A 57,104-nucleotide genomic window follows, 5' to 3' on the forward strand; every position below is an offset into this window, starting at 1 on the left:
TCGGGAGGACGGTTACCACGGTGTGATTCATGACTGGGGTGAAGTCGTAACAAGGTAGCCGTAGGGGAACCTGCGGCTGGATCACCTCCTTAATCGACGACATCAGCCTGCTGATGAGCTCCCACACGAATTGCTTGATTCAGATGTAAAGGCGACTTAGGCCCTGCGTGGGTCTAATGATGTTCCTGGTCAGAACTCAGAAATGAACATTCAGTTTGAATGTTGATTTCTGACTTTTGTCAGATCGTTCTTTAAAAATTCGGATATGTGATAGATATAGACTGAACACCAGTTTCACTGCTGGTGGATCAGGCTAAGGTAAAATTTGTGAGTTCTGCTCAGTAATGAGCGAAATGCGAATTTTCGGCGAATGTCGTCTTCACAGTATAACCAGATTGCTTGGGGTTATATGGTCAAGTGAAGAAGCGCATACGGTGGATGCCTTGGCAGTCAGAGGCGATGAAAGACGTGGTAGCCTGCGAAAAGCTTTGGGGAGTCGGCAAACAGACTGTGATCCAGAGATCTCTGAATGGGGGAACCCAGCCAGCATAAGCTGGTTATCTTGTACTGAATACATAGGTGCAAGAGGCGAACCAGGGGAACTGAAACATCTAAGTACCCTGAGGAAAAGAAATCAACCGAGATTCCCTTAGTAGTGGCGAGCGAACGGGGACCAGCCCTTAAGCTGGTTTGAGATTAGTGGAACGCTCTGGAAAGTGCGGCCATAGTGGGTGATAGCCCCGTACACGAAAATCTCTTGCCAGTGAAATCGAGTAGGACGGAGCACGAGAAACTTTGTCTGAACATGGGGGGACCATCCTCCAAGGCTAAATACTACTGACTGACCGATAGTGAACCAGTACCGTGAGGGAAAGGCGAAAAGAACCCCGGAGAGGGGAGTGAAATAGAACCTGAAACCGTATGCGTACAAGCAGTGGGAGCCTACTTTGTTAGGTGACTGCGTACCTTTTGTATAATGGGTCAGCGACTTATATTCAGTGGCGAGCTTAACCGAATAGGGGAGGCGTAGCGAAAGCGAGTCTTAATAGGGCGTTTAGTCGCTGGGTATAGACCCGAAACCGGGCGATCTATCCATGGGCAGGTTGAAGGTTAGGTAACACTGACTGGAGGACCGAACCGACTACCGTTGAAAAGTTAGCGGATGACCTGTGGATCGGAGTGAAAGGCTAATCAAGCTCGGAGATAGCTGGTTCTCCTCGAAAGCTATTTAGGTAGCGCCTCATGTATCACTGTAGGGGGTAGAGCACTGTTTCGGCTAGGGGGTCATCCCGACTTACCAAACCGATGCAAACTCCGAATACCTACAAGTGCCGAGCATGGGAGACACACGGCGGGTGCTAACGTCCGTCGTGAAAAGGGAAACAACCCAGACCGTCAGCTAAGGTCCCAAAGTCATGGTTAAGTGGGAAACGATGTGGGAAGGCTTAGACAGCTAGGAGGTTGGCTTAGAAGCAGCCACCCTTTAAAGAAAGCGTAATAGCTCACTAGTCGAGTCGGCCTGCGCGGAAGATGTAACGGGGCTCAAACCATGCACCGAAGCTACGGGTATCACCTCTGGTGATGCGGTAGAGGAGCGTTCTGTAAGCCTGTGAAGGTGAGTTGAGAAGCTTGCTGGAGGTATCAGAAGTGCGAATGCTGACATGAGTAACGACAATGCGAGTGAAAAACTCGCACGCCGAAAGACCAAGGTTTCCTGCGCAACGTTAATCGACGCAGGGTTAGTCGGTCCCTAAGGCGAGGCTGAAAAGCGTAGTCGATGGAAAACAGGTTAATATTCCTGTACTTCCAGTTATTGCGATGGAGGGACGGAGAAGGCTAGGCCAGCTTGGCGTTGGTTGTCCAAGTTTAAGGTGGTAGGCTGAGATCTTAGGCAAATCCGGGATCTCAAGGCCGAGAGCTGATGACGAGTTGCCTTTAGGCGACGAAGTGGTTGATGCCATGCTTCCAAGAAAAGCTCCTAAGCTTCAGATAACTGGGAACCGTACCCCAAACCGACACAGGTGGTTAGGTAGAGAATACCAAGGCGCTTGAGAGAACTCGGGTGAAGGAACTAGGCAAAATGGCACCGTAACTTCGGGAGAAGGTGCGCCGGTGAGGGTGAAGCACTTGCTGCGTAAGCCCACGCCGGTCGAAGATACCAGGCCGCTGCGACTGTTTATTAAAAACACAGCACTCTGCAAACACGAAAGTGGACGTATAGGGTGTGACGCCTGCCCGGTGCCGGAAGGTTAATTGATGGGGTTAGCGCAAGCGAAGCTCTTGATCGAAGCCCCGGTAAACGGCGGCCGTAACTATAACGGTCCTAAGGTAGCGAAATTCCTTGTCGGGTAAGTTCCGACCTGCACGAATGGCGTAACGATGGCGGCGCTGTCTCCACCCGAGACTCAGTGAAATTGAAATCGCTGTGAAGATGCAGTGTATCCGCGGCTAGACGGAAAGACCCCGTGAACCTTTACTATAGCTTTGCACTGGACTTTGAATTTGCTTGTGTAGGATAGGTGGGAGGCTTTGAAGTGGGGACGCCAGTTCTCATGGAGCCATCCTTGAAATACCACCCTGGCAACTTTGAGGTTCTAACTCAGGTCCGTTATCCGGATCGAGGACAGTGTATGGTGGGTAGTTTGACTGGGGCGGTCTCCTCCCAAAGAGTAACGGAGGAGTACGAAGGTGCGCTCAGACCGGTCGGAAATCGGTCGTAGAGTATAAAGGCAAAAGCGCGCTTGACTGCGAGACAAACACGTCGAGCAGGTACGAAAGTAGGTCTTAGTGATCCGGTGGTTCTGTATGGAAGGGCCATCGCTCAACGGATAAAAGGTACTCCGGGGATAACAGGCTGATACCGCCCAAGAGTTCATATCGACGGCGGTGTTTGGCACCTCGATGTCGGCTCATCACATCCTGGGGCTGAAGCCGGTCCCAAGGGTATGGCTGTTCGCCATTTAAAGTGGTACGCGAGCTGGGTTTAGAACGTCGTGAGACAGTTCGGTCCCTATCTGCCGTGGACGTTTGAGATTTGAGAGGGGCTGCTCCTAGTACGAGAGGACCGGAGTGGACGAACCTCTGGTGTTCCGGTTGTCACGCCAGTGGCATTGCCGGGTAGCTATGTTCGGAAGAGATAACCGCTGAAAGCATCTAAGCGGGAAACTTGCCTCAAGATGAGATCTCACTGGGATCTTGAATCCCCTAAAGGGCCGTCGAAGACTACGACGTTGATAGGTTGGGTGTGTAAGCGCTGTGAGGCGTTGAGCTAACCAATACTAATTGCCCGTGAGGCTTGACCATATAACACCCAAGCAATTTGCGCAGGCCTCTGAAAAGAAGCGCCAAATTGTGGTGGTGAAGACGAAAGACCCGAAGATTCGCAACATCACAAATCGCATATCCGAATTCGCTAGGCTGTCCAGCTGGACATTCTGGCAACAGAATTTCTTGACGACCATAGAGCATTGGAACCACCTGATCCCATCCCGAACTCAGTAGTGAAACGATGCATCGCCGATGGTAGTGTGGGGTTTCCCCATGTGAGAGTAGGTCATCGTCAAGATTCATTTCGCAAAACCCCTATCTGCGCGAGCAGGTAGGGGTTTTGTCTTTTCTGGATAAAAATTCTTCTCGCATCGATTAATTAAAAATATTACGGGGTGCGACAATATTCCCGTCATAATGACGTGACTTTCTCACGCCTTCTCTACGTCAAGGCTTGAGTTCGGGGCACTCCTGGCCCCCGGACAGAGCGATGCCAGCGTACCGTGCTGCGCATTACTGGACTTTTACCGCCCTATCATTTGAGGATAGAAGCAAGATGGCCAAGGCCGCCGATGTCGTTGTGCAATGCCTGGAAAACGAAGGTGTCGAGTATGTGTTCGGCATTCCTGGTGAGGAAAACCTCGACCTGCTGGAATCCCTGCGCAAGTCGAAGATCAAGCTGGTCCTGACCCGTCACGAGCAGTCTGCGGGCTTCATGGCCGCTACCTATGGCCGCCTGACCGGCAAGACCGGCGTCAGCCTGTCGACCCTGGGCCCAGGTGCTACCAACCTGGTTACCGCCAGTGCATACGCCTACCTGGGCGGCATGCCGATGATGATGATTACCGGCCAGAAGCCGATCAAGAAGTCCAAGCAGGGCCGCTTCCAGATCATCGACGTGTGCGGCATGATGGACCCCATCACCAAGTACACTCACCAGTTCGCCTCCGCCGACAACATCCCGTCGCGCATGCGTGAAGCCTTCCGCCTGGCCGAAGAAGAGAAGCCGGGCGCGGTGCATCTGGAACTGCCGGAAGACATCGCTGCCGAGCAGACCGATGCCATGCCGATCCCGCCAAGCCTGCACCGCCGCCCGCTGGCCGAGCACGTGGCCATCGAAGCCGCCATCGAGAAACTGCGCACCGCCCGCAGCCCGATCCTGGTGATCGGCGCCGGCGCCAACCGCAAGATGACCGCCAAGGTTCTCAAGCAGCTGATTGACCAGACCGGCATTCCATTCGTGACCACCCAGCTGGGCAAGGGTGTGGTCGACGAGCGTCACCCGCGCTTCCTGGGTAACGCTGCGCTGTCGTCCGGTGACTTCGTGCACCGTGCGATCGAAGCGGCTGACCTGATCATCAACATCGGCCACGATGTGATCGAGAAGCCACCGTTCTTCATGGTTCGTGGTGGCACCGAAGTCATTCACATCAGCTTCCGCTCCGCCGAAGTCGATGCCGTGTACTTCCCGCAGGTTGAAGTGATTGGCGACATCGCCAACGCCGTTTGGCAGATCGCCGAAGGCCTGGGCGACACATCGCACTGGGACTTCACCCGCCTGCTGACCATCCGCGAAGCTAACGAAACCCAAATCGCTGAAGGTGCCGACGACAATCGCTTCCCGGTCTACCCGCAGCGCCTGGTTGCCGACATCCGTCGCGTACTGCCGTCCGAAGGCATCGTTGCCCTGGACAACGGCATCTACAAGATCTGGTTCGCCCGTAACTACAAGGCGCACAAGCCGAACACCGTGCTGCTGGACAACGCCCTGGCGACCATGGGCGCTGGCCTGCCATCGGCCATGGCCGCGCACCTGGTGTACCCGGACCGCCCGGTGATCTCGGTATGCGGTGACGGCGGCTTCATGATGAACAGCCAGGAACTGGAAACCGCAGTACGCCTTGGCATGCACATCACTGTGGTGATCCTGCGTGACGACGGCTACGGCATGATCCGCTGGAAGCAGGCCAACATGGGCTTCACCGATTTCGGCCTGGACTACGGCAACCCGGACTTCGTCAAATACGCCGAAGCCTACGGTGCCAATGGCCACCGCGTGGAAAGCGCCGAAGGTTTGCTGCCGCTGCTTGAGCACTGCATCAAGACCCCAGGCGTGCACGTGATCGACTGCCCGGTCGATTACAGCGAGAACGACCGCATCCTCAACAGCGAGCTGCGTGAGCGCGCGCTGGCGGTATAAGGCTTGACGGCCTGTTCGCGGGGCAAGTCGGGGCGGCGCAACGCCACCCCGACTTGCCCCGCGAATGCTTTGTAGCTGTAAACAATGTGCTAGGGTGCACGCAAATCTCCATCCCAGGACACCCGCACATGCTCCCCGCGCTCAGCGAAAAAGAACTCGACCGCCTCGAAGACCTGCTGATCACCTATGGCAACGATTACTCGGTGCTCAACCTGGCCGAACTCAACGGCTTTTTCACCGCTCTCGCCAGCTCCCCGATCACAGTAACCCCTGAGCAGTGGCTACCTGCCGTTGCAGGCGGCAAAGTGCCCAAGTTCAAGAGCCAGGCCCAGGAAGAAGCCTACACTGCGCTGATGCTGCGCTACGCCCACCAAGTGGCTGAAGAGCTGGGCGAAGACCTCGACGCATTTGAACCGCTGTTCGAAGAAAGCGAGGAAGGCCCGGCGATCATCCTGGAAGAATGGTGCTTCGGTTACATGCGCGGCACTCAGGTGGCTGAGTGGGGTGAATTGCCGCCCGAGCAGGATCAGTTGCTCAAGGCTATTTCGCTGCATGGTCTTGAAGACAATTTTGAACTGCTGGACTCGATGAGTTTTGATGAGCACCAAGCATGCGTGCCGCTGGTGGTTGAAGCGGCACGTGGTTTGTACCGCTATCAAAACCAGCGCCACTGAGCCCGATTATGTAGGAATGTCGCTGGCCTCATCGCGGATAAATCCGCTCCTACAGGGTTGCGCTGATAATGTAGGAGCGGATTTATCCGCGATGAGGCCAGCACAGGCTACTCAAAACCCAAGACTGACCGTCGCCACCAGCGAAGCCGGCTCCCCGGCATAATTCCCCGAGCTGGCAATCGTCTCGATGTAGTCCTTGTCCAACACATTGCGCGCATTCAGCGACACCCGCAGGTTCTCGTCGAAGTCGTAGAACACGCTCATGTCCAGCCGACCGTAACCGCTGGCGCTGTAGCTGTTGGCCAGATCTCCATAACGTTTGCCCGCAAAGAACACGCCGGCGCCGAAGCCAAGGCCTTGCAGGGCGCCATCCTGCAGCTGATAAGTCGACCAGAGCGACCCACTGACCACCGGTACCCCCTCAAGCCGGTTACCTTCTTCATAGCGGGTGTCCTCCACCAGCTTGGCATCCAGCACCGCAATGTTGCCGATCACGTTCCAGCCGTCGCGGATCTCACCGCTCACGTCCAGTTCAACACCCCGCACCCGTTGTTCCCCTGTCTGAATCGAATAGCTGCTGTCCAACGGATCATTGGCAGCCAGGTTCTCGCGGCGAATTTCAAAGGCCGACAAAGTGGCAGACAGGCGCTCGGGAATAACGTCGTACTTGGCGCCAATCTCGTACTGCTTGCCGGTTTCCGGGTCGAGCACGCTGCCGTCGCGGGTCAGGCGGTTTTGCGGGGCAAAGGAGGTGCTGTAGCTGACGTACAACGCCAGGCGTTCGGTCGGTTGGTAAACCAGCCCGGCGCGTGGCGAAGTGTCGGACGGGTCAATATCGATGTCGTTGTAAGCACCCGTTGCCGTGTAGTTGCGGTTGCGCTGCTTGACCTGGTCATAACGCACACCTAGCAACAGTTTCCATTGTTCGCTCAGGTCGATCTGGTCCTGCAGGTAAACGCCGTAGCTTTCCTGATCAAAGCGCGAGTCTTCACCAAAACTGAATGCGCCCGGTTGGGCACCATGCACAGGGTTCCAGAAGTTCAGGGGGGCAACGTTTGCCCGCAACATGGTCACGCTGCGCTTGCCGTTGACCGACTCCACCCCGGCCAGCAACTGGTGGCCCAGGCCGCCCGTGGTGAAGCGAGCAATCGCCTCGAACTGGGCGCTGAGCGAACGCTGGGTTTCATCGAAGTCGGTGGCGCGGCGGGTGAGGGTGAAACCGTCCTTTTCCAGTGTGCGCTGGGAGATGTTGAGCATGCTCTTGTTGGAATGATCCCAGCGCGTGACCTGCCGTAAGGTCAACCAGTCGTTGAGGTCGTGTTCCAGTTTGAACCAGGCTGCAGTCTTGTCACTGTCGCTGTGGGACCACGGCTCTTCGAGAAACACCTTGTGCCGCGAATCGACCCGGTCCCCGATTACTTGCAGGCCGCGGTCATACTGGGCGTCGGTTTCGGTATATTCCAGGCCCGCATCCAGGCGGGTGCGGTCGTTGGGGGTCCAGGCCAGCGACGGGGCGAAATGGCGGCGGTGGCTGTCGCGATACAGGTCGCGAAAGCTGCCCTCGGTCTGGTAGGCCATGGCCAGGCTGCCAGCCAAGCCGTGCTCGGCTGATAACGGACCGCTCAGCCAGGCCTGACCGCGTTGGTAGTCGTAGGAGCCGGCTTGCACCTTGAACTGCGCCTCTGGTACCAGGCTGGGCCGGCGTGTCACGACGTTGATCAAGCCGCCCGGGTTGCCACGGCCATACAGTACCGAGGCCGGGCCCTTGAGCACTTCAATGCGCTCCACACCGGCCAGGTCGGTCAGGATTTCCGGGCGAACCGTCAGCGAGTTGGTCAGTACGCCATCGATGGCGTAGGTAGTGCCCTGGAAACCACGCACGATGAAGCTCTCCACGCTGCCGCCATGGGTGTTGCCGCGCTGGATGCTGCTGACGTTGCTCAGGGCGTCGGCCATGCTGGTGGCTTGCTGGTCTTCGAGTACTTGACGCGGCACCACCTGGATGGATTGCGGTATATCCCGCAGGGCGGCGTCGGTCTTGGTGCCGACGCTACTGTGCGAGGCTTTGTAGCCTTGCAGTGGGCCGATGGCGGAGGGGAGGGCGTCGTGCAAACCGTTGATGTTGGTCGAATCCAGATGCAAGGATGAAGAAGTGGGCTTGTGACGCAGGGTGTAGGTATTGCCGGTTTGCGGGACAGCTTCCAGCGGCGTGCCGCGCAGCAGTTGTTCAAAGCCTTGTGCGGTGCCGACGTCGCCTTGCAGGCCGGGGCTTTGCAGGTCGTTGACCATGGCCGGGTCGAGCGGCAGGGTCACGCCCGCCTGGGCAGCGAACTCGGCCAGGGCCTGGCCCAATGGGCCGGCGGGGATCGCGTAATGGCGATCTTCGGCCCAGGCGAGGGGTGAGGCGATAAGGCTGGCGAGCAAGGTAAGTCGGATACGCATTGGGGCTTCCTGACGGCGTTAAAGTGGGTTGTCAGGAAGAGGACACGGGCGTCTGGCAAAACACGACATCGTGACATTCAGTTTTTTTACTGAAGCCTCACCCTCCACCAGCAACCACCGTCACCCAATACCGCGTGACATACCTGAGCTGTACCGGAAATGCCATGGCCAACGCTGCCAGGGCAGCATCAGTGTCATTCAGCTGGAAGGTGCCCGATACCCGAATGCCAGCCACCTCCGGCGCACAACGGGTCCACCCCTGCCGGTAGCGCGCCAGTTCGCCGACAAATTGCGCCAGCGGCATGCGATCAACCCGCAATACCCCGTCTACCCAATCCGCCCTGACGGCCGCTGCCTCGAACAGGCCAACTTCACGCTCGCTTACCCAAGCCCATTGGCCAGCCTCGATGCGTAGTGTCGCCGCTTGGTTCGGCGTAACCGCCACCGCGCCTTCAAGCACGCTGAGCACATCATGGCCCTCGTATTGACGCACCACGAACCGCGTGCCAAGCGGCATGAACACGGCCCGCCCGGAACGCAGCAGCAACGGGCGAGGGTCCTTGCCGGTGCTGACGTACACTTCGCCCTTACGCAGCACCAGCAGGCGTTCAGTGGTGCTGTAGCGGATGTCGACGGCCGTGTCGGTGTTCAGGTGCAGCTCGGTACCGTCGTCCAGCGTCAGCCGCCGCTGCTCGCCTACGGCGGTGCTGGCATCGGCCATCAGGTTGTTCAGCGCGCCCGTGCGCGACAGGCTCACGCCGAGCGAGCCCAGTACTACAAGGGACGTCAGGGCTTTCAGCGCGGTGCGCCGGCTTCGCTGCAAGGTGACGCGGGCGAGGTCGGAGGGGATCATCTGTACCTGAGCGCTGAACCGCGTTGCCAGTTGCCAGGCACGTTCGTGCTCGGCATCCGCCGCTCGCCAGGCTGCACACGCCAGCCGTTGCTGCTCGCTGGCATCCTGTTGCAACTGCAGGACCCAGCGCGCCGCTTGCTGCGCCACTGTGCGTGATACGGGCTGCGCGCTCATGGCCACTGCTCCGAGGCCAGCACGATGCATTCCTCAAAAGCTCGCAGCAACCAGCGCTGCACGGTGCGCACGTTCACGGCCATCTCAAGGGCAATCTGCTCCTGGCTGTACCCTTCAAGCTGTGACAGCAGAAATGCCCGGCGTGCCTTTTCAGGTAGCCGTGCCAGCACCTGATCGACCGCATGCAGTGCTTCCAGCATCGCCGCGTGGTGCTCGGCACCGGGCGCATCGTCTTCAGGCAATGTGGCCAGGGCCTCAAGGTAGGCCCGCTCAAGGGAGCGACGGCGGTAGAGGTTGAGCAGCAGGCGGCGGGCAATGGTGGCGAGGTAAGCGCGGGGTTCGCGCAGTTCGGCAGGTGGCGTATGAGTGAGCAGCTTTACGAAAGTGTCCTGGCTCAGGTCCGCCGCATCGCAACGGTCATGCACCCGGCGATACAGCCAGCCTTGCAGCCAGCCGTGATGGCTGCGGTAGAGCTGCTGGACAGGGGCATGATCCGGAGGCATGGCGGCTGCGAGGGCTGTTATTGAGAATGGGTTGCATTCTAGGCGTAATGGCAAGCTGTCAGCAATTGGTGTTTTCCATCAGCATTCAAACGATTATTTCGACTGGCGAAATTATGGTTTGCTCCGCGCACGGATTCTGTTGTTAACCGAATCAGCGCAGTCTTTACTCCATCGGCACCACCCCGGTGCCTTCAGGAGCCACGACCATGATCAAACTCTATCACTTCCCCAAATCCGGCCACGCTCACCGCATTCAACTGATGCTTTCGCTGCTGGATATCCCCACTGAACTCGTGTTTGTCGACCTGGCAAAAGGTGCGCACAAAAAGCCGGAATTTCTCGCGATCAACCCCGTTGGCCAAGTGCCGGTGATCGATGACAACGGCACCGTGATCGCCGACTCCAATGCGATTTTGGTGTACCTGGCCTTGAAACATGACGGTGAGCGCTGGTTGCCCACTGACCCAACAGGCGCTGCCCGCGTGCAGCGTTGGCTCTCGGTAGCTGCCGGCCCGCTGGCCTTCGGCCCGGCTGCTGCGCGCCTGGTCACGGTATTCGGCGCCTCCTTCAACAGCGATGAAGTCATTGCCCGTGCCCACACACTGCTCAAGGTCATCGAAGACGAACTGGCCAAGTCGCCCTTCCTGGTGGGGGATCACGCCACCATCGCCGATGTAGCCAACTACTCTTACATCGCCCACGCCCCCGAGGGCAACGTATCACTGGAACCTTACCCCAACGTGCGCGCCTGGCTGGCGCGGATCGAAGCATTGCCCGGCTTTGTGCCGATGCCGCGCACGGTCATCGGCCTGCAGACCACTCTCTGACCCTTTGAGGAATGCCGCCATGCACGAACACACCGATTCACCCTGGCACGCAGGTGAAAAACGGCTGCAGGAGCAAGTTGGGGTTGCTGAGCGCATGGAGGCATTCGGGCGCAAGGTCATCCGTGACTACATGCCAGACCAGCACCGTACCTTCTACCAGCAGTTGCCGTTCATGGTGGCGGGCGCGGTGGATGTTGATGGCAAACCGTGGGCGACGCTGCTGGAAGGGCCAGAGGGTTTCGTCAGTTCACCTGATGCACAACGGCTGCTGATCGATGCCCGCATCGCGAGTGAAGACCCGGCGGCGCCGGGGCTTACGGCGGGTGAAGCCATTGGCTTGCTTGGCATCGAACTGCACACACGGCGCCGCAACCGCCTGAACGGGCTGATCCGCAAGGTGGCAGGTGGCCAACTGGAGGTTGGCGTGCAGCAATCGTTCGGCAATTGCCCACAGTACATCCAGCTGCGGCATTACCGTCGGGTCGACGAGCCGCAGCAAGCGCGTGTCGATGCCGTGGCGCTGGATGAGACCACGGCCGCCATGATCGAACAGGCCGACACGTTCTTCGTTGCCAGCTACGTCACCCACGCAGATGGCCAGCGTGCGGTGGACGTCTCGCACCGCGGTGGGCGGCCAGGTTTCGTCAAGGTACAGGGCAACCGCCTGACCATTCCCGACTACGCTGGCAACCTGCATTTCAATACCTTGGGCAACCTGCTGGAAAACCCGGTGGCCGGCTTGCTGTTCGTTGATTTCAGCAGCGGCGACGTGCTGCAAGTGACCGGTGGCGCCGAGGTAGTTCTGGAAGACCCTTCGATCAAGGCCTTCGAAGGCGCTGAGCGGCTCTGGACGCTGGACATCGAGCACGTGGTGCTGCGCCGCGCCGGGGTATCACTGCGCTGGGCCTTCGAGGAATATGCCCCCACCAGCCTGGCGACTGGCACCTGGGCCGAGGCCGATCAACGTTTGCAACAGCGGGAACAGCAGCGCCAGTGGCAGGGCTGGCGAGTGGCACGGGTGGAGCAGGAGAGCCGGGATATCCGCTCGTTCTACCTGGAAGCGCACGTGCCGGTCAGTTTCGTGCCGGGGCAACACATACCCGTGCGTATTCCTCAGGATGGCAAAACCGCATTGGTTCGCACTTATAGCTTGTCCAGCGCGCCATCGGATGGCTTCCTGCGCATCAGTGTCAAAGCCCAAGGCCCGGCGTCACACTATCTGCACGGGCAGATTGGTGTTGGCGACCTGATTGACGTACGCATGCCCACCGGCAGCTTTACCCTCAAAGGCGAAAGCCTGCGCCCCATCGTGCTGGTGGGGGCCGGGGTGGGTATCACACCGCTGATTGCCATGCTCCGCGAGCACCTGGCCAGCGGGCAACAGCGGCGTATCCACCTGTTCCATGGCGCCCGCAGTCTGGCCGACTTGCCATTCCGCCAAGAGTTGGCAGCGTTGCAACAAAAGGCCGGCACACAGTTGCGAGTGCACCGCTCGCTCAGCCAGCCGGAACCCGATGCCGTGCAAGGCCGAGACTTCGAATACATTGGCCGGTTGGATATCGCGCAAATCAAGGCCGCGCTCGCCCTGGACGACTACGACTTCTACGTGTGCGGCCCGGCCAGCTTCACCCAGGACCTGTATGAAGGCTTGCGTTCGGTGAACGTGCCGGATGCACGTATCCATGCCGAAGCGTTCGGCCCCTCCACGCTGCGGCGGCACACCGATGATGATCGCCCGGTGCTGCAACAGCCCCCGGCGGCCACCGAGGCGGTGCCGGTGTACTTCGCAGGTTCCGCCAAGGAGGCGCGCTGGGCGCCGGGTGGCGGCACGTTGCTGGAGTTGGCGGAGGCGCGCGGGCTGACGCCGGAGTTCAGTTGCCGCGGTGGGTCTTGCGGCACGTGCAAAACCAAGGTGGTGAGCGGGCAGGTGCACTACCCGAACCCGCCGGCCGAGTTGCCCGAAAGCGGTACTGCGCTGATTTGCTGCGCAGTGCCGGCGCTGGTGGAAGAAGGAGGGCAGGCGCTGGTGCTGGAGTTATGATGCGGGCTGGGCACAGCCCGCACATCCTTCCAACCCAACCCCAGGACCCGGCATGGACCAGATCCACCTGATGAAGGTTTTCGTCGCGGTCGGCGAGCTGGAAAGCTTCGCCGCCGCTGCGCGTCATTTGAACATCTCGCCTGCCGCCGTTACCCGCGCCATCTGCGCCCTGGAGGACCAGCTCGGCATCAAACTGCTACTGCGCACCACCCGCAGCGTGCGCCTTACCGAAGCCGGCAACCGCTACCTGGAAGACACCCGCCATATCCTTGCCAGCATCGTTGAAGCCAACGAAGCGGCTGCCGGCATCAACGCCAACCCCAAGGGCGAGCTGGCGGTGACTGCGCCGATCCTGTTCGGCAAGAAGTTCGTCATGCCCTGCATCGTGCGGTATCTGCAGCAGTACCCGGACGTGGATGTGTCGGCCTACTTCCTGGACCGCATCGTCAACATGGTCGAGGAGGGCATGGACGTGGCGGTGCGCATCGGCCCACTGCCCGATTCGGGTTTGAAGGCGTTGCGGGTTGGCAAGGTGCGGCGCATGTTGTGCGCATCACCCGATTACCTGGCCCGCAACGGCATACCCCGGCACCCGTCGGACCTCACCGAGCACGCCGTGATCGCCACCACCAACCTGTCACCACGCGCTGGCTGGCGCTTTGGTATTGCCGATGAACCTACGACCGTACGCATGAAACCCCGGCTGACGGTGACCAGTAACGACGGTGCGATTGCCGCAGCCGTGGGTGGCCTGGGCATCGCCCGGCTGTTGTCGTATCAGGTGGTGGATGAGGTCGCCAACGGCCAGCTGCAGGTCATCCTGGCCGAGTACGAAGAGGCGCCCTGGCCAATCCACGTGCTGCACCGCGAGAGCAAGTATGGTTCGGCCAAGGTGCGGGCGTTTGTCGACATGCTGGCGCAGCAGTTGCGGGCTCAGCAGTTGGACTGATAGCGCATGCTGAAGCGCAGGTGCAGTGTTTCCTCCCTGTGCATCAACCGCAAGCCCGGCCGCCCTGGCAGATGGTGGGCGTTGATCGGGTGGCTGACCGGCTCGAAACAGAAAAACGGCTGCCCTTGCGGGCAAAACAGCAGGTAATGCTCGGCACCACTGGCATGGCAATGCAACGCGTAACCCGGCTGTTGGATGATGCAGCCGCCCGCCCAGCCGCTGAAGGCGTGGTCGACGGTTTGGGGCGGCAAGCCCTTTTGCTCATCGAAACGCCAAGGGGCTGGAATGTCTGCCAGCCGTGACGGCAACTGCCCTTCATCACCCACCCACACGCGGTGCGCCGCCACCTGTAGCTGCGTGTCGGTATAGCGCGGGAAGTAAGGGTGAAAGCCCACGCCATGCCACATGGGCCGGGCATCCAGATGCGTCACGTGCAGGTCCAGGCTCAGGCAGCCCTCGTGCAACTGCACATCGAGGGTCGCCCGATAGGCGAATGGCACCTGGCTGTGCAAGCTCAGCCGTGCGCGCCGTTGGCTGTGGTGCTCCACCTGCCAGGGTTGTTGCCAGGCACTGCCGTGTATCGGGTAGGGGTCGTGGTCGGTGTTGGGCGGTAACGCCAGCCAACCCTCCGGGCCGGCAATGCCACCTTCGGCAATGCGGTTGGACCACGGCACCAAGGGGTAGCAACCCAGGCGGCGCGGGCTGCCGGTGGCCAGGGCCGCCTGGTCGGCAGGGCGCAGCAAGGGCTGGCCCGTTGCACGCACTTGCCAGTTGGCCAGGCTGGCGCCCAGTGTGGGGGCAATTTCCAGCTGGGTCAGGTGGTCTTGCAATTGCAGCAACGGCACAGCCATCAACGCCTCTCCTTACAACACGACACTCGGCAGCCACAGGGAAATGGCCGGGATATAGGTTACGGCCATCAGCACCATGAACAGCGCCAGGTAGAACGGCAGCAGCGCCTTCACCGTGGCCTCGATGCTGACCTTGCCAATGGCCGAGCCGACGAACAGTACCGCGCCCACTGGCGGGGTGATCAGGCCGATGCCGAGGTTGACCAGCATGATCATGCCAAAGTGCACCGGGTCCACACCGATACCGGTAATCACCGGCATCAGGATCGGCGTCAGGATCAGGATCAGCGGCGCCATGTCCATCACCGTGCCCAGCAGCAGGAGCATGAAGTTGATGCACATGAGGATCACGTAGCGGTTATCCGACAGCGTCAGGAACGCGGTGGTGATCTTCGACGGGATCTGCATCAGCGTCATCACGTAGCCGAAGCTGGCGGCAAAGCCGATCAGAATCATCACGATGGAAATGGTACGCACCGTGCGGTGCATCAGCTTGGGCAGGTCGCGCCATTTGTAGTCGCGGTAGATGAACATGGTCACGAAGAACGACCACACCACGGCCACCGCCGCGGACTCGGTGGCCGTGAACACGCCCGAGAGAATACCGCCCAGAATGATCACCATGGCCATGAGGCCCCACAGTGCCTCACCGGCGATCTTCAGTGCCTGGCGCAGCGGGATGACCTCGCCCTTGGGGTAGTTGCGCTTTTTCGCAAAGATCAGGCACAGGCCCATCATCACGGCGCTCAGCAGCAGCCCGGGCATCACCCCGGCCATGAACAGCGAGGCGATCGACACCGTGCCGCCCGCGGCCAGCGAGTACAGCACCGAGTTGTGGCTTGGCGGAGTCAGCAGCGCCTGCACCGAGCCGCTGACGGTTACCGCCGTGGAGAAGTCGCGCGGGTAGCCTTTGCGCTCCATCTCGGGGATCAGCACCGAACCCACCGAGGCAGTATCGGCAACCGATGAGCCGGAAATGGCGCCAAAGAAGGTCGAAGCGGTGATGTTGACCAGCGACAGGCCGCCGCGCACGAAGCCCACCAGCACCCCGGCGAACGCCACCAGCCGGCGCGACATGCCGCCTTCGGCCATGATCGCACCGGCCAGCACGAAGAACGGGATCGCCAGCAGCGAAAACTTGTTCACCCCGCTGGCCACCTGGATCATCATCGCCTGCAGCGGGATGTCGATCCACCAGGCGCCGATCAGTGCAGCCAGGCCCAACGCATAGGCCACCGGCATGCCGATGAGGATCAGCAGGATGAAACTGCCGAGCAGAATCAGGGCATCCATTTATGCGGCTCCTTCGTTTTCTTCAACCAGGTCGAAGCGCACCACCGGGCGGTTGCTTTGGTCGCCCAGCATGAGTTTTTCCAGCACGAAGATCAGGGTCAGTACGCCGCCGACAGGGATCGGCGCGTAGGTCATGCCCACCCGCACCCCCGGCAGCGATGCCAGAAACTGGTTCCAGGTAGTCATGCACAGCTTGGTGCCGTACCAGGTCATGAACACGCACACGCACACCATCAGCAGTTGCACCAGCGTCGCCGCTGCGCTGCGCAGGGCGGGTGGCAAGCGGTCAGTGACCATCGCCACGGCCATGTGCGCACCGGCGCGGTAGCTGGCGGCGGCGCCGACGAAGGTGAACACCACCATCAGCAGGATGGCCACAGGCTCTGGCCAACTGGAGCCGGTGCCGAGCACGTAGCGGGCAAAGATGCCCCAGGGGATGATCAGCGACATGGTCAGCACCGACAGGCCGGCCACCCAGATGCAGGCGCGGTACAGCGCGTCGTTGAAGTGCAGAAAGGTATTTTTCATAGGCATCACCGAAGCTGCAGGGCGGCGGGGGCCGCGCTGCAGGCGTCATCAGGGAACGGGGCCGGGGTTACTGGACGTCGGCGATACGTTTCATCAGGTCGGCATACTGCGCGCCGTACTTCTCACGTACCGGGGCGGTGGCGTCGAAGAAGGGCTTCTTGTCGACGGCAATGAATTCCACGCCGGCTGCCTTGAGCTTTTCTTCGCTGGCGCTGGACTTGGCGTCCCACAGGGCGCGCTCTTCCATCTGTGCCTCGCGGGCTGCGGTTTTCACCAGCTCCTGCTGCTCGGGGGTAAGCTTGTTCCAGGTGGTCTTGGACATCACCACCGGCTCCGGCAAGATCAGGTGGCCGGTGAGGGTGTAATACTTGGCGTTCTGGAAGTGGTTGTGCTCAAGCAGGGTCGGCGGGTTGTTTTCGGCACCGTCGATCACGCCGGTTTGCAGGGCGCTGAAAATTTCGCCGGTGTCCATGGCGATGCCGTTGCCGCCCATGGCGTTCATCATGTCGATGAACACCGGGTTGCCCTGTACGCGAATCTTCATGCCTTTGAGGTCGTCGATGCTGCGCACCGGGTGCTTGGTGTACAGGTTGCGGGTGCCGCCATCCATCCAGGCCAGGGCCACCAGGTTGAATTCGGAGTTGGTGATTTTGTCGAGGATTTCCTGGCCGATCGGGCCATCGATGACCTTGCGCATGTGGTCATGGTCACGGAATACGAACGGCATGTTGAACACGTTCACATCCGGCACCACCGGGCCGACGATCCCAAGGCTCACTCGGGTCATTTGCACGGCGCCGATCTGCGCCTGTTCGATCACTTCCTTTTCCGAGCCGAGCACACCACCGGGGAACATCTTGAAGGTGATTTCGCCCTTGCTGGCAGCTTCGAGCTTTTTGCCCATGTTCTGCTCGGCGACCACGGTCGGGTAGCCGGCCGGGTGGATTTCGGCGAACTTGATATCCAGGGCCGAGGCGCTCAGTGGGAGGCTGCAGGCGAACGGGAGTACGGCAAGGAGCAGCTTGCGTTTGAAGGTCATGGTGAAACTCCGTGGTTTTTATTATCCGGTTTCGTGTGTGTGTCGGGGGTTGAGCGGTCAGCCGCGCCAGGCAGGTTCCTCCAGTCCTTTTACGCCGGGGCGCAGGGCAAACACCCCGCCGGCCAGCGGCTGGTCGGCAAGGTCGCCGGCAGGGCGGATGGAGGTGACGAACAGGGTGTCCAGGTTGGCGCCGCCGAAGGCGCACATGGCGGGCTTTTTGACTGGCACGCTCAAGGAGCGGTCCAGGCGCCCGTCGGGGGTGAAACGGTGAATTTGCCCAGCGTCGTTGCCGCAGATCCAGTAGCAGCCGTCCGCGTCGACAGCGGCGCCGTCCGGCCGGCCGGGGTACGCGCGCATGTCCACGAACAACCGCTGGTTGTAGGGGGTGCCGCTGTCGGTGTCGTAGTCGAAGGCCCAGATCTTTTGCACGTTGGGGTGTGAATCGGACAGGTACATGCGCGTGCCGTCCGGGCTGAAGGCCAGGCCATTGGGCACGATCATGTCCTTGAGCTGCTGATGCAGCACGCCTTCGCCATCCACACGGTACAGCGCACCCACATGGGCGCCTTGCTGCATGTCCATCAGCATGGTGCCGGCCCAGAAGCGGCCCTGGCGGTCGCAACGGCCATCGTTGAAACGCATCTCGGCCTGGGCATGTTCGACCGGGCACAGGCGGCTGCTGGCCAGGCGCCCGTCAGGCCGTGTTTGCAACTGGAAGATGCCGCTTTCCATGCCAGCTAGCCAGCCGTGCTCGGTACGGGCAATGCAGGCGAGTGCTTCGTTGCCTTGCCACACCTGGTGCTGGCCGTCCTGCCAGCGGTGCAGTTGGCCTGCCGGGATATCGACCCAGTACAGGGCCTGCTCGGCCACATGCCACACCGGGCTCTCGCCGGTGGCGTTGCGGGCATCGACGATCAATTCACATTGCATGGCGGACCTCCTTGGCCCTTGGCGTCAGTTGAACGGCCCGGCGGCGACGAACGCCCCGCCCTGGTAGACCATGCTGGGGTCGTCGGCAGCGGGGGCAGGCTGCGCCTCGACGGCAGGGCGGAAGCGCTCGGAGCTGTCCTTGGGAGCGAAGCCCAGGTGGGCGGCGTAGCGGTTGTCCCACCACTGGGTGAGATTGGCGGAGGCACCGTAGACCACGGTGTGGCCGACGTCGGCGGTGTACAGGCTGCGCTCGATCAGCTGGGTCAGGTCGTCGTAGCTCAGCCAGCTGGCGAGCATGCGGCGGTTTTGCGGTTCGGGGAACGAGGAGCCGATGCGGATGCTGACGGTCTCGATGCCGTAGCGGTCGAAGTAGAAGCTGGCCATGTCCTCGCCGTAGCTTTTCGACAGGCCGTAATAGCTGTCGGGGCGGCGCAGGGCGTGGGCGTCGATCTGCTCATCCTGGCGGTAGAAGCCGATCACATGGTTGGAGCTGGCAAAGATGATGCGCTTTACCCCGTGCTGGCGGGCCGCTTCATAAATGTGGAATACGCCGCAGATGTTGGGGCCGAGGATGTCCTCGAACGAATGCTCGGTCGACACGCCACCAAAGTGCAGGATGGCGTCGACACCTTCGACCAGCGCATGCACTGCGGCCTTGTCGGCCAGGTCGCAGGTGACGACTTCCTCATGGGGGCCTGCAGCAGGGGCCATGGGTGCGATGTCGGAAAGGCGCAGGACTTCGGCGTACCCCTTCAGGCGTTCGCGAAGCACCTTGCCCAGGCCGCCTGCGGCTCCGGTGAGCAGCAGGCGATTGAACGGTGTGGTAGTCATGGCAAGCTCGTTTTTTGTTGATTGTTGTAAGTTGTCGTATGACCGTGCTGAATAGTGGTAGCCGGGTCGGGTACTGTCAATGTCGGGTTGCTGGCTTTTTTGTCACGGGCTCGTGACAGATGCTGCGTTTACAGCAGTGAAATCGGGTAGTTGAAAATCAGCCGGTTTTCGTCGAATTCGTTGTTGCTGAAGTCCCGGCGGATCGAGGAGTTGCGCCACTTCACGCTCAGGTCCTTGAAGGGCCCACTCTGGATCACGTACGCCAGCTCCGACTCGCGCACCCATTCCTTGCCATCGGTGACTGCACCGGTGTGCACGTCCCGGCCGCTGATGTAGCGGTTCATCAAGGTCAGCCCCGGGATGCCCAGGGTGACGAAGTTGAAGTCGTGCCGAACTTGCCAGGAGCGCTCATTGGCGTTGTCGAAGCTTGCGTTGTAGCTGTCGTTGGCCAGCGTGCCGCCGCTGGTACCGTTGACCCGCATCCAGGTATCGCCGTCGACTTTCTGCAGGCCCACCCAGAAGGTGTTGCCGCCGTATTTGGCCGAGAGCATGGCCGAGTAGGTGTCGTTGTCCAGCTTGCCAGCCCGCTCGGAGCCGTCTTCACCGCCATGGAAGTAGCCCAGGTTGGCGCCCAGGGTCCAGCTGCCGACTGGCTGGCTGTGGCTCACTTGCAGGTATTGCTGCTCGTAAACGTCCTTGAGCACGGCATTCCACAGCCCGACCAGCGTGCGCTTTTCGTTGAATGTGTACTCGCCGCCGACGAAGTTGAAGCGGTCCGACAGGGCGCCGCCATAGCTCATGTCGTCCATGCTCGCGTCGTTACGTGGGCTGTTGCCGCGGAACTGGCCGCCATACAGGGTCAAACCGGCGATTTCGTTGGAAGTGATCTGGCCGCCACGGAAGGTTTGGGGCAGTGAGCGGCCATCGTCGGAGCGCAAAATGGGCAACACCGGCATCCACTCGCCGATCTTCAGCTCGGTCTTGGAGATGCGTGCCTTGCCTGCCACCGCCAAGCGCCCATAGTCATCGGCTGGCCGGCCGTCGTCATGGCGTGGCAGCAGTGCCGTGCCATAGGTGCCGCCGCCGCCGTCGAGTTTGACCGACCACAGGCCGAGCACATCTACACCAAAGCCGACCGGGCCTTGGGTAAAACCCGAGCGGGCGTCGAGGATGAAACTTTGTGTCCATTCTTCGGCCTTGCTCTGCGGGTTGGCCGGGTTGGTGAAGTTGCGGTTGATGTAGAAATTGCGCAGGCCCAGGGTGGCCTTGCTGTCTTCGATGAAGCCTTCGGCCACGCTGATGCCTGGCATGGTGCTCAGCAGGCTGGCACCGAACAGGGCGGGTATCATGGAAATGCGGGCGGAGCGAGGGTAGGGCGCGTTTGAAGTCGACATGGGATCGTCCACTGATTGTTGTTTTTGTTATGTGTTGTCGTACAACGATGGCGATTAAAGACGAACCTTTTGCGGTCCGTCAAGCCAGGAAACTCGCCGGGTTGGCGAATATTTCTCGGGTTTTCGAGTGTGGATGCATGTCGAACGCTCTACGGCGCGGATTGCGGATTTTGCTGTGGATGTACTACGACTATTGGCTAATGGTGGCGCTTTTGGGGAGGACGCGCTGTTGCCGGCCTGGTTGGCCGTTGTTGGTGGTGCGAGCCCATCGATTACATCAATTTCGGTGAAAACCTCCATCGACGTTGTTCATCCTCGAACTATTGCCTGAAAATATTATGGCCGTAATATTGCGCCATACCAACCGCTATCCACCCCGAGGAAAGTCCCATGAGTACCCAGCCAACCGTTCTGATTACCGGCGCATCCAGCGGCATCGGCGCCACTTATGCCGAGCGTTTTGCCCAGCGCGGCCATGACCTGGTGTTGGTAGCGCGCGATGAGCAACGCTTGCAAAGCCTGGCTGCAAGGCTGCGCGAGCAGTTTGCTGTTACTGTCGATGTGTTGGTCGCTGATCTCAATAAGGCCGAGGCTTTAGGCACTGTCGAAGCACGCCTGCGTGACGATGCCAGTATCGGCGTGCTGATCAACAACGCCGGGCTCGGCCAGAGCGGCGGGTTCCTGGCCCAAAATGCCGAAAGCCTGGAGCGCCTGATCGGCGTGAACATTACCGCCGTCACACGTTTGGCCGCTGCCATTGCGCCGCGTCTGGCCGAAGCGGGGAATGGGGCCATCGTCAATATCGGCTCGGTGGTCGGGCTGGCGCCGGAGCTGGGCATGACCGTGTATGGCGCCACCAAGGCCTTCGTGCAATTCCTCTCCCAAGGCCTGGCCCTGGAGCTGGGGCCTAAAGGCGTATATGTGCAGGCCGTGCTGCCTGCCGCTACCCGCACGGAAATCTGGGCCCGCTCCGGGCTGGACATCAATACCCTGCCCGAGGTGATGGAAGTCGAAGACCTGGTCGATGCCGCATTGGTCGGTTACGACCGACGTGAGCCGATCACCATTCCGCCACTGGCCCACGGCGAACGCTGGGCTGCGCTGGACGGTGCGCGGCAGATGCTGATGGGTGACTTGCGCCAGGCCGAGGTGGCGTCGCGTTACCGAGCTTGAGCCTGAATGGCATGCATCCCATAATATGGGATGCATGCTTACATATTGGTATTTTCCAAAACGAGGTTTATAGTCCCCCGCACTCACTGCCAAAAACACAACAGGTGAAGCGATGCAGGCGCAATTGATCGCGCTCGATTGGGGAACAACCTCACTACGTGCCTACAAACTGGCTGCAGGCGGGCAGGTGCTCGACCAGCGTTCGCTGTGCTCGGGGATCATGCAATTGCCCAAGGCATCACGGCTGATTGGTGGCGAACCCTGCACTGACGGGTTTGAACTGGCCTTCGACGAGGCCTGTGGCGACTGGCTTGATCAGCAGCCCGGCCTGCCAGTAATCGCCTGCGGCATGGTCGGCAGCGCCCAGGGCTGGCGTGAAGCGGCTTACCGAGATACCCCGGCCAATGTCGCCACACTGGGCGCCTCCCTGCAGACCGTACGCAGCCGCCGCGGCACTGATGTGCACATCGTGCCCGGCGTCATTGAGCGTTCGCAGTTGCCGAACGTGATGCGCGGCGAAGAAACCCAAGTACTGGGTGTACTTCAATCCCTGGCGCAGGACGCGAGTGCAGATGTACTGATCGGCCTGCCGGGCAGCCATTCGAAATGGGTCGAAGTGGCCGAAGGCTGCATCACGCGTTTCGATACCTTCATGACCGGCGAGGTCTTCGCCATCCTCTGCGAGCACAGCATTCTGGGGCGTACCCAGCAACAGTGTGCAGCGTTTGACGCGCAGGCATTCGACCGGGGCGTACGGGTTGCAACCTCTGCCGAGGGTGACATCGGCCCGCTCTCCACATTGTTCAGCGCACGAACACTGGGGCTGACAGGCGAACTGCCAGCCACTGCCCAGCCGGATTACCTGTCCGGCCTGTTGATCGGCCATGAACTGTCGGCGCTTGCCGCCACCCAGCGGCGCCGACGCAACAGCCTTCACCTGCCTGCCGTCGTGCTCATCGGAAACGCCAGCCTCTGTTCGCGCTACAGCCGCGTTCTCGACGCCCTGGGCTTTGCGCAGGTGACCCTGGCAGAGCAGGCGACCGAGCGCGGGCTTTGGCAACTTGCGCTGAGCGCGGGCCTGGTAGAGCCCTCCCTGACCCATTGACCCTGACTGGAGCGCTGACATGCTCGAACAAGCACTGGCACAAAACGGCCTGATCGCGATCCTGCGCGGGCTGCGGCCACAAGAGGCGGCAGCCGTGGGCGAAGTCCTCTACGCCGCCGGCTTTCGCGTTATCGAAGTACCGCTGAACTCCCCGGAGCCATATGAAAGCATCCGCATCCTGCGCAACAGCTTGCCTGCCGATTGCCTGATTGGCGCGGGCACCGTGCTCACGCCTGAGCAGGTTGCGCAGGTGAAAGAGGCCGGTGGCCAGTTGATCGTGATGCCCCACAGCGATGTCCGGGTGTTGCGCGCTGCCAAAGCCGCAGGCCTGTTGCTGGCGCCAGGTGTTGCCACGCCCACCGAAGCGTTCGCGGCATTGGCCGAGGGGGCTGACGTACTCAAGCTGTTCCCTGCCGAACAAATGGGGCCTGCCGTGGTGAAAGCCTGGCTGGCGGTGTTGCCGGCCGGCACGCTGCTGGTGCCGGTAGGCGGCATTACCCCCGAAAACATGCAGTCGTTCTTTGACGCCGGTGCCCGCGGTTTCGGCCTGGGTTCCGGCCTGTTCAAACCCGGCCTGTCGGCTGAGCAGGTAGCGGCCAATGCCAAGGCTTATGTAGCTGCCTGGCAAGCCCTTCGATAAGCCGAACAAGGCGCTGCGAGCGCCGCCCCCAACAAGAGAGATAAAAATGAAGATCACCAAACTCACCACCTTCATCGTTCCGCCGCGCTGGTGCTTCCTGAAAGTCGAAACCGATGAAGGCGTGACCGGCTGGGGCGAGCCTGTGGTAGAAGGCCGTGCCCACACCGTTGCTGCTGCCGTTGAAGAATTGTCCGACTACCTGATCGGCAAAGACCCACGCAACATCGAAGACATCTGGACCGTGCTCTACCGTGGTGGCTTCTACCGTGGCGGTGCCGTGCACATGAGCGCGCTGGCCGGTATCGACCAGGCGTTGTGGGACATCAAGGGCAAGGCGCTGGGCGTGTCGGTCAGTGACCTGCTGGGCGGCCAGGTGCGTGACAAGATCCGTGTGTACTCGTGGATTGGCGGCGACCGTCCGGCAGACACCGCCCGCGCCGCCAAAGAGGCCGTATCCCGTGGCTTTACCGCGGTGAAAATGAACGGCACCGAAGAGCTGCAGTTCATCGACACCTTCGACAAGGTCGAGCAGGCGCTGGCCAACGTGGCTGCCGTGCGCGATGCCGTCGGCCCCAACGTCGGTATTGGCGTCGACTTCCATGGCCGGGTGCACAAGCCCATGGCCAAAGTCCTGATGAAGGAACTCGACCCCTACAAACTGATGTTCATCGAAGAGCCGGTGCTCAGCGAAAACTACGAAGCCCTCAAAGAACTGGCTCCCCTGACCAGCACCCCGATTGCCTTGGGTGAACGGCTGTTCTCGCGGTGGGACTTCAAGCGCGTGCTCAGTGAAGGCTACGTCGACATCATCCAGCCGGACGCTTCCCACGCAGGCGGCATTACCGAAACCCGCAAGATCGCCAACATGGCCGAAGCCTACGACGTGGCCTTGGCGCTGCATTGCCCGCTGGGCCCGATCGCCCTGGCTGCCTGCCTGCAGCTGGACGCGGCCTGTTACAACGCTTTCATCCAGGAGCAAAGCCTGGGCATCCATTACAACGAGAGCAACGACCTGCTCGATTACGTGCGTGACCCAGGCGTATTCGACTACGACCAGGGCTTCGTGAAAATCCCCAACGGCCCGGGCCTGGGTATCGAGATCAACGAAGAGTACGTGATCGAGCGTGCCGCCATTGGCCACCGCTGGCGCAACCCGATCTGGCGCCATGCCGACGGCAGCTTTGCCGAATGGTGAGTGGGCACTGAACCCGCGTTTTTGCAAAGGCCTCAACAACCATAACAAGAGGTACTCCCCATGCAACCGAACACCTTGGCCGGGCAGGCGGCGCTGGCAGCGCCCAGCCGCAAGCGGTTCTTCATCATGGTGTTGCTGTTCATCACCGTGGTGATCAACTACCTGGACCGCAGCAACCTGTCCATTGCCGCGCCCGCCCTGACCAGCGACCTGGGCATCGACCCCATTCACGTCGGCCTGGTCTTTTCTGCCTTCGGCTGGACCTACGCCGCCATGCAGATTCCCGGCGGCTGGCTGGTGGACCGGGTACCGCCGCGCATCCTGTACACCGCCGCCTTGCTGTTGTGGTCGATTGCCACGGTGATGCTCGGCTTTGCCGGCAGCTTCATCGCCTTGTTTGTCCTGCGCATGGCCGTGGGGGCACTGGAGGCGCCGGCCTACCCGATCAACAGCCGGGTGGTCACCAGCTGGTTCCCCGAGCGTGAGCGGGCCACGGCTATCGGCTTCTACACCTCCGGGCAGTTCGTCGGCCTGGCGTTCCTTACACCGGTACTGGCCTGGTTGCAGCATCAGTACGGCTGGCACATGGTGTTTGTGGTGACCGGCGCGGTGGGCATCCTGTGGGCGGTGATCTGGTACGCGGTGTATCGCGAGCCCCGGGACTTCAAGGGCGCCAACGAAGCCGAGATCGAGCTGATCCGCGAAGGCGGGGGGCTGGTCGACATGCAGCACGAACAGGCCAAGGCCAAGCGTGCCTTCAGCTGGGCCGACCTGGGTGTGGTGCTGACCCGGCGCAAGCTGTGGGGCATCTACCTGGGCCAGTTCTGCCTGAATTCGACCCTGTGGTTCTTCCTGACCTGGTTCCCGACTTACCTGGTGAAGTACCGGGGCATGGACTTCATCAAGTCCGGGTTGCTGGCGTCGCTGCCGTTTCTTGCAGCTTTCGTTGGCGTGCTGTGTTCGGGGCTGTTCTCCGACTGGCTGATCCGCCGTGGTGCCAGCGTCGGTTTTGCCCGCAAACTGCCGATTATCAGTGGGCTGCTGATTTCCACGGCGATCATCGGCGCCAACTTTGTTGAGTCCACGCCCTTGGTGATTGCCTTCCTCGCCCTGGCGTTCTTTGGCAATGGCCTGGCGTCGATCACCTGGTCGCTGGTATCGACCCTGGCCCCGGCCCGGCTGCTTGGGCTGACCGGTGGGGTGTTCAACTTCATCGGTAACCTGTCGGCAATCGTGACGCCCATCGTGATTGGCTTCCTTGCCAGTGGTGACTCGTTCGCCCCGGCAATCACCTACATTTCGGTGGTGGCGCTGATCGGTGCGCTGTCCTACATCCTGCTGGTAGGCAAAGTAGAGCGCATTGAGTTGTAGGTGCGGCACGCGGGCGAACATAATGTCGCCCGCCCACTCGCTTAACGTTAAAGGCAGGACATGCAGGAAGACCCCGCTAAAACCGCAGCCCCGACCGGTACCCAGACCCTGCTGCGCGGCCTGGCGGTGGTGCAGGCCGTGGCCGCTGGCGCCCGGGACCTCAAGGAAATCGCCCGACATATCGGCACCACCCGCAGCACTACCCACCGCCTGGTCAGTTGCCTGGTAGAGGAACGCTACCTGCGCGTATTGCCCCAGGTGGGCTACCTGCTGGGGCCGAAGCTGATCGAGTTGGGCTTTCAGGCCCGCGAAGAGCTGCCACTGGTGACGTTGGCCGCGCCGTATCTGGACGAGCTCTCGGCGTTGACCGGCGACACCATTCACCTGGCGATCCGCGAAGGCGATGAGGTGCTGTACCTGCACAAGACGCCGGGCCGTAACGGCCCAGAGATGCGCTCACGGGTCGGCCATCGCATGCCGCTGGCGCGCACCGGCATCGGCAAGGCGCTGATGCTCGACGACACCCCGGCCGAGTGGCAGCGGTTGTATGAAACCAGCCTGCCGGTGGGGGGCAAGAGTGCATTCTGGCCGGACCACGCTGAACAAACGTGGCCACAGTTCGAACAGCGCATGGTGGAATATGTGGCGGGGGGCTACGCCTTCGACCTGGAGGACAACGAACCGTCGATCCGCTGCGTGGCAGCGCCGGTGCGCGATGCCAGCCGCCATATCGTTGCCGGCATCAGCGTGGCCAGCACCGTGCCGTACATGCCCGAAGAAAAGATGCGCAAGCTGATTCCGGTGATCAAGGATGTGACCGCCCGGCTGTCGGAGGAACTCGGGCTGAAAAATTAGCCCGTGTTGGCAGCACCGTGGAACAAACTTCAGCAAGTCATGTCTCAACGCCAGCAGAGACATGACGTTTCATTCCCCAAGGCAAGGAGGCTTTACCATGCAACCCACCCCAACTACGTCCACCGGCAAGCTGCTCGGCAGTTATGGCTATGGCAAGGCGTTGATCATCGCCCTGATGGCACTTGGCAGCATCTTTGTGGGCCTGGCTGCTTTCGTCGGCTACCTCAGCGTCGTCACCCCGGATGGAAGCGGCCCACCGGCGCAACTGTTGTACTCCACCATCGGTTTGTTGCTGGTCATCGGCGTAAGCCTGTTCGGCCTGGCCCTGTGGCAGAAAAAGCTGCGTGTCGCCCGTTACGAAGTGTATGAAAAGGGCATCTGCCAGATCATTGGCAGCCAGCGCGACTATGTGCCGTTCAGCGAGATGGGCGACTTCTACCTGTTCGCCTCGGGCCAGACCGCCATTGCCGGTTTGCTCAACAACCTCGCTTACCGCCGCAATGCCAGCGAACCCTTCCGCCGCGTCAACCCGCACCTGCAAAAGCTCTATGTGTTCCTTGAGCAAGTGCGTGAGCAGTACCTGAACGAACGCCAGCCAGCCGTACTCGCCACGCTGGAAAGCGGCGGTGCGGTGCAGTTCAACTACCTGGAATCTTCGCAGGTGTGGAAAAAGCGCATGCGTGGTGATTTCGTCAATATCGCTACCAAGCCGCTGGTTGTCACCTCGCAAGCCCTGGATGTCGATGGCCACAAGGTGTCGCTGAACAGCCTGCGTGACGTAGACCTCAGCCAGTGGACGGAGTTGGTGGTGATCAAGGACGAGAACGGCCAGACCGTGCTGTCGACCGTGGGCAGCGGCATCATCAGTTTCGACCTGTTCCTGAACACCTTGCACAATCTGCTTGAGGCCAGGAAGCCCGTTACGGCGTGAATTGGCAGGGACGTGTAGGAGCGGCTTTAGCCGCGAACACCGGCAAAGCCGGTGCCAGGCACCGCGTCGCTTTCTTCGCGGCTGAAGCCGCTCCTACAGGGTACGCGACACGCTTGCGGCCGGGCAGCGCAGCCCAAAAGCGAATTTTGAGACACAAAAAAGGCTGCCAATCGGCAGCCTTCTCGATACCCAGCCCGGACGATCAGTCCCAGCTCAGTGCCCCACCAGTCTGATACTCGATCACACGCGTCTCAAAGAAGTTCTTCTCTTTCTTCAAGTCCATGATCTCGCTCATCCAAGGGAACGGGTTGTTGGTGCCTGGGTACTCTTCCTTCAGGCCGATCTGGGTCAGGCGACGGTTGGCGATGAACTTGAGGTAGTCCTCCATCATCGCGGCGTTCATGCCCAGTACACCGCGTGGCATGGTGTCACGGGCATATTCGATCTCCAGCTGGGTCCCTTGCAGGATCATCTGGGTCGCTTCTTCCTTCATGGCCGCATCCCACAGGTGCGGGTTTTCGATCTTGATCTGGTTGATCACGTCGATACCGAAGTTCAGGTGCATCGACTCGTCACGCAGGATGTACTGGAACTGCTCGGCAACGCCGGTCATCTTGTTGCGGCGGCCCATGGACAGGATCTGGGTGAAGCCGCAGTAGAAGAAGATGCCTTCCAGTACGCAGTAGTAAGCGATCAGGTTGCGCAGCAGCTCTTTGTCGGTTTCGACGGTGCCGGTGTTAAATTCCGGGTCGGAGATGGCGCGGGTGTACTTCAGGCCCCAGGCGGCTTTTTTAGCGACCGACGGGATCTCGTGGTACATGTTGAAGATCTCGCCTTCATCCATGCCCAGCGACTCGATGCAGTACTGGTAGGCGTGGGTGTGGATCGCCTCTTCGAAGGCCTGGCGCAGGATGTACTGGCGGCACTCCGGGTTGGTGATCAGGCGGTACACGGCCAGGGCCAGGTTGTTGGCAACCAGCGAGTCGGCGGTGGAGAAGAAGCCCAGGTTACGCATGACGATACGGCGCTCGTCTTCGGTCAGGCCGTCCTGGCTCTTCCACAGGGCGATGTCGGCGGTCATGTTGACCTCTTGCGGCATCCAGTGGTTGGCGCAGCCGTCGAGGTACTTCTGCCAGGCCCAGTCGTACTTGAACGGTACCAGTTGGTTCAGGTCGGCGCGGCAGTTGATCATGCGCTTTTCGTCAACGGCAACACGGGCCGAGGAGCCTTCCAGCTCGGCCAGGCCTTCGGCGATGTCGAGGGCGTCGAGGGCGGCCTTGGCGCGTTTGACGGCGTCGGAGTCAGCGGCGGTGGCGGCACGGGCTTCAAGGGCGGCGGCACCGCCGGCGCTGTCGAGCTTGTCGAGGGTGGCGGCGGCGTTGGCCTGCGCAGGGGTGTTGCCTTTGGCGGCTACTTCGCCGTCTTCCTTGTCGAATTCGTCCCAGCTCAGCATGGTGATTGGCTCCTGCTTGAGGGTTACCCGGGGGTAACCGGTTGGATTTTAAAAGTGTGATGCCTGACGCAAGGCCTAACGGCGAATGGACAGCTCGAGAGGCTGACTCTCGTTTACATCGGAATGTGTTCTGGCTTGTGCCTGGCCGGGCCTCGGTGAGGGGCCAGGACAATTGAATGGGTGCCCTTTTCAGAGGGGGCGAAGTATACCGGAATTCGCTGTCGATCGGGGCACGAGTCTGGCGGGCGAGGGTAAATTTTCGACCGGGGTTACGCGTGGCCGTTTACGAATCGCGTGTCGTTTTCGATGGGTAGGAGTGTAGCGGGAAAGAAAGCATAAATCACCATATGTTGTGCCTTTATTTGTTTTTTACACATCATGTGGTGTTCTTTCGATCTTTGTGGGAGCGGCCTTGCGTCGCGAAAGGGGTGCATAGCACCCCCCGGTTTGCAGCTCCGCAGCTGACATTGCCGGGGCCGCTACGCGACCCTTTCGCGACACGAGGCCGCTCCCACAGCGACCGGGTTAGCTGTGATGCTTGTGCAGCGTTTCCACTATGTGGGTCTTGGGTTGCTTGCGTGCCTGTTCAACCGAGGTGAAGCGGCCGGTCTCGGCATTGCGGCCAATCTTGCGGCTTGCCACTTTTTTCTGTGCCATGGTGAGCATCCTCATTGAAGGGTCCTGCCTTTGTACCGAACCGTTCAGGCGGTGTGAAAAGGGCAGGGTTTCTCTGAAAATCAGGCACAAAAAAGCCGCAAGGGGCACCCGAAGGCACCCCGTGCGGCTTTTACCTACGCCTTATTGGCAGGCTTCGCAATCCGGCTCGTCGATCGCGCAGGCCTTCGGCACTGGCGCCGGGCCAGCGGCCTGGACCGGGGCGCTGTCGCCACCGCTGGACACCGCATTGAGCTTGCCGGTGTTGATGGTCGACTTCTCGGTGCTGGTCGCAGCCAGGGCACGGAGGTAGTAGGTGGTTTTCAGGCCACGGTACCAGGCCATGCGGTAGGTCACGTCCAGCTTCTTGCCCGATGCGCCGGCGATGTACAGGTTCAGCGACTGAGCCTGGTCGATCCACTTCTGGCGACGGCTGGCAGCATCGACGATCCACTTGGTCTCAACTTCGAACGCGGTGGCGTACAGGTCTTTGAGCTCTTGCGGAATACGCTCGATCTGCTGCACCGAACCGTCGTAGTACTTCAGGTCGTTGATCATCACCGAGTCCCACAGGCCGCGGGCTTTCAGGTCGCGGACCAGGTACGGGTTGATCACGGTGAACTCGCCCGACAGGTTCGATTTCACGTACAGGTTCTGGTAGGTCGGCTCGATGGACTGCGATACGCCGGTGATGTTGGCGATGGTCGCGGTCGGCGCGATGGCCATGATGTTCGAGTTACGAATACCTTTTTGCACGCGGGCACGGATCGGCGCCCAGTCCAGGGTCTCTTCCAGGTTGACGTCGATGTACTTGGCGCCACGGGCTTCGATCAGGATCTGTTGCGAGTCCAGCGGCAGGATGCCTTTGGACCACAGCGAACCCTGGAAGGTCTCGTAGGCGCCACGCTCATCGGCCAGGTCGCACGAGGCCTGGATGGCGAAGTAGCTGACCGCTTCCATGGACTTGTCGGCGAACTCGACGGCAGCGTCAGAGCCATAAGGAATGTGCTGCAGGTACAGCGCATCCTGGAAGCCCATGATGCCCAGGCCGACCGGGCGGTGCTTGAAGTTCGAGTTACGCGCTTGCGGCACCGAGTAGTAGTTGATGTCGATCACGTTGTCGAGCATGCGCACGGCAGTGTTCACGGTGCCTTGCAGCTTGGCGGTGTCCAGCTTGCCGTCGACGATGTGGTTCGGCAGGTTGATCGAGCCCAGGTTGCAGACCGCGATCTCGTCCTTGTTGGTGTTCAGGGTGATCTCGGTGCACAGGTTCGAGCTGTGGACCACGCCCACGTGCTGCTGCGGCGAACGCAGGTTGCACGGGTCTTTGAAGGTCAGCCACGGGTGGCCGGTCTCGAACAGCATCGACAGCATCTTGCGCCACAGGTCTTTGGCCTGGATGGTCTTGAATACCTTGATCTTGTTGTACTCGGTCAGGGCTTCGTAGTACTCGTAGCGCTCTTCGAAGGCCTTGCCGGTCAGGTCGTGCAGGTCTGGCACTTCCGATGGCGAGAACAGGGTCCACTTGCCGTCATCGAAGACGCGCTTCATGAACAGGTCCGGGATCCAGTTGGCGGTGTTCATGTCGTGGGTACGACGACGGTCATCACCGGTGTTCTTGCGCAGCTCGATGAATTCTTCGATGTCCAGGTGCCAGGTTTCCAGGTAGGCACAGACAGCGCCTTTGCGCTTGCCGCCCTGGTTAACAGCAACAGCGGTGTCGTTGACCACTTTCAGGAACGGCACGACGCCCTGGGATTTACCGTTGGTGCCCTTGATGTAGGAGCCCAGTGCGCGCACAGGGGTCCAGTCGTTGCCCAGGCCGCCGGCGAATTTCGACAGCATGGCGTTGTCGTGGATCGCGTGGTAGATGCCCGACAGGTCGTCCGGCACGGTGGTCAGGTAGCAGCTGGACAGCTGCGGGCGCAGGGTGCCGGCGTTGAACAGGGTCGGGGTCGAGGCCATGTAGTCGAACGACGACAACAGGTTGTAGAACTCGATCGCACGGGCTTCCTTGTCTTTTTCTTCCAGCGCCAGGCCCATGGCCACACGCATGAAGAATACCTGCGGCAGCTCGAAGCGCACGCCATCCTTGTGGATGAAGTAGCGGTCGTACAGGGTTTGCAGGCCCAGGTAGGTGAACTGCTGGTCGCGCTCGTGGTTGATCGCCTTGCCGAGTTTTTCCAGGTCGAAGTCGGCCAGGGCCGGGTTCAGCAGTTCGAACTCGACACCTTTGGCGATGTAGGCCGGCAGGGCCTTGGCGTACAGGTCGGCCATCTCGTGGTGGGTGGCGCTGTCGGCGACGTTGAGGAAGCCCAGGCCTTCGGCACGCAGGGTGTCCATCAGCAGGCGGGCGGTGACGAACGAGTAGTTCGGCTCGCGCTCTACCAGGGTACGGGCGGTCATTACCAGGGCGGTGTTGACGTCCTTGATGGCCACGCCGTCGTACAGGTTCTTCAGGGTTTCGCGCTGGATCAGGTCGCCATCGACTTCGGCCAGGCCTTCGCAGGCTTCGCTGATGATGGTGTTCAGGCGGGCCATGTCCAGAGGGGCCAGGCTGCCGTCGGCCAGGGTGATGCGGATGCTTGGGTGCGGCTCGACCACGGCGTCGGTGTGGGCGCGGGTGGCACGCTCCTTGGCACGCTGGTCGCGGTAGATCACGTAGTCACGGGCAACTTTCTGCTCGCCGGCACGCATCAGGGCCAGTTCGACCTGGTCCTGGATTTCTTCGATGTGGATGGTGCCACCCGATGGCATGCGACGCTTGAACGTGGCGGTAACCTGCTCGGTCAGGCGTGCGACGGTGTCGTGGATGCGCGACGAGGCGGCGGCGGTGCCGCCTTCAACTGCGAGGAACGCCTTGGTGATGGCCACGGTGATCTTGTCGTCGGTGTAAGGGACGACAGTGCCGTTGCGCTTGATCACGCGCAGTTGGCCAGGGGCGGTGGCAGCCAGATCCAGATTGGACTCGGCCTGCGGCGCCTGGGCCTGCGGGTTCTCGCGAGTTGTGTCGGTTTGCATGGGTGGGTGTCTCCACAGTTTCTATAGTGTTCAGGCGCCTTGTGGGCGCCCACCGTTCCGTCCGCTACTTCGATGCCCGGTGCGGGATGCGTCATGCGCGCGCATCCGCCCGCTCGGGCGTACCGACTTCGGGACAGACTCAGGAATTGGGGGCAAGAACCTTGCCGCTCCCTGGCCGAAGTCAAAGGCTATGAGGCGATGCCGGGGCATGCCTGAAAGCTTGTTCTCCATATTCCGCTGGAGCGGTTTGGTTGTTGAAACCACTGTAAGTTCAGCAGGAAAAATCGCTTGAATTTCCGTGCCGAGTTGTGTTTGAGATTTTGGCTTAAACCCAACATCTAGTGGTTTGCTGCATTCGGGATACAAGATAATGCGGTATTGGGGTCTTTGCAAGGCGGACGCCTGTGGATAACGTGTGGGTACTTTGTGTGTGAATAGTGGGTATTCGCTGTAGGCCTTGTACCAAGAGGTTTGCACTATTTTTCTGCATCGGGCGCAGGTTGGCAGCGCCGGGGCCGGGACGTAGTATCCCTTGCGGATGTGTCAAATTGTACCGCACCCGAAGGAGCGGCCTTGCCTTGCGAAAGGGCCCCCACAGGCTTCACAAGAACAACAGCCAAAGGCAAAAGCCATGGATAACCCCACCCCCCGTCTACTCATCGTCGAAGACGACCAACGCCTTGCCGAGCTCACCGCCGAATACCTGCAAGCCAATGGCTTCGACGTATCGGTGGAAGGCGACGGCGCCCGTGCTGCCCGTCGCATCGTCGACAGCCAGCCCGACCTTGTGATCCTCGACCTGATGCTGCCCGGCGAAGACGGCCTGAGCATCTGCCGTCGCGTACGCAGCCAGTACCCCGGTCCGATCCTCATGCTTACCGCCCGCAGCGACGAACTCGACCAGGTTCAGGGCCTGGACCTGGGCGCCGACGACTATGTGTGCAAACCGGTACGCCCCCGCCTGCTGCTGGCGCGTATCCAGGCCCTGCTGCGGCGCAGCGAACCCACGGACGGCAAGCGCCACGACCTGGCCTTCGGCGCGCTACGCCTGGACAACCGCCAGCGCGAGGCGCACCTGGGCGAGCAGCTGATCGACCTCACCGGCGCCGAATTCGACCTGCTCTGGCTGCTGGCCAGCAACGCCGGCCGGGTACTGTCCCGCGAGCAGATCTTCACCGCGTTGCGCGGGGTGGGCTACGACGGCCAGGACCGCTCCATCGATGTGCGTATTTCCAAGATCCGCCCCAAGATAGGTGATGACCCGATTCACCCACGGCTGATCAAGACCCTGCGCAGCAAAGGCTATTTGTTTGTCGGCGATGCCCCATGAACAACTCCATTTTCCTGCGCATTTATGGCGGCATGCTCGCCGTGCTGGTGCTGGTTGGCCTGCTGGGTGTGCTGACCCTGCACCTGGTGAATGAAGTGCGCGCCGCCCAGCATCGCGAGCGCCTGGCCCAGGGCACGTTCAGCCTGATGGCCGACAACCTGGCGCAGCAGAATCAAACCGAACGCAAACGCTCGCTGCTGATCTGGGAGCGCCTGCTGGGTGTGCCACTGGACTTGCAGGCCATGTCGACACGGCCGCTGGATGGCACCCAGCGCGCACGGCTGTACCGCGGCCTGGTGGTTGTGGAGAAAACCGGGCCGCACGCCGCGCAGGTGCTGCGCAAGGTCGGCCAGGAAGACATGCTGCTCGTAGCCCAAGTCAAGCAGGTCAGTGAGCAGTTGGCGCGCGCCACGCTGTATTTGCTCGCCGACGAGTTGGTGCGTTACCCGGTGACCGAGCAGCAACAGCGGCTGGCGCAGATCAGGGAGAGCAAGGGCTTTGGCTTTGGTATCGCTTTGCAGCGCCTGGAGCGGGTGGGCCTAGACGACGACCAGCGCCGTCGGGTGGAGGAGGGCGACACCGTCATGGCGCTGGGCGCGGACGGCGATTCGATCCGCGTGTTCGCTGGCCTGCCGGGTTCACCCTGGGTGCTGGAAATTGGCCCGCTGCACCAGCTCAACCCCTATCCGCCGCAACTGTTGATCCTTATTGCGTTCCTTGGCTTGTGCCTGATTGGCCTGGTGGTCTATTTGCTGGTGCGTCAGCTGGAACGGCGGGTTTCGGGAATGGAAGTTGCCGCCACACGTATTGCCCAGGGCAGCCTGGACACCCGAGTGCCGGCCGGTGACGCCGACTCGGTTGGGCGCCTGGCAGCAGCGTTCAATGGCATGGCCGAGCACCTGCAGCGCTCACTGAACATGCAGCGTGAGCTGGTGCGGGCCGTTTCCCACGAGTTGCGCACGCCCGTGGCGCGTTTGCGCTTTGGCCTGGAGATGATCGAAAACGCGCCCAGCGAGCAGGCGCGCGCCAAGCACCTGGCCGGCATGGACGGCGATATCCAGGACCTGGACCGCTTGGTGGACGAGATGCTGACCTACGCCCGCCTGGAGCAGGGCGCGCCTGCGCTGCATTTTGAGCGTATCGACCTGAATGCCCTGCTTGACCGGGTGATCGTCGAACTGGCGCCGCTCAACCCCAACGTGAAACTGGTGCGCGGTGAATGCCAGGTGCACGACGCGCAGGGTGCCTGGGTCGAGGCTGAGCTGCGTTACCTGCACCGCGCCTTGCAGAACCTGGTCAGCAATGCCTTGCGCCATGCAGGCACCGAAGTGCGCCTGAGTTACCAACTCGGCCAACAGCGCTGTCGCATCGATGTGGAGGATGATGGCCCCGGTATTCCTGAAAGCTACTGGGATCGCATCTTCACGCCTTTTACCCGGCTGGACGACAGCCGTACCCGGGCGTCGGGCGGGCATGGCTTAGGGTTGTCGATCGTGCGGCGGATCATTTACTGGCACGCCGGCCGCGCCACGGTGGGGCGCAGCGAAGCGCTGGGCGGGGCCTGCTTCAGCCTGAACTGGCCGCGTGAGCAGGCGCCACAGTAGTGGCTAGACGCTTACCAGGCTGAGCAACTGGCCGCCTTGCACGTTGAACTGGCCTTGCACTTCCGCGCCATGGTGCCACTCAGGCGACAGGTCGGTCAGCAAGCGCAGGCGGGCCTGGCCGTCGCTGGACCAATCCAGGATTTCGGCGTGCTCGAAGTAGAAGCGCTGGCGAGTGAGTGGGTACAGGGTCTTGAACAGGCTTTCCTTCAGCGAGAAGGTGAGCGTCACGGCCAGGGCAAGCTGGGTGCGGTCGAGGCGCTCGAGTTCGGCCGGGGTGAGGATTTCGCCCATCAGTCGTTCGGCGCGCTCATCGTCAAGCAGTGTTTCCTGGTCCAGCCCGATGCCCCTGCAAGCGCTGTCGGCGGCCACCACGGCAGCGGCCCAGCCTTTGCCATGGGTGATCGAACCATGAATGCCGGTTGGCCAGATGGGGGAGCGGTCTTCATGGGTGCCGGGTACATAGTCGCGGCCATCGAGCCGCTGCAGCGCGGCGCGGGCGCACACTCGGCCAGCCAGGTACTCGGCCTGGCGCTTGGCCACTGAGCGTTGCAGGCTGGCGTTGGGCACGATGCCGACGCGCTGAAAGTCGTCGGTGGCCAGTTGGGCGGGGTCGAAGGCGCAACTGGCCAGTACCGCACCCGGGAGCGGGCGGGGCAGGGGCCAGTGGAACTGGAGCGGGGCGCAGCAGTTGGGGAGTGTGTTCATGGCTGTATTGTGCCAGCCGTAGGGGATGTGTGGGAGGTGGGGCTGCTGCGCAGCCCTTTCCGACCGGTCCGGCGCCCCGGCGATCGTTCAGTCAAACGCCGACTTCAAAAAAGCCTGCATATCCGCCCACGAACTCTCATCCGCCGCCTTGCTATACCCGATATCCGGCCCGCCATGTTCGCCATGGCTCAGCCGATCGGCATCCGGGTTGGTAAACCCATGCTTGGCACCGGGAATCCCGACGAACTTGTAGTCGGCCTTCACTGCATCCATTTCCGCCTTGAACGCCGTCACCTGCTCCGGCGTGACCATGCTGTCAGCCTCGCCATGCTCCACCAGGATCTTCGCGCGGATCACGCCCGGTTTGGCCGGTGTCTGGGTAGCCAAAGCACCATGGAAGCTCACCACCCCATCAAGCTTTTCACCCCGGCGCGCCGCATCGAGCACCACCTTGCCGCCAAAGCAGTAGCCCACGGCAGCGATCTGGTGCTTGTTGATGTTTGGCTGTTTCTTGAGCAATTCCAGCCCCGCGTCAAAGCGCTCGATCGCTTCTTTCGGGTCTTTCATCGCTTCGGCCATGAAGGCCTGGGCCTCTGCCGGGTGCTCGGTTTTCTTGCCATCGCCATACATGTCGATGGCCAGCGCGTTGTAGCCCAGGGCCGCCAGGTCGCGGGCGCGGCGCTTGGCGTAGTCGTTCAGCCCCCACCACTCGTGTACCACCACGATGCCAGGGCGCTTGCCCTCGATCGCATCGTCATAGGCGTAATAGCCGACATAACGCTTGCCCTCAGCGTCCTGGTAAGGGATTTCGCGGGTTTGTACGGCCGCCTGGGCAAGAGCGGCGCTGCACATCAGGGTCACAGCCAGCAGGGCACGCATGTTCACTACTCCTTGTTTTGCAAACGGTTCGTTCAGCCGAGGTTCAGCCAGGGTTCAGCCGCGGTTCAGGGCACCCTGCTTACTCTAGCTTCCAGACAGAAACAGCGCATTCCATCTGGAGAGCCCCACCATGAAAACGTTCAATACCCTGCTCGCCGCCATGGCCGTCTGCGCCGCTGGCATCACCACCGCCCAGGCTGCCGACGACAACTTCGCCAGCCTCACCTATGGCCAGACCAGCGACAAGGTGCGCAAGTCCGGCCTGCTGCAGCGCAACACCGACAACCTGAATGCCGACGGCATCATTGGCAAGGACGATACCTGGGGCGTGCGCCTGGGCAAAATCAACGACCAGGGCCGTTACTACGCCACCTACGATAATGTGTCGGGCGACCACAGCGGCCTGAAGCTGCGCCAGGAAAACCTGCTTGGCAGCTATGACCGCTTCCTGCCGGTAACGGACACCACCAAGCTGTTCGGCGGCGGTAGCCTGGGCATGACCAAGCTGACCCAGGACTCGCCGGGCGCCAGCCGCGATACCGACTACGGCTACGCCGTGGGCCTGCAGGCGGGCGTGATTCAGGAGATTACCGACAAGGCCTCGGTGGAACTGGGCTACCGTTACCTGCGCACCAATGCCGCCACCGAAGTGGGCGCCAGCGGCGGGCCGAAGGATGGCACCCTGCGCCTGACCAGCAGCGCGCAGACTTACCTGTCGGCGAACTACAAGTTCTAGTTATCCTGTGCCGACGCTATCGCGGATAAATCCGCTCCTACACCGACCCCTGTAGGAGCGGATTTATCCGCGATAGCGTCGGCACAGGCAACACACATCCAAGGAGCCCCACATGAAACTTCTGGTGGTCGAGGACGAAGCCCTGTTGCGGCACCACCTCAACACCCGCCTGGGCGAGAGCGGCCATGTGGTCCAGGCCGTTGCAGATGCTGAAGAAGCCCTCTACCAGGCCGACCAGTACCACTTCGACCTGGCCGTGATCGACCTGGGTCTGCCGGGCATGAGCGGCCTGGAGCTGATCGGCCGCCTGCGCAGCCAGGCCAAGACCTTCCCCATCCTCATTCTCACCGCCCGTGGCAACTGGCAAGACAAGGTAGAAGGCCTGGCCGCAGGGGCCGACGACTACCTGGTCAAACCCTTCCAGTTCGAAGAGCTCGAAGCACGCCTCAATGCCTTGTTGCGCCGCTCCAGCGGCTTTACCCAGTCGACCATTGCCGCCGGCCCGCTGGTGCTGGACCTCAACCGCAAGCAGGCGACCCTGGACGAGCAACCGCTGGCGCTGACCGCCTACGAATACCGCATCCTCGAATACCTCATGCGCCACCACCAGCAGGTGGTGGCCAAGGATCGCCTGATGGAGCAGCTGTACCCCGATGACGAGGAGCGCGACCCCAACGTCATCGAAGTGCTGGTCGGCCGCCTGCGGCGCAAGCTTGAAGGCGAGCGCGGCTTCAAGCCCATCGACACGGTGCGCGGCCTTGGTTACCTGTTCACCGAGCGCTGCCGGTGATCCGCTCCCTGCGGGTGCGCCTGATGCTGGCGGCGGCAGTGCTGGCGCTGCTGTTCATGCTGGCGTTGCTGCCGGCCCTGCAGAAGGCCTTCAGCCTGGCCTTGCAGGAGTCGATCGAGCAGCGCCTGGCCTCGGATGTGACCACGCTCATCTCTGCCGCGCGTATCGAGCATGGTCAGTTGCAGATGCCCGAACTGCTGCCCGACGAACGCTACAACCTGCCGTACACCGGCCTGCTGGGCTACATCTTCGACCGTGATGGCAAATTGGTGTGGCGCTCGCGTGCCACCGCCGACCGCAACATCAATTACCAGCCCCGCTATGACGGGCGCGGTAACGAGTTTGCCCGTATTCACCAAGACGACAACGAAGAGTTCTTCGTTTATGACGTCGAGATCAAACTGCTGGGCGGGCAAAGTGCGGCTTACAGCATCGTTGCCCTGCAGCCGGTGCGCGAGTACCAGCAAACCCTCGCCGGCCTGCGTGAAAAACTCTACCTCGGCTTTGGCGCCGCCTTGCTGGCCCTGCTGGTGCTGCTGTGGGCCGGGCTGACCTGGGGCCTGCGTTCGTTGCGCCGGCTCAGCCGCGAACTGGATGACGTGGAGTCAGGCGCCCGCGATGGCCTGAGCACGGAGCACCCGCGTGAACTGCTGCGCCTGACCGGCTCGCTCAACCGCTTGTTGCAGAGTGAGCGGGAGCAACGCCAGCGCTACCGGGATTCGTTGGGTGACCTGGCGCACAGCCTGAAAACACCGCTTGCCGTGCTGCAAGGCGTGGGTGAAAGCCTGCAGCAGCGCGATGGCGAGCGCGAGCAGGCGCGTGTGCTGCAAAGCCAGATCGAGCGCATGAGCCAGCAGATCGACTACCAGCTGCAGCGCGCCAGCCTGCGTAAGAGTGGCCTGGTGCGCCATAACGTGCAGTTGCGGCCTGTGCTGGTAAGCCTGTGCAGCACACTGGACAAGGTGTACCGCGACAAGCGGGTCGAGGTCGAGTTGCAGGTGCCGGAGCAGGCGCTGGTGCCGATGGAGCAGGGCGCCTTGCTGGAGCTGTTGGGTAACCTGCTTGAAAACGCCTACCGGCTGAGCTTGGGGCAGGTGCGGGTGAGCCTGCTGGAGGCGCCAGGGCAGTTGGCCCTGTGTGTCGAGGATGACGGCCCCGGTGTGCCTGCCGGCCAGCGCAAGCGGATTCTGGAGCGTGGCGAGCGGCTGGACCGCCAGCACCCGGGGCAGGGCATCGGGCTGGCGGTGGTGAAGGATATCGTTGACAGCTATGACGCCGAGCTGAGCCTGGAAGACTCCGGGCTGGGTGGCGCTGCATTTCGCATCGTTTTCCGGCTTGATTGATATTCAGGGTGGGGCGGATTCCCGCCACCCACCCCTGTACGAAATCCGCCATCAGGCGGAAACCCGCCATCAAATTCCCCCCGTTTCGCCCTGTCGTTGGGCATTTCTGCCCCGTAAACACGGCTTTTGCACCCATGATGGGCATTTTGGCATCGCCCTTGCTATCTGAGTTGGCAGAGGCCTGCCCAGGCAGCTCGAACACAACGACAAATCCCTCCAGGTGCAGGAGGGTTAGCGATTCAGGTGCCAACACACCCTGGGAAGGGTGAAGCCGGCACACTTGAGGAAAATTAGCCATGACGACACGTCAGCCGCTGTACAAATCCCTGTATGTCCAGGTGATCATCGCCATCACCATCGGCATCCTGCTCGGCCACTTCTACCCGGAAACCGGCGTCGCCCTCAAACCCTTGGGTGATGGCTTCGTCAAACTGATCAAGATGGTCATCGCGCCCATCATCTTCTGTACCGTGGTCAGCGGCATCGCTGGCATGCAGAGCATGAAGTCGGTCGGCAAGACCGGCGGCTACGCGCTGTTGTACTTTGAAATCGTCTCCACCATCGCCCTGATCATCGGCCTCGTGGTCGTCAACGTGGTCAAGCCGGGCGCTGGCATGCACATCGACGTCAGCACCCTGAACGCCAGCAGCGTGGCCGCCTACGCCGCCGCCGGCGCACAGCAGACCACCGTCGGCTTCCTGCTCAACATCATCCCCAACACCGTGGTAGGTGCCTTCGCCAACGGCGACATCCTGCAGGTGCTGATGTTCTCGGTGATCTTCGGCTTCGCCCTGCACCGCCTGGGCAGCTACGGCAAGCCGGTGCTGGACCTGATCGACCGCTTCGCCCATGTGATGTTCAACATCATCAACATGATCATGAAGCTCGCCCCGATCGGTGCATTCGGTGCCATGGCCTTCACCATCGGCCAGTACGGCGTGGGTTCGCTGGTACAGCTGGGCTACCTGATGGCCTGCTTCTACATCACCTGCCTGGCGTTCATCCTGATCGTGCTCGGCGGTATCTGCCGCGCTCACGGCTTCAGTGTCCTCAAGCTGATCCGCTACATCCGTGAAGAGCTGCTGATCGTGCTGGGTACTTCCTCGTCGGAATCGGCCCTGCCACGCATGCTGGCCAAGATGGAGCGCCTGGGTGCCAAGAAGTCTGTGGTTGGCCTGGTAATCCCGACCGGCTACTCGTTCAACCTGGACGGCACCTCGATCTACCTGACCATGGCCGCGGTGTTCATCGCCCAGGCCACTGACACCACCATGGACATCACCCACCAGATCACCCTGCTGCTGGTGCTGCTGGTTGCGTCCAAAGGTGCTGCCGGTGTAACCGGTTCGGGCTTCATCGTGCTGGCTGCCACCCTGTCCGCCGTTGGCCACCTGCCGGTTGCCGGCCTGGCACTGATCCTGGGTATCGACCGCTTCATGTCCGAAGCCCGCGCCCTGACCAACCTGATCGGCAACGCCGTGGCCACCGTGGTCGTGGCCAAGTGGGTCAAGGAAATGGACAACGACAAGCTGGCCTCGGAACTGGCTTCCGGTGGTGCACCGCTGGCCGATACCCGCCCGACTGATGACCTGGGTGTGGCTGAAGGCCCGGCGCGTTGATTGAACGGCTGAAATGAGAAAGGCGACCTTCGGGTCGCCTTTTTTTTGGGGTTGCCTGTGCCGGCCTCATCGCGGATAAATCCGCTCCTACAGGGATTGCGCGACTTTTGTAGGAGCGGATTTATCCGCGATGAGGCCCTCTCATTCGACGCGCGTCTCCCCGCTGTACACCAGAATCTCCCGACACCGCCGGCACAAATACCGCCGCCCCTGCCTTACCAGCTTGTGCCGCTGCGCAGTAAACGGGAAATCCCCCTCAGGGCACGGGCACCGGTAGATGTAGCGCGTCACCACCCGCCGTTGCACCTCATAATTGTGGCAACGGTTGGGCGGCAGCTCGTACACGCCGCGCATGATCAACTGCCATTCCTCGCCATGTGCCTGAATCCGGTCGCCGAACAGCTGATGCGCAACCAAATGCGCCACCTCGTGGGCCACGGTCTGGCGCAGGAAGTCTTCCTGGTTTTCGCGGTACAGCTGCAGGTTGAAGCGCAGCAGGTTTTCGTGCAGGTGGGCGACACCAGCCTTCTGGCCGCGCAGCTTGAAGCTGACCTCAGGGCGTGGGAAGGGGCGTTTGAAGAAGGCTTCGGCTTGCTGGTAACAGGTTTCGACGCGTTGTTTGAGCAGCTCGGGCATGGCGGGGTGGTTCTCCTGGCCGGGCATTATGCCGCAAGCACGGGGTGGCTGCCGAGCCACCGGTCAGCGCACAGCCAGAGGCCGCCTTGCGGCGGCCCCTGGGTGATGCCCCTGTGTTGGATGAATCTTGTGTTTTTCTAGTTGGTATACACGGGCCCCACGCCCAGGCCCCAGATGATCACGGTAGCCGCCATGATCGCCACCAGCACCACAAGGCCCACCGCCAGCACCGAGCTGGAAAACAGGAAGCCCTCATCCGATGGAATGTTCATGAACGTCGGCAAGCCGACATACAACAGGTAAACGGTGTAACAGATGGCTGCCGTGCCGATCAGCATGCCCAGCCACAGGTGCGGATACAGCGCCGCCAGGCCGCCGATGAACAGCGGGGTAGCGGTATAGGTGGCAAAGGCGATGCACTGGGCCATGGATGGCGTGGCATCGTAGGTGCGGGCCATCCAGTGAATGAATGCCCCCATCACGGCCACCCCGGCAAGCATCGCCAGGTAAGACATGATGCTCATCCATAACGCGCTTTCCATGGTCAGCATCACGGCTGGCCGGTTGCCGATCACCCAGCCGACCTGGGTGGTGCCGATGAAGGCCGATATGGCGGGGATTGCCGCCAGGATCAGCGTGTGGGTCAGGTACATGTGGCTGATGCTTTCTTCTTCCCCGCGGATCTCACGCCACTCCTGGTCCGGATGGGTAAACAACCCTACAACGTGATGAATCATGCCGGTCACTCCTCTCAGTGTTGCCAGTCGCCCCCCAGTTGGAGCGCAAGCGGCCCGAGGCCATGGCACCGATGCATAGCGGTAATGTGGCCTTATGTCGCAGTATAGGAAGCGGTTACCCGCATAAAACCGGCTTTTTAGAGCAAATTGCGCTCTACAGTGCGTTGCTGATTCCGTTGAAGTCTTTATCGGATTGCCATTGGGGTCGGCGCACTTTGTGCGTAAAATAGCCGCCTTTTGTCACACCTCGCGGATTCAAGCGCTATGGGCACCCTCTCGGTCAACCAGAACAAACTGCAAAAACGCCTGCGTCGCCTCGCCGGCGAAGCCATCACCGACTACAACATGATCGAGGATGGCGACAAGGTCATGGTCTGCCTGTCCGGCGGCAAGGACAGCTACACCATGCTCGACGTTCTGTTGCACCTGCAGAAGGTGGCGCCGATCAAGTTCGACATCGTCGCGGTCAACATGGACCAGAAGCAACCCGGCTTCCCCGAGCACGTGCTGCCGGCCTACCTCAAGGAGCTGGGCGTCGAGTACCACATCGTCGAGAAGGACACCTACTCGGTGGTCAAAGAGCTGGTGCCCGAGGGCAAAACCACCTGCTCGCTGTGCTCGCGCCTGCGCCGTGGCACCCTGTACACCTTCGCCGATGAAATCGGCGCCACCAAGATGGCCCTGGGGCACCACCGCGACGACATCGTCGAAACCTTCTTCCTCAACATGTTCTTCAACGGCGCCCTCAAGGGCATGCCGCCGAAGCTGCGCGCCGACGACGGCCGCAACGTGGTGATCCGCCCGCTGGCCTACTGCAGCGAGAAAGACATCCAGGCCTATTCGGACATGAAGGAATTCCCGATCATCCCATGCAACCTGTGCGGCTCGCAGGAAAACCTGCAACGCCAGGTGGTCAAGGACATGCTGGTGGAGTGGGAGCGCAAGCACCCGGGCCGTACCGAGAGCATCTTCCGCGCCATGCAGAACGTTGCCCCGTCGCAACTGGCCGACCGCAACCTGTTCGACTTCACCAGCCTGAAAATCGACGAAAACGCCACCCCGCGCTTCCTCGACGTGGTGAATATCTGAGCCCATGCGCGATTACCAGTGGCTGCACGAATACTGCCTGAACCGCTTCGGCTCTGAACAAGCGCTGGAAGCGTTTTTGCCGCAACCGCGCACGCCGGCGCAGCTGCGCGGCATCAGCGATGACCGCTACCTGTCGACCCTGGCCCTGCGTGTGTTCCGTGCCGGGCTCAAGCACAGCCTGGTGGATGCCAAGTGGCCGGCGTTCGAGCAGGTGTTCTTTGGCTTTGACCCGGAAAAGGTCGTGCTGATGGGCGCCGAGCACCTGGAGCGGTTGATGCACGACGAGCGCATCATCCGCCACCTGGGCAAGCTCAAGAGCGTGCCGCGCAATGCGCAGCTGATTCTGGATATCGCGAAGGAAAAGGGCAGCTTCGGCGCGTTCATCGCCGACTGGCCGGTGACCGATATCGTCGTGTTGTGGAAGTACCTGGCCAAGCATGGCAACCAGCTGGGCGGGCTGTCGGCGCCGCGGTTCTTGCGCATGGTTGGCAAGGATACGTTCATTCCGACCGATGACATGGCAGCGGCACTGATTGCCCAGAAGATCATCGACAAGCCGCCGACCAGCCAGCGTGACCTGGCGTTGGTGCAGCAGGCGTTCAACCAGTGGCATGCCGAGAGTGGTCGGCCGCTGTGCCAGTTGTCGGTGATGCTGGCGCATACCGTTAACCATTGAGATTGCCGGGGCCGCTTTGCGGCCCATCGCGGATAAATCCGCTCCTACACGGAATCGCGTACCCGTGTAGGAGCGGATTTATCCGCGATGGGCTGCAAAGCAGCCCCCGAACTCAGCTCCCTTCGCCCGCCATGCGCCGTTCAATCTGAAACTTCCAGCGTACAAACAGCAACCCGCTGACAAACAGCCCCAGGCTCACCACCACTTCAACCCAGCCAAACACCGCCCGCGCCGGGTCAAACGCTGCCAGCACACCCTTGATGAAATAGATATTCACCACAAAGCAGGTCCAGGCATGCGCCCGGGCACTGCCTTTGAGCATGCCCGGCAGCAGCAACAGCAGCGGCACCAGTTCGACAGCAAGGATCACCTCGACCCGAGCCCCGTGCAGGTTGGCGAACCACAGGTTGTTCACCACCAGCAGTGCCATCAGGCCAAAGAAGAAGGCCAGGCTCAGCGCCCGCGTCAGGCGCAGGCGCGGCGCCAGCCATTGCAGCGGTGGCAACACCTTGGGCTTTTTAGCCACGCGCGCCCTCCAGGGCCTTGGCCGTCGTCGCCAGGCGTTGGCCAAGGGCGCGGCACAGGGCAATCTCGTGTTGATCGAGCTCGCGCTTGCCATCGGCACCGGCATGGTGGCTGGCGCCATAAGGGGTGCCGCCGCCACGGGTTTCGAGCAGCGCCGATTCGCTGTACGGCAGGCCCATCACCAGCATGCCGTGGTGCATCAGCGGCAGCATCATCGACAGCAGGGTGGTTTCCTGGCCGCCGTGCAGGCTGGCGGTAGAAGTGAACACGCCAGCCGGTTTGCCGACCAGTTCACCGCCCAGCCACAGGCTGCTGGTGCCATCCAGGAAGTACTTCAGCGGCGCCGCCATGTTGCCGAAGCGGGTCGGGCTGCCCAGCACCAGGCCGGCGCAGTGGCGCAGGTCGTCCAGGGTGGCGTAGAGCGCGCCGCTGGCCGGGATGTCCGGGGCCACCGCTTCGCACTCGGTGGAAATCGCCGGCACCGTGCGCAGGCGCGCTTCCATGCCGGCCAGCTCGATGCCGCGGGCAATGTGCCGGGCCATCTCGCTGGTGGAGCCGTGGCGGCTGTAATACAGCACCAGGATGTACGGCGCACTCACGGCAGAATCTCCAGCACGTTTTCTGGTGGTCGACCGATTACAGCCTTGTCACCTGCAACCAGGATGGGGCGTTCGATCAGCTTGGGGTGTTGGGCCATGGCGTCGATCAGTTGTGCATCGGTCAGGGCCGGGTTGGCCAGCTCCAGGGTTTTGTATTCTTCTTCGCCGGTGCGCAGCAACTGGCGTGGGGCGATGCCCAGCTTTCCGAGCAGGGCCTTGAGGGTGGCGGCGTCGGGCGGGGTTTCGAGGTAGCGCACGATGGTCGGTGCCAGGCCGCGTGCTTCGAGCAGTTCCAGCGCGCCGCGGGATTTCGAGCAGCGCGGGTTATGATAGAGCGTCAGGTCAGTCATGTCGGGTCGCATCCAGCTGGGTGTGGCGGCTATTCTAACCGCAGGGGCTGGCCCATTTGCTTGAAAACTTGAGAAGGATTGACCCATGGCAAGGCGTTTGGCAGCAGTACTGGCCATCACCGCGAGCCTGTTGCTCGGTGGTTGCGGTGCCGACTACGGCGTGGACCAACACGGCAATACAGTAAAGGCCGAACAGATCGATGGGCACTGGCTGGTGCTCAACTACTGGGCTGAATGGTGCGGCCCGTGCCGTACAGAAATTCCGGAGCTCAACGCTGCCGCAAAGCAGTGGGCGGCGGATGGCATCAAGGTGGTCGGGGTGAACTTCGACGGCCTGCAAGGGCCAGACCTGAAACAGGCGGCCGACACACTGGGCATCGGCTTCACCGTGCTGGCCCAGGACCCGGCGGAGCGTTACGAGCTGCCGCGCAGCGAGGCCTTGCCAGTAACCTACATCATCGATGACAAGGGCAAGGTGCGTGAGCAGTTGATGGGCGAGCAGACCCTGGAAGGGTTGCAGGCCAAGATCAAGGCCTTGAAAGGGGCTTGATGCAAAAGCTTCGCGGGTAAATCGCAGCGGCGGTTCGCCGCTGCGATTTACCCGCGAAGAGGCCGCTGGATCGATCAGCCTTCCTCAGGCCAGAACCGCAACGGCTTGCCTTCAGCCGGCCAGAAACGCATCTGCTCGATAGGCGACACATCCCACCGCTGCACCGTTTCCAGCGCCTGCAGGAAGCGCTTTTCCTGCTCCATTACCGCTGGTGCACACAGCTTGCGGGTTTTGCCGACCTTGCCGAAGCTCAAGTGCTCGCCATCCAGCGTATACGGCGCAAACCAGTGGTTGCAGCCCGCATTGCCGTACGCCCGGCCATCACTGGCCAAGGTCAGGGTCAGGTGGCTGTAGTCCATCAGCGGGCGCTCGCCGATCCATTCCAGCACGTAGCTGCGCTCTTGCTGCAGCTTGGAAGGTTCGCTGGCGCAGCCAAGCAGGCCGGTTGCAATCAGCGCGCCAGTCAACACATGCTTCACTCGGCGCGCTCCTGGCAACCTGGGCACAGGTGCTTGTCACCACGGCTGGCCCAGCCCAGCTCGGCGATGCGCGCGGTGGCGGCAGGCTGACGGGCTTTTTTGCCCAGCTTGGCGTCCACGGCGAATTCGAAGTCCAGCACGGCGTCGCAGCCGTCGCACTCTGCCTGCCAGTTGAGGATTTCCAGCTCGTTGAACACCGGGCCGCTGGCCACGGCAACCCACTGGCCGCGCGGGTTGATCAGGTGGCGCACGCTTTCCACGGTCAGGCGCATGGCCAGGTCCTTGCTGCCCTTGAGGGTAACCAGCAGGGTATCGCCTTTGTGCATCGAACCACCATTGCCGGTCACCTGGTAACGGCCCGGTACCAGGGCGCGGCACTCGATCAGGGTGTGTTGCGGGTTGAAAAGGGTGTAGCGGAAATCGTGCTCGACCATGGGTCCTCCAGAAATGCCGCGTATCCTAGCACTAACCCGAGACCTGATTCTGCGGTTTACCTGCCGCCCAGCGGATGATGTTGTCCAGCGTGGTGGCGGCGATGGCGTCCAGCGCCTCGCGGGTGAGAAACGCCTGGTGCGCGGTGATGATCACGTTGGGGAAGGTGAGCAACCTGGCCAGCACGTCATCCTGCAGTGGCAGGTCGGAGCGGTCTTCAAAGAACAGCTGCGCTTCTTCTTCATACACGTCCAGGCCCAGGTAGCCCAGCTGGCCGCTTTTGAGCGCGTCAATCAGTGCAGGGGTGTCGACCAGCGCGCCGCGGCCGGTATTGATGAGCATGGCGCCGGGTTGCAACTGGGCCAGGCTTTGCGCGTTGATCAGGTGCCTGGTGTGCTCGGTCAGCGGGCAGTGGAGGCTGATGATCCGCGCTTCGCGCAGCAGGTCGGGCAGGTCCAGGTAGCGTGCGCCGAGTGCCAGCAGATCCGGGTTGGGGTAGGGGTCATAGGCCAGCAACTGGCAGCCGAAGCCGGCCATGATTCGGGCAAATGCCGCGCCTATCTGGCCGGTGCCGACCACGCCGACGGTTTTGCCATGCAGGTCGAAGCCGGTCAGGCCGTGCAGGGTGAAGTCGCCTTCGCGGGTGCGGTTGTAGGCCCGGTGCAGGCGCCGGTTCAGGGCCAGGATCAATGCCACGGCATGCTCGGCAACGGCGTGTGGCGAATACGCCGGCACGCGTACCACGGCCATGCCCTGGCGTTGGGCGGCGGCAAGGTCGACATGGTTGTAGCCGGCCGAGCGCAGCGCGATCAGGCGCGTGCCGCCAGCGGCCAGGCGCTCCAGTACGGCGGCGTCGAGTTCGTCGTTGATGAACGCGCAGACCACCTCGAAGCCATCGGCCAGGGGGGCGGTGTCGAGGGTCAGGCGGGCGGGCTGGAAGTGCAGGTCCAGCGGTGAGTTCGCGCAGGCCCGGGTGAAGCTTTCCTGATCGTAGTGCTGGCTGCTGAACAACAGGGTACGCATGCTTGGGTTTCCTTTGAGTGTTCAGGAATTGAGCGCCGCTCGCGCGGCGCTCGATCTCACAGGCGACAAATACCTAAAGGCGAGCACTCAAGCACTCAACCTGGCCTGCGCCGCCAACCGCCCGATCGCCCCATCCAGCTCATCCAGCGCCTGCCCCGCCTGCGGATGCTCCTGCTTGAGCAGTGTCTCACTGCGCTGGCACGCCGCCCGCAACTGCGGCACCCCGCAATACCGCGAAGCCCCGTTCAGCCGGTGCACCTGCTCGATCAACGAGCCACGGTCGCCAGCGTTACGCGCCGCACGGATCGCCTCGCGGTCACTGTCCAGCGACGCCAGCAACATGGCCAGCATATCGGCGGCCAAATCCGGTTTGCCGGCCGCTAGGCGCAGGCCTTCGTCGGGGTCTAGCACCGGCAGTTCGCCGTCCACCGGTTGCTCGTCCAGGCGCTCCAGCGGTGCGCCAAGGCTAAGGCCGGTCCATTTCATCACCACCTGGGCCAGTTGCCGCTCGCTGATCGGCTTGGTCAGGTAGTCGTCCATGCCACTGTGCAGCAGGGAGCGTTTCTCGTTGGCCATGGCGTGGGCGGTGAGGGCGACGATCGGCAGTTGGCTGCCACTTTGGGACTTTTCCCACAGGCGAATCTGCTCGGTGCAGGCGCGGCCATCCATGCCCGGCATCTGCACGTCCATCAGCACAAGGTCAAACGGTTCGCTCTGCACTACCTGAACAGCGGCATAACCGTTGTCGACAGCCACCACTTCGGCGCCGAGGTCTTCCAGCAGGGTTTGAACCAGCAGCAGGTTGGCTGCATTGTCATCCACGCACAGCACCTTCGGCTGGCGCTCGCCGTTGTGACCCAAGGCAGGCTCGCCTTGCGAGCGGCGTGGCTGCACCAGCTCCAGCAACAGGCGGCGCAATTTGCGGGTGCAGGTGGGCTTGGACAGCAACTGGCCGTGGCCATTGGGCAGGTACGGGTGATACAGCGCTTGCTCGGTAGTCGGGCACAGCACCACGCACAGGCAGTGGTAGCGCTCCAGCTGCTGGTGGTAGTGGCCCAGTTGCTCTGGCGTCAGGTTGCCAAGGTTTGCCCCAAGCACGGCGAACTCGAATGGCATGCCAGCCTGGAAGCCAGCCTGCACACCCTGCAGCAACTGTTCATAGGACGAGAACAGGCTCACGCTCAGGCCGCAATCTTCAAGCTGGTGTTCCAGGGCCTGGCGGGCCAGCTCATGGCTGTCGACGATGGCGGCGCGCCGACCCAGCAGGGGTTGCAGGGGTTGTTCCTCGATATCGTCGTGTGCCTTGGGCAAGCTCAGGCTGATCCAGAACTGCGAACCCTCGCCTGGGGTGCTGTCCACGCCGATTTCACCGCCCATCTGCTCGATCAGGCGTTTGGAAATCACCAGGCCCAGGCCGGTGCCACCGGGTTGGCGGGCCAGCGAATTGTCGGCCTGGCTGAAGGCCTGGAACAGCGTGCGTACATCCTGCGGCGACAGGCCGATGCCGGTGTCCTGCACGCTGATGCGCAGTTGTGCGCTGTCTTCATGTTCGTCTTCAAGCATCGCCCGCACGACGATGGTGCCCTCGCGGGTGAACTTGATGGCGTTGCTTACCAGGTTGGTGAGGATCTGCTTGAGCCGCAGCGGGTCACCCACCAGTGATGACGGGGTGTCGCGGTAGATCAGGCTGAGCAGCTCCAGTTGTTTGGCGTGGGCGGCGGGGGCGAGGATGGTCAGTGTGTCCTGTACCAGGTCGCGCAGGTTGAACGGGATGCTGTCGAGCACCAGCTTGCCGGCCTCGATCTTGGAGAAGTCGAGAATCTCGTTGATGATGCCAAGCAGGTTGTCAGCGGATTTTTCGATCGTATTCAGGTAATCGAGCTGGCGCGGAGTCAGCTCGCTTTTCTGCAGCAAGTGGGTAAAGCCGAGGATGCCGTTGAGCGGGGTGCGGATCTCGTGGCTCATGTTGGCCAGGAACTCCGACTTGATGCGGCTGGCCTCAAGGGCTTCCTTGCGCGCCATGTCCAGCTCGATGTTCTGGATTTCGATGGTTTCGAGGTTCTGGCGCACGTCTTCGGTGGCTTGGTCGATGCTGTGCTGCAGCTCTTCATGGGCGTTGTGCAGGGTTTCGGCCATGCGGTTGATGCCGCGGGCCAGCTCGTCCAGTTCGTGGCTGCCCATCGCCGGCAGGCGCTCTTCGAGGTGGCCGTCCTTGAGCTGGTTGACCGCATGCTTGATGCGCGCGATGGGGTCGTTGATGGTGCGGCTCATGCGCATGGCCAGCAGCACGCTGAGCATCAGGCAGCCGAGAATCAGCAGCAGGCTGGTGAACAGGTTGCGGTAGCCGCGCAGCAAGGTGCCATCATGGGACAGCTCGATCTCCACCCAGCCCAGCAGGCGCTCGGCTTCGGCGGGCACGGCATCGGTGGCCAGGTCGCGGTGGTGGCCGAATACCGGCATCAGGTAGCGGGTGGCGTCATTGCCCGAGCGCTCCAGTACCTGGTTGCCGGTGCCGCCGCTGGGCGCCTGGTTGATCATGCTGGGGCCGGCGTGGGCCAGGGGGGATCGATCAGGCGCGAGGAAACCCACCGCCCGCACATCGGCCTGCTCCAGGGTTTGCGAAGCAATCCGTTCCAGTTGCGCCTGGCCCTTGCGCGCCATGGCCGGGGCAGCCAGAGGGGCCAGTTGCTCGGCGATCATCTTGCCGCGCTGCAACAGCTGGGTGCGCAACTGATCTTGCTGCAGCCAGGTGAAATAGCTGCCCAGCACCAGTGCCATCAAACTGGCCGGCAACAGTGCCAGCAGCAGTACCCGGCTTCGGATTCCCAAACGATCGAGCACACTTGCCCCCTGTCATGTGCCTGGACGCCGCCAACAACGTGGCGGAACAAAGCGGAAAGTTACTCCGCCTGCCCTCGCAATGCACCATTTGTCTGTGTTTTTAGCAAAGCAGTGACGCGCTGGTCACTGGCCGGTTGCCTGGATCGTGAGCATGCTCAATAATCGCGCAATTGAGAATGCATGGCAGTTGCCAATGAATCCCGTAGCTATTCAGTCATCCAGTATCCTCGCCATCGAGGACGATCCGGTTCTCGGCGCCTACCTGCACGAAGAGCTGCAGCGTGGCGGCTTTCATGTGACCTGGTGCCGCAACGGCCTCGAAGGCCTGGAAACAGCGGGTCGGCAGGCGTTCGATGTTGTGCTGATGGATATCCTGCTGCCCGGCCTCAATGGCCTGGACGCCTTGGCCCAACTGCGCAGGCGCAGCACCACGCCGGTCATCCTCATGTCGGCGCTTGGCGCCGAAGCCGACCGTATCACGGGCTTCCAGCGCGGTGCCGACGATTACCTGCCCAAGCCCTTCAGCATGGCCGAGCTGCAGGTGCGTATCGAAGCGATCCTGCGCCGTGTTGCCCTGGAGCGCCGCCATCAGCCGCCCGCCGAGGCTGCCCCGGGCGTGCTGCATTTCGATGAAGGGGTGTGCGATGTCAGCCTGGATGGCCAGCAGGCTGGGATGACGCCCAGCGAGTATCGTTTGTTCGACATTCTCAACCGCAACCTGGACGAGGTACTGAGTAAACCGTTCCTGTACCAGCAGGTGCTGCAGCGTGGCTATTCGCGCCACGACCGCAGCCTGGACATGCACGTCAGCCAGATCCGCCGCAAGCTCAAGGGCATCGGTTACCACGAGCGGCAGATTCGCACCGTGTGGGGCAAGGGATACGTGCTCAGCGCCGGCGAGGCGGAATAAGTCATGCTCGACCGCCATTCGCTGTTCTGGAAGCTGGCCATTCTGTTGGTGGGCTTCTGCCTTTTGATGATCGGCCTGAGCTACACCTGGGGCCGCCACATGGAAACCCAGAATGCCTTCCTCGCCGAACCTGCCCGCCAGGTGTTGCGCGACTATGCCGCTGAAGCCGAGGCTGCCTGGCGCAGCGGCGGGCGCGCCGGGCTGGACCGCTGGGTAACTTCCATGCACCAGCGTGAGCACGGCTGGGTGGGTGTGCTCGACCTTAACCTTCGCCCGTTGGACAGTGCCACCCTTGGCCCCGAAATCATGCAGCGGCTTACCCGCCTGCGTGGCGTCGACTGGCCCATGAGCCGGCGCAGCGTAGACCAGCCCTGGGTGCGCATCCCGTTCCCGGGCGCGCCGGAGCAGGGCATGCTGGTGATCGAGCTGCCCGAGCGCTTCAACCCCGGCAAATATCAACTGTACTGGCGAATCGTCACCAACGGCATCATCCCCGGCCTGTTCACCCTGCTGCTTTGCGTGGGCCTGTACCGCATGCTGATCGTGCCACTCAACCAGTTGCGCGAGCAGGCCAACGCCTGGCGCGCCGACCAGCTTGCGGCGCGGCTGGACTCACGCACCATCGCCCGCCATGACGAACTGGGCGAACTGGCCCGCGCCTTTGACCAGATGGCCGAGCGCCTGCAGGGCACGGTTGCCCTGCAGCAACAGATGCTGCGTGACCTGTCCCATGAAATGCGTACGCCGCTCAGCCGGCTGCGGGTGGCCTGTGACGGTGAAACCGACATTGCGCGCCTGCGCGATCGGCTTACCCGGGAGGTGGACTGCATGCAGCAACTGGTGGAGAACACCTTGCAACTTGCCTGGCAGGATGCCGAACGGGCACCGATGAACCTGGAGCCCATTCAGGTTCATGCGTTGTGGGATGTACTGGCTGAAGATGCCGGTTATGAAAGTGGCTGGTCGCCTGAAAGGCTGCGCTGTGAACTGCCAGCCAACTGCTGGGTGCAAGGCAACCTCAATCACTTGGCTCAGGCGCTGGAGAACATGCTGCGCAACGCGGTGCGCCATTCGCCGGAAAACGGCCAGGTGCGCCTGGGCGGGCAACGTGAGGGCAGCTACTGGTCGCTCTGGCTGGAAGACGAAGGTGGCGGCGTGGCGGAGCAAGACCTGGAGCGCATCTTTGCGCCATTCTCCCGCCTTGACGGGTCGCGGCCCGGCGATGGTGGATTTGGCCTGGGGTTGAGCATCGCGCGCAGTGCAATCCAGCGCCAGGGCGGCACATTGTGGGCCGAGAATGGCAGGAAGGGGCTGCGGTTGTGCATGCGATTGCCGATTCATGTGCCGGCACTGCCGCGTGACAAGCCCGCGCCACCCACCCCGAAGCAAGCAAGTTATAGCCAGCAGCTATAAGCACCGCAGATTGCGTGATATGGCCGCGAGGGGTTTGCCGGTATGATAGGCGCCCCTGCCGTCCGGATTGTGAAAAGCATCATGACCTTGCAGTACCCAACCATCGCCGATTGCGTCGGCAATACGCCCCTGGTTCGCCTGCAGCGCATCGCTGGAGAAACCAGCAACACCCTCCTGCTCAAGCTCGAAGGTAACAATCCCGCCGGCTCGGTAAAAGACCGTCCGGCCCTGTCGATGATCACCCGTGCCGAGTTGCGCAACCAGATCAAGCCCGGCGACACGCTGATCGAAGCCACCTCCGGCAACACCGGCATTGCCCTGGCCATGGCGGCAGCGATCAAGGGTTACAAGATGATCCTGATCATGCCCGACAACTCCACCGCCGAGCGCAAGGCCGCCATGACTGCCTACGGCGCCGAGTTGATTCTGGTGACCAAGGAAGAGGGCATGGAAGGCGCCCGCGACCTGGCCGAGAAGCTGCAGGCCGAAGGCCGTGGCCTGGTGCTCGACCAGTTCGCCAATGGCGACAACCCGATTGCCCACTACAACAGCACCGGCCCGGAAATCTGGCAGCAGACCCAGGGCACCATTACCCATTTCATCAGTTCCATGGGCACCACCGGTACCATCATGGGCTGCTCGCAGTACCTCAAGGAGCAGAACCCGGCAGTGCAGATCGTCGGCCTGCAGCCGATGGAAGGCTCGGCCATTCCGGGCATCCGCCGCTGGCCTGAGGAATACTTGCCGAAGATCTTCGACGCCACCCGCGTCGACCGCGTGGTCGACATGTCTCAGCAGGAAGCCGAAGACACCACCCGCCGCCTTGCCCGTGAAGAGGGCATTTTCTGTGGCGTGTCTTCCGGTGGTGCGGTGGCGGCGATGTTGCGTCTGTCCCGTGAAGTGGAAAACGCTGTAATGGTCGCTATCATCTGCGACCGAGGCGACCGTTACCTTTCCACCGGCCTGTTCGATCCGAGTTAAATGTCCAGAAAGAAAAGCAACAGCGGCCTGCGCTTTCAGCCGGCCGGCGGCAACCGCACGCCCCAGGTCCCCGTGGGCAAAAAACAGCGCCTGGAAATCGAGCGCCTGGCCGGTGACGGCCGTGGCATTGCCTTCCATGAAGCGCGTACCTGGTTTGTCAGCGGTGCGCTGGCTGGCGAAGCGGTCGAGGCGCGCGTACTCAATGCCCGCGGCAAGGTCGTGGAGGCGCGCCTGGAGCGCGTGCTGCAGGCCAGCCCCGAGCGCCGCGAGGCGCCTTGCCGGTATTACGACCGCTGCGGCGGCTGCAACCTGCAGCATCTGCCTCACGAGGGCCAGCTGGCGCTCAAGCAGCGCACCCTGGCCGAACAGCTTCAGCGCGTTGCTGGCGTGCAACCCGAGCAGTGGGCGGCTGCGCTGAGCGGGCCGGAATTTGGTTACCGGCGCCGGGCCCGCGTGGCGGTGCGCTGGGATGTGAAGGCGCGTCAGCTGGAGGTGGGCTTCCGGGCCGAGGCCAGCCAGGACATCGTCGCCATCGATGAGTGCGCGGTGCTGGTACAGCCTTTGCAGTCCATTATGCGCCACTTGCCAACCGTGCTGCGTTCGCTGGCCAAGCCTCAGGCCATTGGCCATGTGGAATTGTTCAGCGGTACTGCCGAGGCGGTGCTGGTGCGCCACGTTGCACCGTTGCCGGACGATGACCTGATGCGTTTGCAGGCGTTTTGCGATGAAGCCAAGGCTCAGCTCTGGCTGCAAGGCGAGGGCGAGCCGGCGCCGGTGAATGCCGACGCGAAACTCGGCTTCGCCCTGGAACCCTGGCAGCTTGAACTGGCCTGGCGCCCGGGCGACTTTGTGCAGGTCAATGCCCAGGTCAACACGGCGATGATCGAGCAGGCGCTGGCCTGGCTTGCACCGCAGGCCGACGAGCGCGTGCTGGACCTGTTCTGCGGCCTGGGCAACTTTGCCTTGCCGCTGGCCCGGCAGGCGCGTGAGGTGGTGGCGGTGGAAGGTGTGCAGGCCATGGTCGATCGGGCCGCGGCCAATGCCCGGAACAACAATGTGCATAACGCACGGTTTTTTCAGGCCGATTTATCGCAGCCTTTGGCAGGCGCCGAGTGGGCCGCCGAGGGCTTTTCTGCGGTACTCTTGGATCCACCGCGCGACGGTGCCTACGAGGTGGTGCTACATATCGCACGCCTGAAGGCCAGGCGGCTGGTCTATGTATCGTGCAACCCGGCCACGCTGGCGCGAGACGCCCAAGTGCTGGTCGGCCAGGGGTACCGGTTAAAAAGGGCCGGGATTCTCGACATGTTTCCTCAAACGGCGCATGTCGAGGCCATGGCGTTATTCGAAGCGGGCTAGCAGGCTGGCCCCTTGGTGCGGCGTTCAGGGAATGGATGCCGCACGGTGATAGCCAGCGCACCCGCGTGGTGCGCTGTATGGAAAGGTAAAACAAAGATGGTACAGGTGAGAGTGCACCAGCCGGTCAACACCGACGGCAGTATCAATCTCGAAGCATGGCTGGATCATGTGGTGAGCGTCGACTCGGCACTGGATCGTGTGGCGCTCAAGGATGCCTGCGAGTTCGCCCAGGAGATCGAGAAAAAGGGCAACCCGGCCAAGCATTCCTGGGCGGACGGTACGTCCAGCTTCCAGGCAGGCCTGG

Annotated in this window: 50 protein-coding genes and 3 rRNA genes (2 of these 53 only partly in view); 29 read left to right on the top strand and 24 right to left on the bottom strand. The window is 61.9% G+C overall.

Annotation, left to right across the window (positions count from 1 at the left end):
* From PVV54_RS05950 to PVV54_RS05970, 5 genes are all read left to right on the top strand, one after another.
* Positions 1–92: ribosomal RNA gene (locus PVV54_RS05950) — 16S ribosomal RNA — on the top strand (it extends 1,445 nt beyond the left edge of the window).
* 319 nt (positions 93–411) lie between these two features.
* A 23S ribosomal RNA gene (locus PVV54_RS05955) occupies positions 412–3,303 on the top strand.
* 146 nt (positions 3,304–3,449) lie between these two features.
* Positions 3,450–3,565 (top strand): 5S ribosomal RNA (gene rrf, locus PVV54_RS05960).
* The 16S, 23S and 5S rRNA genes sit together here, the layout of an rRNA operon.
* 258 nt (positions 3,566–3,823) lie before the next feature.
* Positions 3,824–5,467, top strand: coding sequence for an acetolactate synthase large subunit (locus tag PVV54_RS05965; protein ID WP_274909047.1), 1,644 nt, complete (start codon positions 3,824–3,826; stop codon positions 5,465–5,467).
* A 128-nt stretch (positions 5,468–5,595) separates the two neighbouring features.
* Positions 5,596–6,141: a UPF0149 family protein gene (locus tag PVV54_RS05970; RefSeq protein WP_274909048.1), complete on the top strand. Its 546-nt coding sequence runs from the start codon at positions 5,596–5,598 to the stop codon at positions 6,139–6,141.
* Between the two features lie 111 nt (positions 6,142–6,252).
* Here the strand turns inward: PVV54_RS05970 and PVV54_RS05975 are convergent, their stop codons facing one another.
* The 3 genes from PVV54_RS05975 to PVV54_RS05985 form a co-directional block, all read right to left on the bottom strand.
* Positions 6,253–8,583, bottom strand: coding sequence for a TonB-dependent siderophore receptor (locus PVV54_RS05975; RefSeq protein WP_274909049.1), 2,331 nt, complete (start codon positions 8,581–8,583; stop codon positions 6,253–6,255).
* A 97-nt stretch (positions 8,584–8,680) separates the two neighbouring features.
* Positions 8,681–9,610: a FecR domain-containing protein gene (locus PVV54_RS05980; protein ID WP_274909050.1), complete on the bottom strand. Its 930-nt coding sequence runs from the start codon at positions 9,608–9,610 to the stop codon at positions 8,681–8,683.
* Complete coding sequence (locus PVV54_RS05985; RefSeq protein ID WP_274909051.1) at positions 9,607–10,113, bottom strand: sigma-70 family RNA polymerase sigma factor; 507 nt, start codon at positions 10,111–10,113, stop codon at positions 9,607–9,609. Before PVV54_RS05985 ends, PVV54_RS05980 begins: the two co-directional genes overlap by 4 nt.
* 206 nt (positions 10,114–10,319) lie before the next feature.
* On the opposite strand from PVV54_RS05985, the gene PVV54_RS05990 reads away from it, so the two are divergent.
* The 3 genes from PVV54_RS05990 to PVV54_RS06000 are packed head-to-tail and all read left to right on the top strand — an operon-like array spanning position 10,320 to position 13,930.
* On the top strand, positions 10,320–10,940 hold the full coding sequence (locus tag PVV54_RS05990) for a glutathione S-transferase family protein (protein ID WP_274909052.1): 621 nt from the start codon (positions 10,320–10,322) through the stop codon (positions 10,938–10,940).
* 19 nt (positions 10,941–10,959) lie between these two features.
* Positions 10,960–12,981 (top strand): pyridoxamine 5'-phosphate oxidase family protein, encoded by a 2,022-nt coding sequence (locus PVV54_RS05995; RefSeq protein WP_274909053.1) that lies wholly within the window; start codon positions 10,960–10,962, stop codon positions 12,979–12,981.
* A gap of 52 nt (positions 12,982–13,033) precedes the next feature.
* Positions 13,034–13,930 (top strand): LysR family transcriptional regulator, encoded by an 897-nt coding sequence (locus PVV54_RS06000; protein WP_274909054.1) that lies wholly within the window; start codon positions 13,034–13,036, stop codon positions 13,928–13,930.
* On the opposite strand, the gene PVV54_RS06005 is transcribed toward PVV54_RS06000, so the two are convergent.
* The 7 genes from PVV54_RS06005 to PVV54_RS06035 form a co-directional block, all read right to left on the bottom strand.
* Positions 13,915–14,781: an aldose 1-epimerase gene (locus tag PVV54_RS06005; protein WP_274909055.1), complete on the bottom strand. Its 867-nt coding sequence runs from the start codon at positions 14,779–14,781 to the stop codon at positions 13,915–13,917. The two genes, PVV54_RS06000 and PVV54_RS06005, sit on opposite strands and share 16 nt — an antisense overlap.
* 12 nt (positions 14,782–14,793) lie before the next feature.
* Positions 14,794–16,074: a TRAP transporter large permease gene (locus tag PVV54_RS06010; RefSeq protein WP_274909056.1), complete on the bottom strand. Its 1,281-nt coding sequence runs from the start codon at positions 16,072–16,074 to the stop codon at positions 14,794–14,796.
* Positions 16,075–16,602 (bottom strand): TRAP transporter small permease, encoded by a 528-nt coding sequence (locus PVV54_RS06015; protein ID WP_274909057.1) that lies wholly within the window; start codon positions 16,600–16,602, stop codon positions 16,075–16,077.
* A 67-nt stretch (positions 16,603–16,669) separates the two neighbouring features.
* A complete protein-coding gene (locus PVV54_RS06020; RefSeq protein ID WP_274909058.1) occupies positions 16,670–17,641 on the bottom strand; it encodes a TRAP transporter substrate-binding protein in 972 nt (323 codons plus the stop codon).
* A gap of 57 nt (positions 17,642–17,698) precedes the next feature.
* Entirely contained in the window at positions 17,699–18,571 is an 873-nt protein-coding gene (locus tag PVV54_RS06025) for a glucurono-1,5-lactonase (protein WP_274909059.1), read from the bottom strand.
* Positions 18,572–18,595: 24 nt separating this feature from the next.
* Positions 18,596–19,402, bottom strand: a complete 807-nt coding sequence (locus PVV54_RS06030) for an NAD-dependent epimerase/dehydratase family protein (protein WP_274909060.1) — start codon at positions 19,400–19,402, stop codon at positions 18,596–18,598.
* A gap of 128 nt (positions 19,403–19,530) precedes the next feature.
* Entirely contained in the window at positions 19,531–20,751 is a 1,221-nt protein-coding gene (locus PVV54_RS06035) for an OprD family porin (protein WP_274910393.1), read from the bottom strand.
* Between the two features lie 435 nt (positions 20,752–21,186).
* Between PVV54_RS06035 and PVV54_RS06040 the strand changes: the two genes are divergently transcribed.
* The 7 genes from PVV54_RS06040 to PVV54_RS06070 all read left to right on the top strand — a co-directional run bounded on the left by PVV54_RS06040 (position 21,187) and on the right by PVV54_RS06070 (position 28,066).
* Positions 21,187–21,969, top strand: coding sequence for an SDR family NAD(P)-dependent oxidoreductase (locus PVV54_RS06040; RefSeq protein WP_274909061.1), 783 nt, complete (start codon positions 21,187–21,189; stop codon positions 21,967–21,969).
* A gap of 112 nt (positions 21,970–22,081) precedes the next feature.
* The gene (locus PVV54_RS06045; protein ID WP_274909062.1) at positions 22,082–23,074 is read left to right on the top strand and encodes a 2-dehydro-3-deoxygalactonokinase; all 993 of its coding nucleotides are present in this window, start codon (positions 22,082–22,084) and stop codon (positions 23,072–23,074) included.
* A gap of 19 nt (positions 23,075–23,093) precedes the next feature.
* The gene (locus PVV54_RS06050) at positions 23,094–23,714 is read left to right on the top strand and encodes a 2-dehydro-3-deoxy-6-phosphogalactonate aldolase (protein WP_274909063.1); all 621 of its coding nucleotides are present in this window, start codon (positions 23,094–23,096) and stop codon (positions 23,712–23,714) included.
* Between the two features lie 46 nt (positions 23,715–23,760).
* Positions 23,761–24,909 (top strand): galactonate dehydratase, encoded by a 1,149-nt coding sequence (gene dgoD / locus PVV54_RS06055; RefSeq protein ID WP_274909064.1) that lies wholly within the window; start codon positions 23,761–23,763, stop codon positions 24,907–24,909.
* A gap of 60 nt (positions 24,910–24,969) precedes the next feature.
* Positions 24,970–26,280 (top strand): MFS transporter, encoded by a 1,311-nt coding sequence (locus tag PVV54_RS06060; protein WP_274909065.1) that lies wholly within the window; start codon positions 24,970–24,972, stop codon positions 26,278–26,280.
* 60 nt (positions 26,281–26,340) lie between these two features.
* Entirely contained in the window at positions 26,341–27,135 is a 795-nt protein-coding gene (locus PVV54_RS06065; RefSeq protein WP_274909066.1) for an IclR family transcriptional regulator, read from the top strand.
* A gap of 97 nt (positions 27,136–27,232) precedes the next feature.
* Positions 27,233–28,066, top strand: a complete 834-nt coding sequence (locus PVV54_RS06070) for a hypothetical protein (RefSeq protein ID WP_274909067.1) — start codon at positions 27,233–27,235, stop codon at positions 28,064–28,066.
* 202 nt (positions 28,067–28,268) lie between these two features.
* Here the strand turns inward: PVV54_RS06070 and PVV54_RS06075 are convergent, their stop codons facing one another.
* The 3 genes from PVV54_RS06075 to PVV54_RS06085 form a co-directional block, all read right to left on the bottom strand.
* A complete protein-coding gene (locus PVV54_RS06075; RefSeq protein ID WP_274909068.1) occupies positions 28,269–29,519 on the bottom strand; it encodes a ribonucleotide-diphosphate reductase subunit beta in 1,251 nt (416 codons plus the stop codon).
* A gap of 525 nt (positions 29,520–30,044) precedes the next feature.
* Positions 30,045–30,176, bottom strand: coding sequence for a hypothetical protein (locus PVV54_RS06080; RefSeq protein ID WP_274909069.1), 132 nt, complete (start codon positions 30,174–30,176; stop codon positions 30,045–30,047).
* Positions 30,177–30,317: 141 nt separating this feature from the next.
* A complete protein-coding gene (locus PVV54_RS06085; RefSeq protein ID WP_274909070.1) occupies positions 30,318–33,194 on the bottom strand; it encodes a ribonucleoside-diphosphate reductase subunit alpha in 2,877 nt (958 codons plus the stop codon).
* 631 nt (positions 33,195–33,825) lie between these two features.
* Here PVV54_RS06085 and PVV54_RS06090 point away from each other — a divergent pair.
* Together PVV54_RS06090 and PVV54_RS06095 are read left to right on the top strand one after the other, a co-directional pair.
* Complete coding sequence (locus PVV54_RS06090) at positions 33,826–34,524, top strand: response regulator transcription factor (RefSeq protein ID WP_274909071.1); 699 nt, start codon at positions 33,826–33,828, stop codon at positions 34,522–34,524.
* The gene (locus PVV54_RS06095) at positions 34,521–36,128 is read left to right on the top strand and encodes an ATP-binding protein (RefSeq protein ID WP_274909072.1); all 1,608 of its coding nucleotides are present in this window, start codon (positions 34,521–34,523) and stop codon (positions 36,126–36,128) included. Before PVV54_RS06090 ends, PVV54_RS06095 begins: the two co-directional genes overlap by 4 nt.
* Positions 36,129–36,131: 3 nt before the next feature.
* Here PVV54_RS06095 and PVV54_RS06100 read toward each other — a convergent pair whose 3' ends face one another.
* Together PVV54_RS06100 and PVV54_RS06105 are read right to left on the bottom strand one after the other, a co-directional pair.
* Positions 36,132–36,833, bottom strand: coding sequence for a 4'-phosphopantetheinyl transferase family protein (locus tag PVV54_RS06100; protein WP_274909073.1), 702 nt, complete (start codon positions 36,831–36,833; stop codon positions 36,132–36,134).
* Positions 36,834–36,920: 87 nt separating this feature from the next.
* Positions 36,921–37,712, bottom strand: a complete 792-nt coding sequence (locus PVV54_RS06105) for a dienelactone hydrolase family protein (protein WP_274909074.1) — start codon at positions 37,710–37,712, stop codon at positions 36,921–36,923.
* Positions 37,713–37,842: 130 nt separating this feature from the next.
* On the opposite strand from PVV54_RS06105, the gene PVV54_RS06110 reads away from it, so the two are divergent.
* The 4 genes from PVV54_RS06110 (at position 37,843) to PVV54_RS06125 (ending at position 42,200) form a co-directional block, all read left to right on the top strand.
* Positions 37,843–38,448, top strand: coding sequence for a hypothetical protein (locus tag PVV54_RS06110; protein WP_274909075.1), 606 nt, complete (start codon positions 37,843–37,845; stop codon positions 38,446–38,448).
* Positions 38,449–38,560: 112 nt separating this feature from the next.
* Positions 38,561–39,238 carry a response regulator gene (locus PVV54_RS06115; RefSeq protein WP_274909076.1) on the top strand — a complete coding sequence of 226 codons (678 nt, stop codon included), beginning with the start codon at positions 38,561–38,563 and terminating at the stop codon, positions 39,236–39,238.
* The gene (locus tag PVV54_RS06120) at positions 39,235–40,581 is read left to right on the top strand and encodes an ATP-binding protein (protein WP_274909077.1); all 1,347 of its coding nucleotides are present in this window, start codon (positions 39,235–39,237) and stop codon (positions 40,579–40,581) included. Before PVV54_RS06115 ends, PVV54_RS06120 begins: the two co-directional genes overlap by 4 nt.
* A 296-nt stretch (positions 40,582–40,877) precedes the next feature.
* On the top strand, positions 40,878–42,200 hold the full coding sequence (locus PVV54_RS06125) for a dicarboxylate/amino acid:cation symporter (RefSeq protein ID WP_274909078.1): 1,323 nt from the start codon (positions 40,878–40,880) through the stop codon (positions 42,198–42,200).
* A 141-nt stretch (positions 42,201–42,341) separates the two neighbouring features.
* Here the strand turns inward: PVV54_RS06125 and PVV54_RS06130 are convergent, their stop codons facing one another.
* Both PVV54_RS06130 and PVV54_RS06135 read right to left on the bottom strand, forming a co-directional pair.
* On the bottom strand, positions 42,342–42,836 hold the full coding sequence (locus PVV54_RS06130; protein WP_274909079.1) for a SprT family zinc-dependent metalloprotease: 495 nt from the start codon (positions 42,834–42,836) through the stop codon (positions 42,342–42,344).
* A 137-nt stretch (positions 42,837–42,973) separates the two neighbouring features.
* On the bottom strand, positions 42,974–43,573 hold the full coding sequence (locus PVV54_RS06135; RefSeq protein ID WP_274909080.1) for a Yip1 family protein: 600 nt from the start codon (positions 43,571–43,573) through the stop codon (positions 42,974–42,976).
* 264 nt (positions 43,574–43,837) lie between these two features.
* Here PVV54_RS06135 and ttcA point away from each other — a divergent pair, with 264 nt between their 5' ends.
* Positions 43,838–44,662 carry a tRNA 2-thiocytidine(32) synthetase TtcA gene (gene ttcA / locus PVV54_RS06140; protein WP_274909081.1) on the top strand — a complete coding sequence of 275 codons (825 nt, stop codon included), beginning with the start codon at positions 43,838–43,840 and terminating at the stop codon, positions 44,660–44,662.
* A 4-nt stretch (positions 44,663–44,666) separates the two neighbouring features.
* Positions 44,667–45,338 (top strand): DNA-3-methyladenine glycosylase I, encoded by a 672-nt coding sequence (locus tag PVV54_RS06145; RefSeq protein ID WP_274909082.1) that lies wholly within the window; start codon positions 44,667–44,669, stop codon positions 45,336–45,338.
* A gap of 112 nt (positions 45,339–45,450) precedes the next feature.
* Here the strand turns inward: PVV54_RS06145 and PVV54_RS06150 are convergent, their stop codons facing one another.
* The 3 genes from PVV54_RS06150 to arsC are packed head-to-tail and all read right to left on the bottom strand — an operon-like array spanning position 45,451 to position 46,812.
* Positions 45,451–45,864, bottom strand: coding sequence for a DUF2069 domain-containing protein (locus tag PVV54_RS06150; RefSeq protein WP_274909083.1), 414 nt, complete (start codon positions 45,862–45,864; stop codon positions 45,451–45,453).
* Positions 45,857–46,462: an NAD(P)H:quinone oxidoreductase gene (gene wrbA / locus PVV54_RS06155; RefSeq protein ID WP_274909084.1), complete on the bottom strand. Its 606-nt coding sequence runs from the start codon at positions 46,460–46,462 to the stop codon at positions 45,857–45,859. Before wrbA ends, PVV54_RS06150 begins: the two co-directional genes overlap by 8 nt.
* Entirely contained in the window at positions 46,459–46,812 is a 354-nt protein-coding gene (gene arsC / locus PVV54_RS06160; protein WP_274909085.1) for an arsenate reductase (glutaredoxin), read from the bottom strand. Before arsC ends, wrbA begins: the two co-directional genes overlap by 4 nt.
* Positions 46,813–46,897: 85 nt before the next feature.
* Here arsC and PVV54_RS06165 point away from each other — a divergent pair, with 85 nt between their 5' ends.
* On the top strand, positions 46,898–47,362 hold the full coding sequence (locus PVV54_RS06165; RefSeq protein WP_274909086.1) for a TlpA disulfide reductase family protein: 465 nt from the start codon (positions 46,898–46,900) through the stop codon (positions 47,360–47,362).
* A 74-nt stretch (positions 47,363–47,436) separates the two neighbouring features.
* Here the strand turns inward: PVV54_RS06165 and PVV54_RS06170 are convergent, their stop codons facing one another.
* The 4 genes from PVV54_RS06170 to PVV54_RS06185 all read right to left on the bottom strand — a co-directional run bounded on the left by PVV54_RS06170 (position 47,437) and on the right by PVV54_RS06185 (position 52,137).
* Complete coding sequence (locus PVV54_RS06170) at positions 47,437–47,841, bottom strand: META domain-containing protein (RefSeq protein ID WP_274909087.1); 405 nt, start codon at positions 47,839–47,841, stop codon at positions 47,437–47,439.
* Positions 47,838–48,275, bottom strand: a complete 438-nt coding sequence (locus tag PVV54_RS06175; RefSeq protein ID WP_274909088.1) for a hypothetical protein — start codon at positions 48,273–48,275, stop codon at positions 47,838–47,840. The genes PVV54_RS06170 and PVV54_RS06175 overlap by 4 nt, the downstream gene beginning before the upstream one ends.
* Positions 48,276–48,306: 31 nt before the next feature.
* Positions 48,307–49,296: a 2-hydroxyacid dehydrogenase gene (locus PVV54_RS06180; protein WP_274909089.1), complete on the bottom strand. Its 990-nt coding sequence runs from the start codon at positions 49,294–49,296 to the stop codon at positions 48,307–48,309.
* 87 nt (positions 49,297–49,383) lie between these two features.
* The gene (locus tag PVV54_RS06185; protein ID WP_274909090.1) at positions 49,384–52,137 is read right to left on the bottom strand and encodes a response regulator; all 2,754 of its coding nucleotides are present in this window, start codon (positions 52,135–52,137) and stop codon (positions 49,384–49,386) included.
* Positions 52,138–52,330: 193 nt separating this feature from the next.
* On the opposite strand from PVV54_RS06185, the gene PVV54_RS06190 reads away from it, so the two are divergent.
* The 5 genes from PVV54_RS06190 to relA form a co-directional block, all read left to right on the top strand.
* Positions 52,331–53,047: a response regulator transcription factor gene (locus tag PVV54_RS06190; protein ID WP_274909091.1), complete on the top strand. Its 717-nt coding sequence runs from the start codon at positions 52,331–52,333 to the stop codon at positions 53,045–53,047.
* A gap of 3 nt (positions 53,048–53,050) precedes the next feature.
* On the top strand, positions 53,051–54,460 hold the full coding sequence (locus PVV54_RS06195) for a HAMP domain-containing sensor histidine kinase (RefSeq protein ID WP_274909092.1): 1,410 nt from the start codon (positions 53,051–53,053) through the stop codon (positions 54,458–54,460).
* An 81-nt stretch (positions 54,461–54,541) separates the two neighbouring features.
* Positions 54,542–55,441 carry a cysteine synthase CysM gene (gene cysM / locus PVV54_RS06200; protein ID WP_274909093.1) on the top strand — a complete coding sequence of 300 codons (900 nt, stop codon included), beginning with the start codon at positions 54,542–54,544 and terminating at the stop codon, positions 55,439–55,441.
* Positions 55,442–56,800, top strand: coding sequence for a 23S rRNA (uracil(1939)-C(5))-methyltransferase RlmD (gene rlmD, locus PVV54_RS06205; RefSeq protein ID WP_274909094.1), 1,359 nt, complete (start codon positions 55,442–55,444; stop codon positions 56,798–56,800).
* A 96-nt stretch (positions 56,801–56,896) separates the two neighbouring features.
* Positions 56,897–57,104 carry the 5' end (the start) of a GTP diphosphokinase gene (gene relA, locus PVV54_RS06210; RefSeq protein ID WP_274909095.1) on the top strand. The gene runs 2,033 nt beyond the window's last position, so the window shows 208 of its 2,241 coding nt (coding positions 1–208); the start codon lies at positions 56,897–56,899; its stop codon lies off the right edge, out of view.

Source organism: Pseudomonas sp. PSKL.D1 (genome assembly GCF_028898945.1).
Classification (GTDB): domain Bacteria; phylum Pseudomonadota; class Gammaproteobacteria; order Pseudomonadales; family Pseudomonadaceae; genus Aquipseudomonas.

Coding starts and splice junctions, on each gene's coding strand:
- PVV54_RS05965 (WP_274909047.1), top strand. CDS start 3,824: ATGGCCAAGGCCGCCGATGTCGTTGTGCAATGCCTGGAAAACGAAGGT.
- PVV54_RS05970 (WP_274909048.1), top strand. CDS start 5,596: ATGCTCCCCGCGCTCAGCGAAAAAGAACTCGACCGCCTCGAAGACCTG.
- PVV54_RS05975 (WP_274909049.1), bottom strand. CDS start 8,583: ATGCGTATCCGACTTACCTTGCTCGCCAGCCTTATCGCCTCACCCCTC.
- PVV54_RS05980 (WP_274909050.1), bottom strand. CDS start 9,610: ATGAGCGCGCAGCCCGTATCACGCACAGTGGCGCAGCAAGCGGCGCGC.
- PVV54_RS05985 (WP_274909051.1), bottom strand. CDS start 10,113: ATGCCTCCGGATCATGCCCCTGTCCAGCAGCTCTACCGCAGCCATCAC.
- PVV54_RS05990 (WP_274909052.1), top strand. CDS start 10,320: ATGATCAAACTCTATCACTTCCCCAAATCCGGCCACGCTCACCGCATT.
- PVV54_RS05995 (WP_274909053.1), top strand. CDS start 10,960: ATGCACGAACACACCGATTCACCCTGGCACGCAGGTGAAAAACGGCTG.
- PVV54_RS06000 (WP_274909054.1), top strand. CDS start 13,034: ATGGACCAGATCCACCTGATGAAGGTTTTCGTCGCGGTCGGCGAGCTG.
- PVV54_RS06005 (WP_274909055.1), bottom strand. CDS start 14,781: ATGGCTGTGCCGTTGCTGCAATTGCAAGACCACCTGACCCAGCTGGAA.
- PVV54_RS06010 (WP_274909056.1), bottom strand. CDS start 16,074: ATGGATGCCCTGATTCTGCTCGGCAGTTTCATCCTGCTGATCCTCATC.
- PVV54_RS06015 (WP_274909057.1), bottom strand. CDS start 16,602: ATGAAAAATACCTTTCTGCACTTCAACGACGCGCTGTACCGCGCCTGC.
- PVV54_RS06020 (WP_274909058.1), bottom strand. CDS start 17,641: ATGACCTTCAAACGCAAGCTGCTCCTTGCCGTACTCCCGTTCGCCTGC.
- PVV54_RS06025 (WP_274909059.1), bottom strand. CDS start 18,571: ATGCAATGTGAATTGATCGTCGATGCCCGCAACGCCACCGGCGAGAGC.
- PVV54_RS06030 (WP_274909060.1), bottom strand. CDS start 19,402: ATGACTACCACACCGTTCAATCGCCTGCTGCTCACCGGAGCCGCAGGC.
- PVV54_RS06035 (WP_274910393.1), bottom strand. CDS start 20,751: ATGATACCCGCCCTGTTCGGTGCCAGCCTGCTGAGCACCATGCCAGGC.
- PVV54_RS06040 (WP_274909061.1), top strand. CDS start 21,187: ATGAGTACCCAGCCAACCGTTCTGATTACCGGCGCATCCAGCGGCATC.
- PVV54_RS06045 (WP_274909062.1), top strand. CDS start 22,082: ATGCAGGCGCAATTGATCGCGCTCGATTGGGGAACAACCTCACTACGT.
- PVV54_RS06050 (WP_274909063.1), top strand. CDS start 23,094: ATGCTCGAACAAGCACTGGCACAAAACGGCCTGATCGCGATCCTGCGC.
- dgoD (WP_274909064.1), top strand. CDS start 23,761: ATGAAGATCACCAAACTCACCACCTTCATCGTTCCGCCGCGCTGGTGC.
- PVV54_RS06060 (WP_274909065.1), top strand. CDS start 24,970: ATGCAACCGAACACCTTGGCCGGGCAGGCGGCGCTGGCAGCGCCCAGC.
- PVV54_RS06065 (WP_274909066.1), top strand. CDS start 26,341: ATGCAGGAAGACCCCGCTAAAACCGCAGCCCCGACCGGTACCCAGACC.
- PVV54_RS06070 (WP_274909067.1), top strand. CDS start 27,233: ATGCAACCCACCCCAACTACGTCCACCGGCAAGCTGCTCGGCAGTTAT.
- PVV54_RS06075 (WP_274909068.1), bottom strand. CDS start 29,519: ATGCTGAGCTGGGACGAATTCGACAAGGAAGACGGCGAAGTAGCCGCC.
- PVV54_RS06080 (WP_274909069.1), bottom strand. CDS start 30,176: ATGGCACAGAAAAAAGTGGCAAGCCGCAAGATTGGCCGCAATGCCGAG.
- PVV54_RS06085 (WP_274909070.1), bottom strand. CDS start 33,194: ATGCAAACCGACACAACTCGCGAGAACCCGCAGGCCCAGGCGCCGCAG.
- PVV54_RS06090 (WP_274909071.1), top strand. CDS start 33,826: ATGGATAACCCCACCCCCCGTCTACTCATCGTCGAAGACGACCAACGC.
- PVV54_RS06095 (WP_274909072.1), top strand. CDS start 34,521: ATGAACAACTCCATTTTCCTGCGCATTTATGGCGGCATGCTCGCCGTG.
- PVV54_RS06100 (WP_274909073.1), bottom strand. CDS start 36,833: ATGAACACACTCCCCAACTGCTGCGCCCCGCTCCAGTTCCACTGGCCC.
- PVV54_RS06105 (WP_274909074.1), bottom strand. CDS start 37,712: ATGCGTGCCCTGCTGGCTGTGACCCTGATGTGCAGCGCCGCTCTTGCC.
- PVV54_RS06110 (WP_274909075.1), top strand. CDS start 37,843: ATGAAAACGTTCAATACCCTGCTCGCCGCCATGGCCGTCTGCGCCGCT.
- PVV54_RS06115 (WP_274909076.1), top strand. CDS start 38,561: ATGAAACTTCTGGTGGTCGAGGACGAAGCCCTGTTGCGGCACCACCTC.
- PVV54_RS06125 (WP_274909078.1), top strand. CDS start 40,878: ATGACGACACGTCAGCCGCTGTACAAATCCCTGTATGTCCAGGTGATC.
- PVV54_RS06130 (WP_274909079.1), bottom strand. CDS start 42,836: ATGCCCGAGCTGCTCAAACAACGCGTCGAAACCTGTTACCAGCAAGCC.
- PVV54_RS06135 (WP_274909080.1), bottom strand. CDS start 43,573: ATGATTCATCACGTTGTAGGGTTGTTTACCCATCCGGACCAGGAGTGG.
- ttcA (WP_274909081.1), top strand. CDS start 43,838: ATGGGCACCCTCTCGGTCAACCAGAACAAACTGCAAAAACGCCTGCGT.
- PVV54_RS06145 (WP_274909082.1), top strand. CDS start 44,667: ATGCGCGATTACCAGTGGCTGCACGAATACTGCCTGAACCGCTTCGGC.
- arsC (WP_274909085.1), bottom strand. CDS start 46,812: ATGACTGACCTGACGCTCTATCATAACCCGCGCTGCTCGAAATCCCGC.
- PVV54_RS06165 (WP_274909086.1), top strand. CDS start 46,898: ATGGCAAGGCGTTTGGCAGCAGTACTGGCCATCACCGCGAGCCTGTTG.
- PVV54_RS06175 (WP_274909088.1), bottom strand. CDS start 48,275: ATGGTCGAGCACGATTTCCGCTACACCCTTTTCAACCCGCAACACACC.
- PVV54_RS06180 (WP_274909089.1), bottom strand. CDS start 49,296: ATGCGTACCCTGTTGTTCAGCAGCCAGCACTACGATCAGGAAAGCTTC.
- PVV54_RS06190 (WP_274909091.1), top strand. CDS start 52,331: ATGAATCCCGTAGCTATTCAGTCATCCAGTATCCTCGCCATCGAGGAC.
- PVV54_RS06195 (WP_274909092.1), top strand. CDS start 53,051: ATGCTCGACCGCCATTCGCTGTTCTGGAAGCTGGCCATTCTGTTGGTG.
- cysM (WP_274909093.1), top strand. CDS start 54,542: ATGACCTTGCAGTACCCAACCATCGCCGATTGCGTCGGCAATACGCCC.
- rlmD (WP_274909094.1), top strand. CDS start 55,442: ATGTCCAGAAAGAAAAGCAACAGCGGCCTGCGCTTTCAGCCGGCCGGC.